General features: G+C 61.5%; 57 protein-coding genes and 1 riboswitch (2 of these 58 cut by a window edge). Of the genes, 32 read left to right on the top strand and 25 right to left on the bottom strand.

Going from position 1 to position 55183, the window contains the following annotated elements:
- A protein-coding gene (locus AB4Z25_RS03860) for a DUF1775 domain-containing protein (RefSeq protein ID WP_112539374.1) crosses the window boundary here: on the bottom strand, positions 1-677 show its 5' portion. 310 nt of this gene lie to the left of the window's left edge; 677 of the gene's 987 nt are visible here — the first part of the coding sequence; it begins with the start codon at positions 675-677; its stop codon lies off the left edge, out of view.
- A gap of 76 nt (positions 678-753) precedes the next feature.
- Positions 754-1107 carry a hypothetical protein gene (locus AB4Z25_RS03855; protein WP_442207868.1) on the bottom strand — a complete coding sequence of 118 codons (354 nt, stop codon included), beginning with the start codon at positions 1105-1107 and terminating at the stop codon, positions 754-756.
- A gap of 186 nt (positions 1108-1293) precedes the next feature.
- Positions 1294-1385, top strand: a riboswitch (glycine riboswitch).
- 150 nt (positions 1386-1535) lie between these two features.
- Between AB4Z25_RS03855 and gcvT the strand changes: the two genes are divergently transcribed.
- The 4 genes from gcvT (at position 1536) to AB4Z25_RS03835 (ending at position 6311) form a co-directional block, all read left to right on the top strand.
- Positions 1536-2672 (top strand): glycine cleavage system aminomethyltransferase GcvT, encoded by a 1137-nt coding sequence (gene gcvT / locus AB4Z25_RS03850; RefSeq protein ID WP_112539204.1) that lies wholly within the window; start codon positions 1536-1538, stop codon positions 2670-2672.
- Positions 2673-2696: 24 nt separating this feature from the next.
- Positions 2697-3059: a glycine cleavage system protein GcvH gene (gene gcvH / locus AB4Z25_RS03845; protein ID WP_065693824.1), complete on the top strand. Its 363-nt coding sequence runs from the start codon at positions 2697-2699 to the stop codon at positions 3057-3059.
- Positions 3059-5923, top strand: coding sequence for an aminomethyl-transferring glycine dehydrogenase (gene gcvP / locus AB4Z25_RS03840; RefSeq protein WP_112539205.1), 2865 nt, complete (start codon positions 3059-3061; stop codon positions 5921-5923). Before gcvH ends, gcvP begins: the two co-directional genes overlap by 1 nt.
- A gap of 118 nt (positions 5924-6041) precedes the next feature.
- Positions 6042-6311, top strand: coding sequence for a DUF982 domain-containing protein (locus tag AB4Z25_RS03835; protein WP_112539206.1), 270 nt, complete (start codon positions 6042-6044; stop codon positions 6309-6311).
- Positions 6312-6317: 6 nt separating this feature from the next.
- On the opposite strand, the gene AB4Z25_RS03830 is transcribed toward AB4Z25_RS03835, so the two are convergent.
- On the bottom strand, positions 6318-7118 hold the full coding sequence (locus AB4Z25_RS03830; RefSeq protein WP_112539376.1) for a class I SAM-dependent methyltransferase: 801 nt from the start codon (positions 7116-7118) through the stop codon (positions 6318-6320).
- Positions 7119-7320: 202 nt separating this feature from the next.
- On the opposite strand from AB4Z25_RS03830, the gene AB4Z25_RS03825 reads away from it, so the two are divergent.
- The gene (locus AB4Z25_RS03825) at positions 7321-7596 is read left to right on the top strand and encodes a flagellar basal body protein (protein WP_112539207.1); all 276 of its coding nucleotides are present in this window, start codon (positions 7321-7323) and stop codon (positions 7594-7596) included.
- Between the two features lies 1 nt (position 7597).
- Here the strand turns inward: AB4Z25_RS03825 and AB4Z25_RS03820 are convergent, their stop codons facing one another.
- The 8 genes from AB4Z25_RS03820 to AB4Z25_RS03785 all read right to left on the bottom strand — a co-directional run bounded on the left by AB4Z25_RS03820 (position 7598) and on the right by AB4Z25_RS03785 (position 15549).
- A complete protein-coding gene (locus AB4Z25_RS03820) occupies positions 7598-8233 on the bottom strand; it encodes a LysE family translocator (protein ID WP_442207867.1) in 636 nt (211 codons plus the stop codon).
- A 92-nt stretch (positions 8234-8325) separates the two neighbouring features.
- Positions 8326-8721: a Fe-S cluster assembly scaffold SufA gene (gene sufA, locus AB4Z25_RS03815; RefSeq protein ID WP_112539208.1), complete on the bottom strand. Its 396-nt coding sequence runs from the start codon at positions 8719-8721 to the stop codon at positions 8326-8328.
- Positions 8722-8815: 94 nt separating this feature from the next.
- The gene (locus AB4Z25_RS03810; RefSeq protein ID WP_112516186.1) at positions 8816-9196 is read right to left on the bottom strand and encodes an SUF system Fe-S cluster assembly protein; all 381 of its coding nucleotides are present in this window, start codon (positions 9194-9196) and stop codon (positions 8816-8818) included.
- A gap of 10 nt (positions 9197-9206) precedes the next feature.
- Positions 9207-10445, bottom strand: a complete 1239-nt coding sequence (locus AB4Z25_RS03805; RefSeq protein WP_112539209.1) for a cysteine desulfurase — start codon at positions 10443-10445, stop codon at positions 9207-9209.
- Between the two features lie 197 nt (positions 10446-10642).
- Complete coding sequence (gene sufD / locus AB4Z25_RS03800) at positions 10643-11917, bottom strand: Fe-S cluster assembly protein SufD (RefSeq protein ID WP_442207866.1); 1275 nt, start codon at positions 11915-11917, stop codon at positions 10643-10645.
- A gap of 23 nt (positions 11918-11940) precedes the next feature.
- Positions 11941-12696, bottom strand: a complete 756-nt coding sequence (sufC, locus tag AB4Z25_RS03795; protein ID WP_112539211.1) for a Fe-S cluster assembly ATPase SufC — start codon at positions 12694-12696, stop codon at positions 11941-11943.
- 72 nt (positions 12697-12768) lie between these two features.
- Positions 12769-14238: a Fe-S cluster assembly protein SufB gene (gene sufB / locus AB4Z25_RS03790; RefSeq protein ID WP_112539212.1), complete on the bottom strand. Its 1470-nt coding sequence runs from the start codon at positions 14236-14238 to the stop codon at positions 12769-12771.
- A 144-nt stretch (positions 14239-14382) separates the two neighbouring features.
- On the bottom strand, positions 14383-15549 hold the full coding sequence (locus tag AB4Z25_RS03785) for a cysteine desulfurase family protein (RefSeq protein ID WP_112539213.1): 1167 nt from the start codon (positions 15547-15549) through the stop codon (positions 14383-14385).
- Positions 15550-15753: 204 nt separating this feature from the next.
- Here AB4Z25_RS03785 and AB4Z25_RS03780 point away from each other — a divergent pair, with 204 nt between their 5' ends.
- A complete protein-coding gene (locus AB4Z25_RS03780) occupies positions 15754-16431 on the top strand; it encodes an alpha/beta hydrolase (RefSeq protein WP_112516181.1) in 678 nt (225 codons plus the stop codon).
- On the opposite strand, the gene AB4Z25_RS03775 is transcribed toward AB4Z25_RS03780, so the two are convergent.
- Together AB4Z25_RS03775 and AB4Z25_RS03770 are read right to left on the bottom strand one after the other, a co-directional pair.
- The gene (locus tag AB4Z25_RS03775) at positions 16428-16907 is read right to left on the bottom strand and encodes a GNAT family N-acetyltransferase (protein ID WP_112539382.1); all 480 of its coding nucleotides are present in this window, start codon (positions 16905-16907) and stop codon (positions 16428-16430) included. The two genes, AB4Z25_RS03780 and AB4Z25_RS03775, sit on opposite strands and share 4 nt — an antisense overlap.
- 16 nt (positions 16908-16923) lie before the next feature.
- A complete protein-coding gene (locus AB4Z25_RS03770; RefSeq protein WP_442207865.1) occupies positions 16924-18066 on the bottom strand; it encodes an anhydro-N-acetylmuramic acid kinase in 1143 nt (380 codons plus the stop codon).
- A gap of 120 nt (positions 18067-18186) precedes the next feature.
- Here AB4Z25_RS03770 and tyrS point away from each other — a divergent pair, with 120 nt between their 5' ends.
- The gene (tyrS, locus tag AB4Z25_RS03765) at positions 18187-19443 is read left to right on the top strand and encodes a tyrosine--tRNA ligase (RefSeq protein WP_112539214.1); all 1257 of its coding nucleotides are present in this window, start codon (positions 18187-18189) and stop codon (positions 19441-19443) included.
- 48 nt (positions 19444-19491) lie between these two features.
- Here the strand turns inward: tyrS and AB4Z25_RS03760 are convergent, their stop codons facing one another.
- Entirely contained in the window at positions 19492-22893 is a 3402-nt protein-coding gene (locus AB4Z25_RS03760) for a YhdP family protein (RefSeq protein WP_442207864.1), read from the bottom strand.
- Positions 22894-23009: 116 nt separating this feature from the next.
- Between AB4Z25_RS03760 and AB4Z25_RS03755 the strand changes: the two genes are divergently transcribed.
- The 5 genes from AB4Z25_RS03755 to AB4Z25_RS03735 all read left to right on the top strand — a co-directional run bounded on the left by AB4Z25_RS03755 (position 23010) and on the right by AB4Z25_RS03735 (position 27812).
- Positions 23010-23483: a peroxiredoxin family protein gene (locus AB4Z25_RS03755; protein WP_112539216.1), complete on the top strand. Its 474-nt coding sequence runs from the start codon at positions 23010-23012 to the stop codon at positions 23481-23483.
- A complete protein-coding gene (locus AB4Z25_RS03750) occupies positions 23480-24304 on the top strand; it encodes a ferritin-like domain-containing protein (protein WP_112387282.1) in 825 nt (274 codons plus the stop codon). The genes AB4Z25_RS03755 and AB4Z25_RS03750 overlap by 4 nt, the downstream gene beginning before the upstream one ends.
- Positions 24305-24405: 101 nt before the next feature.
- Positions 24406-25713: a M23 family metallopeptidase gene (locus tag AB4Z25_RS03745; protein WP_112539217.1), complete on the top strand. Its 1308-nt coding sequence runs from the start codon at positions 24406-24408 to the stop codon at positions 25711-25713.
- 157 nt (positions 25714-25870) lie between these two features.
- Positions 25871-27382 carry a DEAD/DEAH box helicase gene (locus AB4Z25_RS03740; protein ID WP_112539218.1) on the top strand — a complete coding sequence of 504 codons (1512 nt, stop codon included), beginning with the start codon at positions 25871-25873 and terminating at the stop codon, positions 27380-27382.
- Positions 27383-27389: 7 nt separating this feature from the next.
- Positions 27390-27812 (top strand): NUDIX domain-containing protein, encoded by a 423-nt coding sequence (locus AB4Z25_RS03735; protein ID WP_112539219.1) that lies wholly within the window; start codon positions 27390-27392, stop codon positions 27810-27812.
- On the opposite strand, the gene AB4Z25_RS03730 is transcribed toward AB4Z25_RS03735, so the two are convergent.
- From AB4Z25_RS03730 to AB4Z25_RS03700, 7 genes are read right to left on the bottom strand one after another with little or no spacing between them, the layout of a single operon-like run.
- A complete protein-coding gene (locus AB4Z25_RS03730) occupies positions 27813-28130 on the bottom strand; it encodes a TfoX/Sxy family protein (RefSeq protein ID WP_112539220.1) in 318 nt (105 codons plus the stop codon).
- Position 28131: 1 nt separating this feature from the next.
- The gene (locus tag AB4Z25_RS03725; RefSeq protein WP_112539221.1) at positions 28132-29766 is read right to left on the bottom strand and encodes an NTP transferase domain-containing protein; all 1635 of its coding nucleotides are present in this window, start codon (positions 29764-29766) and stop codon (positions 28132-28134) included.
- Entirely contained in the window at positions 29763-30470 is a 708-nt protein-coding gene (locus tag AB4Z25_RS03720) for an XdhC family protein (protein ID WP_112539222.1), read from the bottom strand. Before AB4Z25_RS03720 ends, AB4Z25_RS03725 begins: the two co-directional genes overlap by 4 nt.
- The gene (locus tag AB4Z25_RS03715; protein ID WP_112539223.1) at positions 30470-30799 is read right to left on the bottom strand and encodes an XdhC family protein; all 330 of its coding nucleotides are present in this window, start codon (positions 30797-30799) and stop codon (positions 30470-30472) included. The genes AB4Z25_RS03720 and AB4Z25_RS03715 overlap by 1 nt, the downstream gene beginning before the upstream one ends.
- Entirely contained in the window at positions 30796-32058 is a 1263-nt protein-coding gene (locus AB4Z25_RS03710; RefSeq protein WP_112539224.1) for a vWA domain-containing protein, read from the bottom strand. The genes AB4Z25_RS03715 and AB4Z25_RS03710 overlap by 4 nt, the downstream gene beginning before the upstream one ends.
- A 3-nt stretch (positions 32059-32061) precedes the next feature.
- Positions 32062-32991, bottom strand: a complete 930-nt coding sequence (locus AB4Z25_RS03705; protein ID WP_112539225.1) for an AAA family ATPase — start codon at positions 32989-32991, stop codon at positions 32062-32064.
- A 21-nt stretch (positions 32992-33012) separates the two neighbouring features.
- The gene (locus AB4Z25_RS03700; protein WP_112516167.1) at positions 33013-33507 is read right to left on the bottom strand and encodes a flavin reductase; all 495 of its coding nucleotides are present in this window, start codon (positions 33505-33507) and stop codon (positions 33013-33015) included.
- Positions 33508-33679: 172 nt separating this feature from the next.
- On the opposite strand from AB4Z25_RS03700, the gene AB4Z25_RS03695 reads away from it, so the two are divergent.
- From AB4Z25_RS03695 to purB, 4 genes are all read left to right on the top strand, one after another.
- On the top strand, positions 33680-34756 hold the full coding sequence (locus tag AB4Z25_RS03695; RefSeq protein WP_112539384.1) for an ABC transporter substrate-binding protein: 1077 nt from the start codon (positions 33680-33682) through the stop codon (positions 34754-34756).
- A gap of 88 nt (positions 34757-34844) precedes the next feature.
- The gene (rpe, locus tag AB4Z25_RS03690; protein ID WP_112539226.1) at positions 34845-35522 is read left to right on the top strand and encodes a ribulose-phosphate 3-epimerase; all 678 of its coding nucleotides are present in this window, start codon (positions 34845-34847) and stop codon (positions 35520-35522) included.
- A 28-nt stretch (positions 35523-35550) separates the two neighbouring features.
- Complete coding sequence (locus AB4Z25_RS03685; protein ID WP_112539386.1) at positions 35551-36036, top strand: hypothetical protein; 486 nt, start codon at positions 35551-35553, stop codon at positions 36034-36036.
- A gap of 65 nt (positions 36037-36101) precedes the next feature.
- Positions 36102-37403, top strand: a complete 1302-nt coding sequence (purB, locus tag AB4Z25_RS03680) for an adenylosuccinate lyase (RefSeq protein ID WP_112539227.1) — start codon at positions 36102-36104, stop codon at positions 37401-37403.
- A 29-nt stretch (positions 37404-37432) separates the two neighbouring features.
- Here purB and AB4Z25_RS03675 read toward each other — a convergent pair whose 3' ends face one another.
- Both AB4Z25_RS03675 and AB4Z25_RS03670 read right to left on the bottom strand, forming a co-directional pair.
- The gene (locus AB4Z25_RS03675) at positions 37433-37990 is read right to left on the bottom strand and encodes a low affinity iron permease family protein (RefSeq protein WP_112539228.1); all 558 of its coding nucleotides are present in this window, start codon (positions 37988-37990) and stop codon (positions 37433-37435) included.
- A 78-nt stretch (positions 37991-38068) separates the two neighbouring features.
- Entirely contained in the window at positions 38069-38866 is a 798-nt protein-coding gene (locus AB4Z25_RS03670) for a DUF2189 domain-containing protein (RefSeq protein ID WP_112539229.1), read from the bottom strand.
- Between the two features lie 164 nt (positions 38867-39030).
- Between AB4Z25_RS03670 and AB4Z25_RS03665 the strand changes: the two genes are divergently transcribed.
- From AB4Z25_RS03665 to AB4Z25_RS03635, 7 genes are all read left to right on the top strand, one after another.
- A complete protein-coding gene (locus AB4Z25_RS03665; RefSeq protein WP_112539230.1) occupies positions 39031-39585 on the top strand; it encodes an RBBP9/YdeN family alpha/beta hydrolase in 555 nt (184 codons plus the stop codon).
- 122 nt (positions 39586-39707) lie between these two features.
- A complete protein-coding gene (locus AB4Z25_RS03660; protein WP_112539388.1) occupies positions 39708-41963 on the top strand; it encodes an EAL domain-containing protein in 2256 nt (751 codons plus the stop codon).
- 228 nt (positions 41964-42191) lie between these two features.
- Positions 42192-42956: a phosphoribosylaminoimidazolesuccinocarboxamide synthase gene (gene purC / locus AB4Z25_RS03655; RefSeq protein ID WP_112387266.1), complete on the top strand. Its 765-nt coding sequence runs from the start codon at positions 42192-42194 to the stop codon at positions 42954-42956.
- A gap of 18 nt (positions 42957-42974) precedes the next feature.
- Positions 42975-43217: a phosphoribosylformylglycinamidine synthase subunit PurS gene (gene purS, locus AB4Z25_RS03650; RefSeq protein WP_112387265.1), complete on the top strand. Its 243-nt coding sequence runs from the start codon at positions 42975-42977 to the stop codon at positions 43215-43217.
- A gap of 19 nt (positions 43218-43236) precedes the next feature.
- Complete coding sequence (locus tag AB4Z25_RS03645) at positions 43237-43494, top strand: hypothetical protein (protein WP_112539231.1); 258 nt, start codon at positions 43237-43239, stop codon at positions 43492-43494.
- Positions 43491-44162: a phosphoribosylformylglycinamidine synthase subunit PurQ gene (gene purQ, locus AB4Z25_RS03640; RefSeq protein ID WP_112516160.1), complete on the top strand. Its 672-nt coding sequence runs from the start codon at positions 43491-43493 to the stop codon at positions 44160-44162. Before AB4Z25_RS03645 ends, purQ begins: the two co-directional genes overlap by 4 nt.
- A gap of 98 nt (positions 44163-44260) precedes the next feature.
- Positions 44261-44608: a hypothetical protein gene (locus AB4Z25_RS03635; protein WP_442207900.1), complete on the top strand. Its 348-nt coding sequence runs from the start codon at positions 44261-44263 to the stop codon at positions 44606-44608.
- Here AB4Z25_RS03635 and AB4Z25_RS03630 read toward each other — a convergent pair whose 3' ends face one another.
- Positions 44609-44863, bottom strand: coding sequence for a DUF1127 domain-containing protein (locus tag AB4Z25_RS03630; protein WP_112539233.1), 255 nt, complete (start codon positions 44861-44863; stop codon positions 44609-44611).
- Between the two features lie 81 nt (positions 44864-44944).
- On the opposite strand from AB4Z25_RS03630, the gene AB4Z25_RS03625 reads away from it, so the two are divergent.
- The 5 genes from AB4Z25_RS03625 (at position 44945) to AB4Z25_RS03605 (ending at position 51618) form a co-directional block, all read left to right on the top strand.
- A complete protein-coding gene (locus AB4Z25_RS03625) occupies positions 44945-46363 on the top strand; it encodes an aminotransferase-like domain-containing protein (RefSeq protein ID WP_112387260.1) in 1419 nt (472 codons plus the stop codon).
- 131 nt (positions 46364-46494) lie between these two features.
- The gene (locus tag AB4Z25_RS03620) at positions 46495-47070 is read left to right on the top strand and encodes an acyloxyacyl hydrolase (RefSeq protein ID WP_112539234.1); all 576 of its coding nucleotides are present in this window, start codon (positions 46495-46497) and stop codon (positions 47068-47070) included.
- A 127-nt stretch (positions 47071-47197) separates the two neighbouring features.
- Positions 47198-49432 carry a phosphoribosylformylglycinamidine synthase subunit PurL gene (purL, locus tag AB4Z25_RS03615; protein WP_112539235.1) on the top strand — a complete coding sequence of 745 codons (2235 nt, stop codon included), beginning with the start codon at positions 47198-47200 and terminating at the stop codon, positions 49430-49432.
- A gap of 21 nt (positions 49433-49453) precedes the next feature.
- The gene (locus tag AB4Z25_RS03610) at positions 49454-49687 is read left to right on the top strand and encodes a BolA/IbaG family iron-sulfur metabolism protein (RefSeq protein WP_112387257.1); all 234 of its coding nucleotides are present in this window, start codon (positions 49454-49456) and stop codon (positions 49685-49687) included.
- 119 nt (positions 49688-49806) lie between these two features.
- Positions 49807-51618 carry a hypothetical protein gene (locus tag AB4Z25_RS03605; RefSeq protein WP_112539236.1) on the top strand — a complete coding sequence of 604 codons (1812 nt, stop codon included), beginning with the start codon at positions 49807-49809 and terminating at the stop codon, positions 51616-51618.
- Here AB4Z25_RS03605 and AB4Z25_RS03600 read toward each other — a convergent pair.
- A complete protein-coding gene (locus AB4Z25_RS03600) occupies positions 51615-52772 on the bottom strand; it encodes a hypothetical protein (RefSeq protein ID WP_112539237.1) in 1158 nt (385 codons plus the stop codon). The genes AB4Z25_RS03605 and AB4Z25_RS03600 overlap by 4 nt on opposite strands.
- A gap of 157 nt (positions 52773-52929) precedes the next feature.
- Here AB4Z25_RS03600 and AB4Z25_RS03595 point away from each other — a divergent pair, with 157 nt between their 5' ends.
- From AB4Z25_RS03595 to AB4Z25_RS03580, 4 genes are all read left to right on the top strand, one after another.
- Positions 52930-53154 carry a hypothetical protein gene (locus AB4Z25_RS03595; RefSeq protein WP_112539238.1) on the top strand — a complete coding sequence of 75 codons (225 nt, stop codon included), beginning with the start codon at positions 52930-52932 and terminating at the stop codon, positions 53152-53154.
- A gap of 158 nt (positions 53155-53312) precedes the next feature.
- A complete protein-coding gene (gene grxD, locus AB4Z25_RS03590) occupies positions 53313-53648 on the top strand; it encodes a Grx4 family monothiol glutaredoxin (protein ID WP_112539239.1) in 336 nt (111 codons plus the stop codon).
- A 141-nt stretch (positions 53649-53789) separates the two neighbouring features.
- A complete protein-coding gene (locus tag AB4Z25_RS03585; protein ID WP_112539240.1) occupies positions 53790-54995 on the top strand; it encodes a multidrug effflux MFS transporter in 1206 nt (401 codons plus the stop codon).
- 35 nt (positions 54996-55030) lie between these two features.
- Positions 55031-55183 carry the start of a multidrug effflux MFS transporter gene (locus tag AB4Z25_RS03580; RefSeq protein ID WP_112516152.1) on the top strand. The gene runs 1128 nt beyond the window's last position, so only the first 153 of its 1281 coding nucleotides appear in the window; the start codon lies at positions 55031-55033; its stop codon lies off the right edge, out of view.

Here is a 55183-nt window from a genome sequence, read left to right as displayed (position 1 = left end):
CCACCGCCGACCGGTTGGCCCGGAAGCATCGCCTTGGCAAAGGCGCCGGATATTTCGAGATCGCCGATCTTCGCCTCGTCGCCCGCGGGCGCCGCCATGGCCATTCCGGCCATACCGCTCATGTCCATGCCCGCCATGTCGTCGTGGCCATGGCCGTGACCGCTGCCCTCGACCACCTTCAGTACCGGCGCCGGGCTCTTCAGCTTGTGCGGATCGCTGCCATCGGCGGCGATCTGATCCCAGGCCTCGACGGTATCGCCGCAGAGCTGCGTGACCGGGAAGGCCAGCGAGGTGCCGGCATCGACGCCGGAGACCTTACCCTGGATCACGAAGGTGTCGTAGAAATCATCGGAGAGATTGCCGCCCTTCCAGCGGATCTCGATCGCGCCCGACGTCACCGGCGTACCGTGATTGTCGTAGCTCCTCTTGTAGTCGCCCTTGATGACCTCGAGCTCCCAGCCGGCCTTCGGCTGCGGCTTGGCGAAAACAAAGCCTTCCGGCAGCTTCACCTGCACTTCATTCGTCGGCTTGCCGTCACAGCCATGCGGGACCTGCAGCGTTGCCAGGATGGTGGCTTCCTGCGCCGCCTCGGCGTCGAGAAAGGTCACATGCGCGGTGGCGGCCGTCGCGGCAAAGGAAAGGGCAGCGGCAAGGCCAAGGGTTTGAACGGTTTTCATCTGATATCTCCTCGCCGTCATCCGCATCGTCTTGGCGGGCTCCGGCATCATATTGCATTTCGGTTCGGGTTGGAGATTAGGCCAGAACCGGCGGCCCCCGTGATTTCGGCTGCGTCACCGCGCGAAGCGGCAGGGCGGCTATATCGCTCGTCAAGCCGTTCTCGAACGAAGCAAAATCAAGCTTCAGCCATGCGGCAGCATCCGGCGCGGGCAGGATCACCGAGGCAGCGAGACGGCACACGTCGCAATTCGGCCCCATCGGGATCCGCTTGCCTTCGTCATCCTTGACGGTGACGCAGAGCGAGGCGAAGGAACCGTCAGGCAGTGTATATTCGGCAGCGTTGTAAAGCGGCTCAGCGCCGAGTTGCGGCAGCTGGTGCCCAAGGCCGAGCAAAAGCAGGCTCAGCGCGCAGATCATGCGCGTCAGCATCCCGGCTTTCCGGCTCCTTGCAGTCATCCAATCCCCTCACCGCTAGTGTCGCGATTAATCACTTTATTGGCGAAAAGCAAAAGCCGATTTGACGCAGATCACAACTTGCGCCGGGGCGGCGCGACAAAAATTTGCTCGGTGGCGACATTCCCCTCTTGCCAAGCACCCGTTCCGCCCGATAATTGCCGCAACCTTGTTGGGAGAAGCTGGTTTGCAAAACCAGTGCCGAAGGAGCAACCGCCCCGGAAACTCTCAGGCAAAAGGACCACAAGGGGCAGACGGAACTCTGGAGAGAGGCGTTCTCGAAACGCTCGCCGAAGGGATAACAATCTCAGGCGCAAGGACAGAGGGGGCTCGATAACGAGGCGTAACTGCGCCTTCATTTGAGCCCGCGCATGGACTTCCACGCGCAACGACCGGAGGCGTCATTGGACGATACTGCTGCCCTCAAGAAAACCCCGCTTCATGCGCTGCATCTGTCGCTCGGCGCCCGCATGGTTCCCTTCGCAGGCTACGACATGCCGGTGCAATATCCGGCCGGCGTCATGAAGGAACATCTCCAGACCCGCCAGGCTGCCGGCGTCTTCGACGTTTCGCATATGGGCCAGGTCATCGTGAAGGCGAAGACAGGCAAGTATGAGGATGCAGCCCTTGCGCTCGAAAGCCTCGTGCCCGTCGATATTCTCGGTCTCGCCGAGGGACGCCAGCGCTATGGCTTCTTCACCGACGACAATGGCGGCATCCTCGATGATCTGATGATCACCCATCTCGACGACCACCTGTTCGTCGTCGTCAACGCCGCCTGCAAGGATGAAGACGTCGCGCATATGCGCAAACACATCGGCGACATCTGCGACATCACCGTGCTCGACCGCGCGCTCGTTGCGCTGCAGGGACCGCGCGCCGTCGATGTGCTCGCCGAACTCTGGGCCGATGTCGCCGCGATGAAATTCATGGACGTGCGCCACTGCCGCCTGCACGACGTTTCCTGTCTCGTCTCCCGTTCGGGCTATTCCGGCGAGGACGGCTTCGAAATCTCCATTCCCGCCGACAAGGCCGAGGATGTCACCAAGCGGTTGCTTGAGCATCCCGATGTCGAGGCAATCGGCCTCGGCGCCCGCGACTCGCTCCGCCTCGAGGCCGGTCTCTGCCTCTATGGCAACGACATCGACACGACGACAACGCCTGTTGAAGCGGCCCTCGAATGGGGCATGCAGAAGGCTCGTAAGACCGGCGGCGCCCGCGCCGGTGGTTTCCCGGGTGCTACCCGCATTCTTTCCGAACTCGATAACGGCGCCACGCGCCGCCGCGTCGGCCTCAAGCCCGAAGGCAAGGCGCCGGTGCGCGGCCATGCCAAGCTCTACGCCGATGCCGAAGGCAAGACCGAGATCGGCGAAGTCACGTCCGGTGGCTTCGGCCCGAGCGTCGAGGGACCCGTTGCCATGGGCTACGTGCCCATCTCGCATGCGGCTGCCGGGACCGAAATCTATGCTGAAGTGCGCGGCAAATATCTGCCGATCACCGTCAGCGCAGTGCCCTTCATCACGCCGACCTACAAACGCTGAACCTTTTCCAGAGAGGACCTTTCCATGCTGAAATTTACCGAAGAACACGAATGGCTGAAGATCGAAGGCGGCGTTGCAACGGTTGGGATCACCAATTACGCGGTCGACCAGCTCGGCGATCTGGTTTTTGTCGAACTGCCTGAAGTCGGCGCGACCTTCGGCAAGAACGACAATGCCGCGACCGTTGAATCCGTGAAGGCTGCTTCCGACGTCTATTGTCCGCTTGATGGCGAAATCACCGAAGTGAACCCGGCCATCGTTGCCGACCCGTCGCTGGTCAATTCCGATCCGCAGGGTGCCGGCTGGTTCTTCAAGCTGAAGCTGGCCAATGCCGCTGATGCCGATGGCCTGCTCGATGAAGCGGCCTACAAGGAGCTCACTGCGTAATGACGACGCCGACGGAATTCCAGTTCACAGACTACCAGCCCTACGACTTTGCCAATCGCCGCCATATCGGTCCGTCTCCGGCCGAAATGACCGATATGCTCAAGGTCATCGGCTATAACAGCCTAGACGGGCTGATCGATGCGACTGTGCCGCCCTCCATCCGCCAGAAGGCGCCGCTCGTCTGGGGCGCGCCAATGACGGAGCGCGAGGCGCTCGACAAGCTGCGCGAGACCGCCAACAAGAACAAGGTTCTGACCTCGCTGATCGGCCAGGGCTATTACGGCACGATCACGCCGCCGGTCATCCAGCGCAACATCCTCGAAAACCCCGCCTGGTACACGGCCTATACGCCCTACCAGCCCGAAATTTCGCAGGGCCGCCTCGAAGCGCTCCTGAACTACCAGACGATGATCTGCGACCTCACCGGTCTCGACGTCGCCAACGCATCGCTGCTCGACGAAGCGACGGCCGCTGCCGAAGGCATGGCGATGGCCGAGCGCGTTTCGAAGTCGAAGGCCAAGGCCTTCTTCGTCGATGCCGCCTGCCATCCGCAGACGATCGAGCTGATCAAGACTCGCGCCGAGCCGCTCGGCTGGAGCGTTATCGTCGGCAACCCGTTCACTGATCTCGACCCCGTCGATGTCTTCGGCGCAATCTTCCAGTATCCGGGCACCCATGGCCACGTCCATGATTTCACCGGCCTGATCTCCCGCCTGCACCAGACCGGCGCCATCGCCATCGTCGCTGCCGATATCCTGGCGTTGACGCTGCTCAAGTCTCCGGGCGAAATGGGCGCCGACATTGCCATTGGCAATTCGCAGCGCTTCGGTGTGCCGGTCGGTTACGGCGGTCCGCATGCCGCCTATATGTCGGTCAAGGACGCCCACAAGCGCTCGATGCCCGGCCGTCTCGTCGGCGTCTCGGTCGATGCCCGCGGCAACCGTGCCTACCGCCTGTCGCTGCAGACCCGCGAACAGCATATCCGCCGCGAAAAGGCGACGTCTAACATCTGCACCGCGCAGGTTCTGCTCGCCGTCATGGCCTCGATGTATGCGGTCTTCCACGGCCCCAAGGGCATCAAGGCGATCGCCCAGCAGGTCCACCAGAAGGCCGTGCTGATGGCCAAGGGTCTCGAAAAGCTCGGCTACACGATCGAGCCCGAAACCTTCTTCGACACTGTAACCGTCGATGTCGGCCACATGCAGGGCGTCATCCTGCGCTCGGCTGTTGCCGAGGGCGTGAACCTGCGCAAGGTCGGCGCCACCAAGATCGGCATGAGCCTTGACGAGCGCACCCGCCCGGCGACGCTGGAAGCTGTCTGGCGCGCATTCGGCGGCAACTTCGCCGTTGCCGAATTCGAGCCGAGCTACCGCCTGCCGAAGGGTCTCGCCCGTACCAGCGAATACCTGACGCATCCGATCTTCCACATGAACCGCGCCGAAAGCGAGATGACCCGCTACATCCGCCGTCTTTCGGACCGCGATCTGGCGCTCGACCGCTCGATGATCCCGCTCGGCTCCTGCACGATGAAGCTGAACGCCACGGCGGAAATGCTGCCGATCACCTGGCCGGAATTCTCGGATATCCATCCATATGTCCCGGCAGACCAGGCACTCGGCTACCGCGAGATGATCGACGATCTGATCGAAAAGCTCTGCGCCGTCACCGGCTATGACGCCTTCTCCATGCAGCCGAACTCCGGTGCGCAGGGCGAATATGCGGGCCTGCTGACGATCCGCAACTACCATATCGCCAATGGCAATGGTCACCGCGACGTCTGCCTGATCCCGACCTCCGCTCACGGCACCAACCCGGCTTCGGCGCAGATGGTCGGCATGAAGGTCGTTGTCGTCAAGGTTCGCGAAAACGGCGATATCGACCTCGACGATTTCCGCGCCAAGGCCGAGCAGTATTCTGAGAACCTCTCCTGCTGCATGATCACCTACCCCTCGACGCATGGCGTGTTCGAGGAAACGGTCAAGGAGATCTGCGATCTCGTTCACAAGCATGGCGGCCAAGTCTATCTCGACGGCGCCAACATGAACGCCATGGTCGGCCTGTCCCGCCCTGGTGACATCGGCTCCGACGTCAGCCACCTCAACCTGCACAAGACCTTCTGCATCCCGCATGGCGGCGGCGGTCCCGGCATGGGCCCGATCGGCGTCAAGGCGCATCTGGCACCCTTCCTTCCGGGTCACCCGGAAAGCGACGGCCGCCCGGGCGCGGTCTCCGCGGCAGCTTTCGGCTCAGCATCCATCCTGCCGATCTCCTGGAGCTACTGCCTCATGATGGGCGGCGAAGGCCTGACGCAGGCAACCAAGGTGGCGATCCTCAACGCCAACTACATCGCAGCCCGGCTGAAGGGCGCCTACGACGTGCTCTACAAGTCCGAAGCCGGCCGCGTGGCGCATGAGTGCATCATCGACACCCGCCCGCTGGTCGACAGCTGCGGCGTGACGGTTGACGACGTCGCCAAGCGCCTGATCGACTGCGGCTTCCACGCCCCGACCATGAGCTGGCCGGTTGCCGGCACGCTGATGATCGAGCCGACGGAATCGGAAACCAAGGCCGAACTCGACCGTTTCTGCGAAGCAATGCTGGCGATCCGCCAGGAGGCTCGCGACATCGAGGAAGGCCGTTCCGACAAGGCCAACAACCCGCTGAAGAACGCCCCGCATACGGTCGAAGACCTCGTCGGCGAATGGGATCGTCCCTATTCGCGCGAACAGGCCTGCTTCCCGCCGGGCGCTTTCCGCGTCGACAAATACTGGTCGCCGGTCAACCGTGTCGACAATGTCTTCGGCGACCGCAACCTGATCTGCACGTGCCCGCCGCTCGAAGACTATGCCGAAGCGGCCGAGTAAGGTCTGAACAACGAAACGCCCGGCTCTGTCCGGGCGTTTTCTTTTCTAGGAAGCTTGTGAGCAGCCCGAGTGAAAGCTAAGGGTCTCCCACTTTCAGGCAATCACAGGTGACACCGCCATGGCAAAATCCGACGACGATCTCACGCAGGTTCCCTGGGCGAAACCCGTTCTGCTGGCGCTCGAAGAGCCGGGCGTCTACGTCACGATCGATACGACACAGGCAGCCTCCTGGGCGATGATCGAGGATTGGCCGACGGAAGATGGTCCGGCGCTCGACAAGGCGCTGCTCGTCTGCGCCGACGTCATCAAGGGAAAGCGCACCAACGACGATGCCCGTATGGCATTCATCGCGGCGGCAGTCGAAGCAGGCATCGATATCAAAAAGTAGCTGTAGCTAAGGCGCCCTGCCGCGGCAGGCCCAGGCGATATTGGCAAAGGAACGCGGGCCGTCGGGCCGCCCGGCTTCATAGGCATCGCGTACCGCCGCATCGGCCTGCGCCCTCTCCGCGCTGCCGAGCTTGCCCATGAATGCGCCGAGCGGCCCTTCCCCCGCGGCAATCGGTTTCCAGTAGTCCTCGAAATTCTCGTAGTCCATGCGGACGAGCAGCTGCGTTTCCTCGACATCGAGAAGACCGCCGTCGATGAAGGCCTGCTTCATCTCTCCCGGCTGCATCATCGGCTGAAAGCAATAGCGGGCGCGCAACTGCCGCCCGCCCTCGCCGAGAGCTGCCACGGTATCGATCATCATCCGCATGCCCGCCATGCCACCGAGATGATCCCAGACCGCCGCCGCAACCACGCCACCCGGGCGTACGACCCGCCGCATTTCGGAAATGGCCTTGGCCGCCTCCGGAACGAAATGCAGCACAAGCAGGGCCAGCGCCCGGTCGAAACTCTTCGCCTCGAAAGGCAGCGCGCAGGCATCCGCCTGCCGCACGGTGATGCGCGGATCGTTGTTGTGACGGATCACCTCGTCGACGAAGATCTGCGAAAAGTCGATCGCCTCGATCGCGCCGACATTAACGGTTTCTAACAGCGAGAAGGTAAGGCTTCCTGTGCCGCAGCCGACGTCGAGCACCCGCTCGCCATCCTCGACAGCTGAAAACGCAATGAATGGCGGCGCGAGCCTGCGGCTCCAGCGGCCCATCAGCTGCTCGTATCCATCCGCCTTGTGAACATTGAAGCTTGAAGACATCGCCGCCTCCACCATCAGGCCGCATCGTACTCCCCGGCCGCCACGACGCCAAGTGCGGACCGCTCAGCCAGCCTTCACGACCTGCACCAGTTCGACACAGATCGTGCATCCAGCTGCGGCCACCATTAACGAAACGCGTTCAGCATTCACTAAGCTCCGGCTGCTATAGGACAGTGACGGGACGCGTGGGGAATACCGGCCGATGAACATTTCAAGCATCTTGAATACCGCATCGTCGGGCATGCGCGCGCAGACGAACCGCTTCGCCGCAGTTGCCAACAATGTCGCGAACTTGAGCACCCCGGGCTACAGCCGTGTCGATCCCTCGACGCTCACCACGGATGAAGGCCAGCCGGCCGATCTCGCCACCGAGATGACCGACATGATGCAGGCAGCTCAAGGCTACAAAGCAAACGCCGTGGTCTTCGAGACCGGAGCCGACCTCTGGCAGTGGCTCGCCACCATCAAGCGCGACTGAATTACCCGAGAAGATTGATCGCGGCATAGCCAAGCACGGCAATGCCGAAGCCGATGATCAGCCAGCCGGAAATGCGGCGGATCAGCAGTGTCACGTCGCTGGAGATCCTGTCCCTGGCAAGATTGACCGCCGCACTCAGCGCCACCCACCACGCCATCGCCCCGAAGAAGACGCCGATGACGATCGCTGCCGTCTCCGTGACCGTATTGCCGTCAACAAGCCCAAGGCCTGCGAACAACCCGCCGAAGGATAGCAGCGCCCCCGGATTGGAGATTGCCAGCAGAAAGGTCGAGGCGATCAGACGGAAGAGATTGCCGGCGCCCACTTCTCTGGCCGCGGCCGGCGGCGTCATCAGGTCCCGGATGCCGAGGAACAGCAGCAGCACGCCGCCAACAGCCGCGATCATCAGCGAATAGGTATCGACGACGTCGGAGACCATCGCGAGACCAGCCGCGGCGACCAGCGCGTAGATGGAGTCGCCAAGTGCCGCCCCAATGCCGATCGCAGCTCCCGAGGCGAAGCCGCGGTTCAGGCTGCGATCGATGCAAAGCGTCGCGATCGGGCCCGGCGGTATCGTGATGACGAGACCGAGCAGAGCGCCCTTGGCAAACAGCAGAAGCAGCGTTTCGATGATCATGCCTGAGAGATGTTACGCCGCCGCGATCGGACAACTGCAAAAACAAAAAGCCGCCATTGCTGGCGGCCTGTTGGTGGCCATCGGACCGCCTATCAATGCGAAGCGTTCACGACGGGATTGCCCTGAGCGGCGAGTGCCGCGAGATCGGCAGGCTTCAGCTCGACGGATTCGCCGCAGCCGCAGGCTGATGTCTGGTTCGGGTTGGTGAAGGTGAAACCGGAGCGCAGCGTCGTCTGTTCAAAGCCGAGCTGGGTCCCGAGCAGATAAAGCACCGCCGAGGGCTCGATCCAGACGCGCGCGCCATCGCGCTCGATCAGGTCGTCCTTCGGGTTGGGTTCGCTCACCATGTCGATGGTATATTCCATCCCGGCGCAGCCGCCCTTCTTGATGCCGACGCGAATACCCTTGGCATCCGGTCCCGCACCGCCGACGATCGCCTTCACGCGATCGGCCGCTTCCTGCGTCATGCTCATCACTGCAAAGCCCATCGGCTCATTCTCCTTACGCACACGGATTGAAGGTCCGGTGTTTCATGAATCAAATGTAGTGCCAGTGGCTTAACCGATCAATACCAGCCGCCAATTAGTACCAGCCAACCGCAACCTGCGCCTCTTCCGACATGCGGTCGGGCGTCCACGGCGGATCGAAGGTCATTTCGACCTCGACACCGGAAACACCCTCGACGGAACCGACGGCGTTTTCCACCCAGCCCGGCATCTCGCCGGCGACGGGGCAACCGGGCGCCGTCAGTGTCATCATGATCTTCACCATACGGTCATCTTCAATGTCGATCTTGTAGATCAGCCCGAGTTCGAAGATATCGGCAGGAATTTCAGGGTCATAGACCGTCTTCAGCGCCATGATCACATCATCGCTGAGGCGTGCCAGCTCTTCCGCCGGAATGCTGGAATGCACGATTCCCTCGCGCACGTCGATCTTCTGTTCGCTGTCGTCAACGCTCATAACGGTATCCTCAAGCAAAGAACTTGCGCGCGTATTCAAGCGCGTCGGCCAAGGCATCGACCTCGGCACGGGTATTGTACATGCCGAAGGATGCACGGCATGTGGAGGTCACGCCGAAGCGTTTCAAGAGCGGCATGGCGCAATGCGTTCCGGCGCGAACCGCAACACCGCGCCGGTCGATCACCGTCGAGACGTCATGGGCATGCAGGCCCGCAAGCTCGAACGAGAAGATGCCGCCCTTGCCGGGCGCCGTGCCGATGACCCGCAGCGAGTTGACGTCGCGCAGCCGCTCCGTCGCATAGGCGGTCAGATCGGCCTCATGGCGGGATATAGCCTCGCGGCCGACCTTTTCCATGTAATCGAGCGCATAGCCGAGACCGATCGCCTGCACGATCGGCGGCGTACCGGCTTCGAAACGGTGTGGCGGCTCGTTATAGGTGACGTTGTCCTCGGTAACCTCGAAGATCATCTCGCCGCCGCCCTGGAATGGGCGCATGGCACGAAGCCGATCCTTCTTGCCGTAGAGAACGCCGATGCCCGACGGACCGTAAAGCTTGTGGCCGGTCATCACGTACCAGTCGCAATCGAGATCCTGCACGTCGACAGGCATATGGACCGCACCCTGCGACCCATCGACCAGCACCGGAATGCCGCGCTCATGGGCGATGCGGCAGATTTCCTTGACCGGAACGACGGTGCCGAGCGCATTCGACATATGAGTGATAGCCACCAGCTTGGTGCGTTCCGTCAGGCTCTTTTCGAAGGCCTCGATGTGAAACGCGCCCTCATCATCCACATCGACCCAGACTAGCTTGGCGCCCTGACGCTCGCGGATGAAATGCCAGGGAACGATGTTGGAATGATGCTCCATGATCGACAGGACGATCTCGTCGCCCTCGCCGATCTCCGGCATGCCCCAGCCATAGGCGACCGTATTGATCGCCTCGGTCGAGGACTTGGTGAAGACGATCTCGTCAACTGACGGCGCGTTCAGGAAGCGGCGCACCTTTTCGCGCGCGGCCTCGTAAGCCTCGGTTGCCGCATTCGAGAGGAAATGCAGGCCGCGATGCACATTGGCATATTCGTTCGAATAGGCATGGCTGATCGCGTCGATCACCGCCTGCGGCTTCTGCGCCGAGGCGCCGTTGTCGAGATAGACCAGCGGCTTGCCATACACCTGCTTCGCGAGGATCGGGAAATCCTTGCGAATGGCTTCGACGTCATAGGCGGCCGGCGCAGTCTGGTCCATAGCAGACCCTTTCGGTTCTCGCTCCTTGATGGAGCCTTTGGTAAGGCCTCGGGCATGCCGACAAGCGTCGCCCTAGCTCCGCGTCATCCTCGGGCTCGTCCCGAGGATCCAATCACGTCGCAGCGCAATCGACCGTTGTAGATGCTCGGGACAAACCCGAGCATGACGAAAGAGGAGAGTTCTCCTCCTTCGCGGCCTCAGGCGTGCTTTTCGAGCCAGACCGAGATCACGCCCTCGAGCGCTTCGACCAAGGCTTCGTCTTCCAGTTCCTCGACGATCTCGGCGACGAAGGCATTGACGAGCATCGCCCGCGCCTTGTTCTCCGGAATGCCGCGCGCCATCAGGTAGTAGAGATGGTTGTGGTCGATATCGGCAACCGTGGCGCCATGGCCGCACTGCACGTCGTCGGCGAAGATTTCGAGCTCGGGCTTGACCGAGAACTCGGCATCATCCGACATAAGCAGCGTGTTGCAGGCCATCTTGGCGTCGGTCTTCTGCGCGTCCGGAGCAACCCGGATCATGCCCTGGAAGACGCCCTTGGCGCGGTCGAACACGACGTTGCGGATGATCTCTGTCGAAGCGGTATTCGGAACGTTATGGCCGAGAACCATGGTGACGTCGGTATGGGTATCGCCGCCGAGCAGGTTGATGCCGCGCAGCGTCAGGTCGGAACCCTCGCCGGTCGCCTTGATATGCAATTCCTGGCGTACCAACTTGCCGCCGGCATTGATGACGAACAGCCTGAACTTGGCGTCGGCGCCGAGATCGACGCGGATCTGGGCAAGATGCGTGTCGTCGCCCCCCTGCTGCTGCAGGATGATCCAGGTGAGTTCGGTGCCTTCGCCGATGGTGATGTCACTGACGTGCGACACCAGCGCCGCATCCGATGTCGCCGTCAGGTGACGTTCGATCACGGTCCCCTTGACGTTGGCGCCGAAAGTCACCGGCAGACGCGTATGGATCTGACCGCCGGCATGGACGATGTCGATTTCGAGAGGCTTTTCGAGTTCGGTGCCATCGGCAACGTCGATCACGTAGCCGTCGCGCACAAAGCTGCCGTTGATACGGCCGACCGCGTCATCGGCGCCGAGAGCGCCAAGCGACGTCGCAGCCGAACCGTCGAGCAGATGCTGCGCGTAGCTGGAGACGTCGAGATCGCGGACCGAAGCCTTGGCATCGACATGACCCTGGACGATCGAAAGCACCGAGGATCCCTCGACGAGCGGCTTCACGCTCTTCGACGCGGCGTCGCCGGCAACAGCCGGAACCGCGCGCAGCAGGTTCTTCAGGTCGGTATAATGCCAGGCCTCGACGCGGCGCGTCGGCAGGCCGGACTTCTTCAGATCGTCAAGCAGCCGGTCGCGCGTCGCGGTGACCGCGCCGTCGCCCGGCAATTCGCCGAACTGGTTGTTGAAAGCCTCGATCAGCGCTGCTTCCGCAGCAGTCAGGCGGCTCGTCGTCTGCATGTTCATGGACGTCGTCCTTTCCGCCTCGATCAGGCTGCCGCTCCGATGATGTCGGCATAGCCATTGGCTTCCAGCTCATGCGCCAGCGTCTTGTCACCCGACTTGATCACCTGGCCCTTGTAGAGAACGTGGACGGTGTCAGGCACGATGTAATCGAGCAGGCGCTGGTAGTGGGTGATGACGATGACGGCGCGATCCGGCGAACGCAGCGCGTTGACGCCGTCGGCCACGATCTTGAGCGCGTCGATGTCGAGGCCGCTATCCGTCTCGTCGAGAATGCAAAGCTGCGGCTGCAACAGCGCCATCTGCAGGATTTCCGCGCGCTTCTTTTCACCGCCGGAGAAACCGACGTTCAGCGGACGCTTCAGCATCTCGGTGTTGATCTGCAGCTTGGCGGCCGCATCCTTCACCAGGCGCATGAAATCAGGCGTCTTCAGCTCGTCTTCGCCGCGCGCCTTGCGCTGCTCGTTCATCGCCACCTTGAGAAACTGCATGGTGGCAACGCCCGGAATCTCGACCGGATACTGGAAGGCGAGGAAAATGCCCTTGGAGGCACGCTCCGCAGCGTCGAGCTCGAGAATGCTCTCGCCGTTATAGAGAATGTCACCCTCGGTGACTTCATAGTCTTCGCGGCCCGACAGGATGTAGGAGAGCGTCGACTTGCCGGAGCCGTTTGGCCCCATGATCGCAGCAATCTCGCCGGCCTTCACCGTCAGGTTCAAACCACGAATGATCTCGGTGCCGTCTTCGGCGATGCGGGCGTGCAGGTTCTTGATTTCAAGCATGTTCTTTTTCCATAAAAGCGTTCGGAAACGGGCGCTCTCAGTCGCGCCCCTGAATAGTCAATCGCGACGGCGTCAGCCGACAGACCCCTCGAGCGAGATGCTGATCAGCTTCTGCGCTTCGACGGCGAATTCCATCGGCAGTTCCTGCAGGACTTCCTTGACGAAGCCGTTGACGATCAGGGCGATCGCCGCTTCGGTCGGGATGCCGCGCTGCAGGCAGTAGAACAGCTGGTCTTCGGAGATTTTCGAGGTGGTCGCCTCGTGCTCAAACTGCGCCGTCGAATTCTTCGCCTCGATATAGGGCACCGTGTGAGCGCCGCACTTGTCGCCGATCAGCAGCGAGTCACACTGCGTGAAGTTGCGGGCGTTGGACGCCTTGCGGTGGGCCGAAACCTGGCCGCGATAGGTGTTCTGCGAGACGCCGGCGGCGATACCCTTGGAAACGATGCGGCTCGACGTGTTCTTGCCGAGATGGATCATCTTGGTGCCGCTATCGATCTGCTGATGACCGTTGGAAACGGCGATCGAGTAGAACTCGCCTCTGGAATCGTCACCGCGCAGAATGCAAGACGGGTATTTCCAGGTGATGGCAGAACCGGTCTCGACCTGCGTCCACGAGATCTTCGACCGGTCGCCACGGCAATCGCCGCGCTTGGTGACGAAGTTGTAGATGCCGCCCTTGCCCTGTGCATCGCCCGGGTACCAGTTCTGGACGGTCGAATACTTGATCTCGGCATCATCGAGCGCAACGAGCTCGACGACAGCCGCGTGCAGCTGGTTTTCATCGCGCTGCGGCGCCGTGCAGCCTTCGAGGTAGGACACATAGGCGCCTTCCTCGGCAATGATCAGCGTCCGCTCGAACTGGCCGGTGTTCTTCTCATTGATGCGGAAATAGGTCGACAGTTCCATCGGGCAGCGAACGCCCTTGGGAACGAAGACGAACGAACCGTCGGTGAAGACAGCCGAGTTCAGCGTCGCATAGTAGTTGTCTGATGTCGGAACGACGGAGCCGAGATACTTCTGAACCAGCTCCGGGTGCTCGCGGATCGCTTCGGAGATCGACATGAAGATCACGCCGGCCTTCTTCAGCTCCGCCTTGAAGGTGGTGACGACGGAGACGCTGTCGAAGACGGCATCGACGGCGATCCGGGGCTTTTCGACGCCGGCCAGGATTTCCTGTTCCTTCAAGGGAATGCCGAGCTTTTCGTAGACCTTGAGAATCTCGGGATCGACTTCGTCAAGCGACTTCGGGCCTGGCGTGCTCTTCGGCGCGGCATAGTAATAGAGATCGTTGAAATCGATCTTCGGATAATCGACGCGTGCCCAGCTGGGCTCTTCCATCGTCAGCCAACGCTTGTAAGCCTCAAGGCGCGATTCCAGCATCCATTCCGGCTCTTGCTTCTTGGCAGAGATGAAGCGGATGATGTCTTCGGACAGGCCCTTGGGTGCCTTGTCCATTTCGATGATGGTCTCGAAACCGTATTTGTACTGATCGACGTCAATCTCGCGGACGCGATCAACCGTTTCTTGTACGGCTGGCATGTCGTTCTCCAATCTCGCCGGGTAAAGGGCCGGCAGGCTGTCGTGCGGGCATTTTTTTGATTGCCCCTTATGTAGTGGGCCAAAAGGGCCTTTTCAGCCCTGATGGCAAGCGGAAATTTCCGTTTCCGCAATTTTCTGAGGCGCTCAGGCCGCCTCTCCGGCCGGCCTTCGCCGCCCGGCAATTTTCGCAAAGGCGCCGAGCGCCCGGTCTATGTCTTCGTCGCTGGTCGCAAAGCCGAGCGAGATGCGCAGCGCGCCCAGTTTCGGATCGTGGCCCATGGCGACGAGAACATGGCTTTCGCCGACCTTGCCCGATGAGCAGGCCGAACCCGCCGAAATCGCCACACCTTCGAGATCGAAGGCGATCTGACCTGTCTCAGCTTTCAGTCCGGGCAGCGTGAAAAATGTCGTGTTCGACACCCGTGGACCATCGGCACCGTAGATGACGACGTCGGGTGCTGCACTGCGCATGCCGTCTTCCAAATGGCGCTGCAAGGCCGCGATGCGCGCGTTCCGTTCGGCAAAGTCCGAAAGAGCCGCAGCGGCTGCGGCCCCGAAACCAACGGTAGCCAGTGAATTCTCTGTCCCCGAGCGGTGCCCCTTCTCCTGCCCGCCGCCATGGATCAGCGGCTTCGGCATCAGGACTTCGCCGCGCGACACCAGTGCGCCAGCACCTTTCGGGCCTCCGAGCTTGTGGGACGACAGGATCAAAAAGTCGGCGCCAAGCGTGTTGATGTCGATCTCGACACGGCCTGCCGCCTGAACCGCATCGACGACCAGCAGCCCGCGATGCGCCTTGACGATTTCTGCAGCCTCACGGATCGGCTGGATGATGCCGGTCTCGTTATTGGCCAGCATGATCGCCACCATCGGCAGGCCAGACGCCACGTCATGATTGGCCAGCAGCGCCTGAAGCGCCTCAAGGTCGACCACACCTTCCGATGTGACCGGAATTTCGCTGGCCTTGTCCTTCGAAAAGCGTCCGACCTCCCGCACGGCCGGATGTTCGACGGCGCTATAATAGAGATGCCCGACTGCGAGAGGCGTGCGCCCCATGCGGAATTCCGGCGTCAGCACCATATTCGCCGCTTCCGTGGCTCCGCTGGTCAGCACCACATGCGAAGCCTCGGCGCCGACAAGCGCTGCGACCTGACGGCGCGCGCCCTCGATCGCGGCCCTGACGGCACGGCCCTCGGCGTGCACGGAATTCGGATTGCCAAACAGATCCATGGCGCGCAGCATGGCCTCGCGCACTGCAGGATGCAGTGGCGCCGTCGCGTTCCAATCAAGATAAAGGCGGGGCAACGCCATGATCTCAGGTCCTGCGTTTGGTTTCTGCTTTGGCCGCCCGGCTCATTTTTCTTGAAATTTCCGTCGGGCTTGCCGTATGACACGTTCCACACGACGTGGCTTGCCATGCAAAGTTTCGAATTGTTCTAAACTGCGTTTTAGAAAAGCTGACAACGTCCGTCAAGTCTGCGCAGTCCGAACGCGAAAATAAAACCCGGAGTACCGATGCCCGAAGTCATTTTCAACGGCCCAGCCGGCCGTCTTGAAGGCCGCTACCAGCCCTCCAAGGAAAAAAGCGCCCCGATTGCCCTCATCCTGCATCCGCACCCGCAGTTCGGCGGCACGATGAACAATCAGATCGTCTACCAGCTCTTCTACATGTTCCAGAAGCGCGGCTTCACGACACTGCGCTTCAATTTCCGTGGCATCGGCCGCAGCCAGGGCGAATTCGACCACGGCGCCGGCGAACTTTCGGATGCCGCTTCGGCGCTGGACTGGGTGCAGAGCCTGCATCCCGATTCGAAGACCTGCTGGGTTGCCGGCTATTCCTTCGGCTCCTGGATCGGCATGCAGCTTCTGATGCGCCGCCCGGAGATCGAAGGCTTCATGTCGATTGCCCCGCAGCCGAACACCTACGACTTCTCGTTCCTGGCGCCCTGCCCGTCCTCGGGCCTGATCATCAACGGCGATTCGGACAAGGTTGCGCCTGAAAAGGACGTCAACGGCCTCGTCGAGAAGCTGAAGACCCAGAAGGGCATCCTGATCACCCACCGCACGGTGCCCGGTGCCAACCACTTCTTCAACGGCCAGGTCGAGCCGCTGATGGCCGAATGCGAGGATTACCTCGATCGCCGCCTGAACGGCGAACTGGTGCCGGAACCCGCTGCCAAGCGCATCCGCTAGGAATTGCTATTCGTGGCGCCCATCTCGAAGGTCGGCGCCACGAAGCCATCAATATGGCGCGGCGCAATCTGCCGCATCCCGGCCTTTCGCAAAACATGCTGCGACGCATGATTGTCCGGATGGGTGAAGGCGATCAGCCGGCCCATGTTTCTTGCCGAAAACCAATCGATCAGTGCCCGGGCCACTTCCGTCGCAAAGCCATTGCCCCACTCATCTTCGCGAAACGCGTAACCCATCTCGTATTCGCCGGTTTCCCGATCGTGCAGCGATATCCCCGCGCGCCCGATAAAGCGGCCATCGTCCCTGCTGAGAACCTTGTATTTCGTCGTCCCGTCCTCTGCCTGTTCACGAAACCATTGACCGATCCGTTCCTCGCAGCGCGTCATGTTCCAAGGCTCGCCACCGGACATGAAGCGGCTCGTCGCCATGGTCGAATGCAGGTCATGCACCAGCCGCGCATCATCCGGCTGCCACATCACGAGGCGCGTCCGTTCAGTCTCGAGAATGGTCTCCACGTCTCACCTCCGCAAGCACTCCACCACTGACAGGCTCCCGCACACCCGTCGTTCCCGGATAGGTCAGCGGCAATCCTTCGAGCGAGCGGACTGCCAGATAGGCCCAGGCCTCCGCTTCCATCGCATCACCATTGAAACCGGCATCCTCGGCGGAAATCACCGCTGCGTCCTGCCTCGCAGCGAGTTGCGTCAGGTCACGCATGATCACCCGGTTCAGCCGCCCGCCGCCACAGATCACATAGAGCGCAGGCGTCACCGGAAGGTGACCGGCGGATTTGATGATCGAGGCAGCGGCCACATAGGCAAGCGTGCGTGCGCCATCGGCGAGCTCCACATCGCTACCTGAAGGCGGCAGAAAATCGTTGCGGTCGAGCGAGCGGCGTTTCGCGGCAGTAAAGAACGGGCTCGCGAGATAGCGCTCTGCCAGATCATCGGCGATACGCCCCTCCGAGGCGATCATCCCGCCCTGATCGAAGGGAATGCCGGCATGCGTCTCCACCCACTGGTCGATCAGCGTATTGCCGGGACCGCTGTCATAGGCGATCACCGTCCCGTCAGCACCGACATAGGTCAGGTTCGAGATCCCGCCGATATTGACGAAACAGACCGGCAGTTTGGCGCCGTCTATGTTGGCAGCCAGTGCCGCGTGATAGGCGGGAACCAGCGGTGCACCCTGTCCGCCATGCACCATGTCGTTGGCGCGCATGTCGAAAACCGTGGCAATCCCGGTTTCATTCGCCAGCAGCGCGCCATCGCCGATCTGGACGGTCAGCGCCTCGTCTGGACGATGCAGAATGGTCTGGCCGTGAAAACCGAGCACATCCACCGCTCCGGCCGCGATCCCGTTCGTGTCGAGAAATTTCCTAACGGCAGCCACATGCCGTAGCGTCAGCTCGCGCTCGATGTCAGCGAGATCACCCGGCCGTTCGCTTCGCTTCCTGATCGTCTTTGCCTGTTCGAGCGCTAGTTTCAGCCGGTTGCGGAATGAAGCATCATAGCCGACGCCCAGAAACGGCCCGCGCTCGACGACGCCCGCGCCGTCCGTCCGGAGCAGAGCCACATCGATACCGTCCATCGACGTGCCGCTCATCAGGCCGATCGCGGTTCTCACTCCGGGCATGCTTCCTCCAAAAACTCTGCGGCCGAATAGTGCACTTTCGGCAAAACAGTGCTAAACGCGCCGCGGCGCTTCAACAAGTGCCGATCGCAATTCCCTCCGAAGCCTCAAGAGACGAAGTTCATGTCCGAGTTCAAATCCGATTTCCTGCGCACTCTGAAAGAGCGCGGCTTCATTCATCAGATCTCCGATGAATCCGGCCTCGACGATCTTCTCGCCAAGGAAACCGTGACGGCTTATATCGGCTATGACCCGACGGCCTCGAGCCTTCACGTCGGCCACCTGACGCAGATCATGATGCTGCACTGGTTCCAGGCGACCGGCCATCGTCCGATCTCGCTGATGGGCGGCGGCACCGGCATGGTCGGCGACCCCTCGTTCAAGGAGGAAGCGCGCAAGCTGATGACGATCGACATGATCGAAGACAATATCGCCTCGATCAAGCGCTGCTTCTCGAACTACCTCGACTACGGCAAGCCTGCCAATGCGGCGCTGATGATCAACAATGCCGAGTGGCTCCGCTCGCTGAACTACCTCGAATTCCTGCGCGATGTCGGCCGTCACTTCTCGGTCAACCGCATGCTGTCCTTCGACAGCGTCAAGACGCGCCTCGACCGCGAACAGTCGCTGTCCTTCCTCGAATTCAACTACATGATCCTTCAGGCCTACGACTTCGTCGAGCTTGCCAAGCGCTACGACTGCCGCCTGCAGATGGGCGGTTCTGACCAGTGGGGCAACATTATCAACGGTATCGATCTCGGTCACCGCATGGGGACAGAGCAGCTCTACGCGCTGACCTCGCCGCTTTTGACCACCTCCTCGGGCGCCAAGATGGGCAAGTCGGCCTCGGGCGCCGTGTGGCTGAATGCCGAACTGCTGCCGGTCTATGACTTCTGGCAGTACTGGCGCAACACCGAGGATGCCGATGTTCCGCGCTTCCTCAAGCTGTTCACCACCCTGCCGATGGATGAAATCGCCCGCCTCTCGGCGATCGGCGGCGCAGAGCTGAACGAGGTCAAGAAGATCCTCGCGACCGAAGTGACGGCTATCCTGCATGGCCGTGCAGCGGCCGAGCAGGCAGCTGAAACCGCCCGCAAGACCTTCGAGGAAGGCGCGCTTTCCGACAATCTTCCGTCGGTCGAAATTCCATCCGCCGAACTGGATGCCGGTCTCGGCCTGCTCTCCCTGATCGTCCGCGCCGGCCTCGCCGCATCGAACGGCGAGGCGCGTCGTCATGTCCAGGGCGGCGCAATCCGCATCAACGATCAGGCCGTCAGCGATGAGCGCAAGGTGATCGGCAACAGCGAGATCACCGCCGATGGCGTCATCAAGCTGTCGCTCGGCAAGAAGAAGCACATACTGATCCGTCCCGCTGCCTGATAGGCGGGCAATCAGCCATCATCGAAAGCCGGCCTCGCGCCGGCTTTTTTATTGGAATTCGAAGATGTTGCGGAAGACGCCGGGCGCGATGATCGACAGCGGATTGATCTGCAGGTTCGGCTTGTCGAACTTGCCCGTCAGCTTGAAGGTGATGCCGATCAGGCCGCGATCGGAACCGTTGCCGAGAATGATGCCGATAACCGGCAATTCTGCGAAGAGGCGGTTCAGCCCATAGGCCGGCATGAAGGTACCGGTCATGTCCATATTGCCTTTCGGATCGCGGATGGTGCCCTGAAAGGTCGCGCCGATCTGCTCGCCGCGCACCACACCGTTCTCGATGCTGATAATGCCGTTCTGCGACACGATGCGGGCAAAGCCGCGCTGGAAGCGCTGTGCCGATGTATCGATATCGCGCTTGACCGCCGAATTCAGGCTTCGCTGGTCCTGGCCGACAGGGGTCGAGACGATCGAATGCAGCCTGTCTTCATTGACGATCGAAAACCGCCGGACATCGGCAGAACCATCCCAGCCGCCATTGCCGAAGCGCACCGTCATGTTGAGCAGCCCGCCGCGCATATGCTTGTAAAAATCGGCAAAGCGCGACACGGAGCCAGCGTCACCGGTCGTGACGTTCAGGATCCGCCCGTCCTTCATCTGCGTGACTACCGCCTCGCCGCTATCGGTCACGCCTGAAAGGTTGAGGACCTGCAGATCGCCGTCGCGCATCATGTAGAGCGCATCGAGGCTGCGCAGACGCTCGTCATTGAAGCCGACCACCTGTCCGAGTTTGGCGCGCACAGTGATGTCGCCGCCGCTGTCGGACTTCCCGTCGCCGTCGCCGCTACCGTTCTGGCCGTTCTTCAACCTGGCCAGGATCGGCCGCGCATCCGCGGTATCGCCAGAAACCGAGACTTCGAAGACACCCTTGGCGCGGCGGATGGAGATTGCGAAATCGTCGAGCGACGACAATTTCACGCTATCGAATGTCGCAGAAGTGAGTCCGCCCTTGCTGACCACGAGCGAACCGCTGGCGCCAAAACCGTCACCCTTCAACTTGAAATTCTTGACCTGCGTATTGTCTGCCGGACCGGATATCTCGAAGTCCGCCCCAGCCGGAATGCCCGCGCCTTTCGACCATCCGATCCACGGAAGCTGCAGCGTCGAGCGCGACAGGTCGATACTGACGGCCTGACGGTCGTTGTCGATCCGCGTCAGCTCTACCTTGATGCTGCCGTCGATGATGCCTGACAGACCGGGCAACAGTTTTTCACGCTGGTCGTTGGTCAATGTCGCGGTGATTTCGCGCTCCGGCGAGATGCCCGAATTCTTGTCGACCGGCTCCAGCAGCGAAATATCAGCGGGAACGCCGTCGATCTGCCCCTTGCCGTCGAGCGTGACCTGTTTCGGATCAGCGTTGAGCGTGCCATCGAGATTGGTGATCTTGCGGCCGGATACCGGCTTGGCGACATCGACGCCCGAAAGCTGCATCGACGCCTTCCAGTCCGGTGGTGGCGGGTTCTGGGCGCTGACCAGTCCGAAACGGGCCTGTACCGTCGCGCTGATCTTGCCGCTGAGATCCTGCGGCACGAGGTTGGCGCGCTGCAGCACCTGCACGGGCTTATAGGTAAGCAGTTCGCCGACGGCATCGGCAGCCCCCGATATGGCAAGCTGCATCTCCGCCATCAGCGGCTTGTCGTAAGTCGCCGGCAGCACGAACGTGCCTTCGCCGAGATCCACCGTACGCCCGGACGGAAAGAACGACCGCCCGCTTTTGATCGACACCGTCGCCCGCGGTCCCTTGAGATCGAAATGCGCCGCCGTATCGCGGATCGGCGGAATATCGCCGGCAACGTTCATCCGCGCATTGGCGATATCGAAATCGATCTTGATCTGGTTCTCGTCAAGCTTCAGCCCCTTGCCGACAGCCTCGTCCAGCCTGCCGAAGGGGATGAAGACCGAAATCGAGGCATCGCTCACCGTTCCGCCGAACAGGTTCTTCAACACCCAGTCGCGCGCCTTCGGCGCCATCCAGAACGGCCAGAGCTGCTTGATCGCCGCCGTCTGCAATTGCTGCGACTGCCCGGCAAAGCTTATCTCCGGCGAGACGTTGCCGAATTTCACATGCAGAGCGCCGTAAAGCTGTCCAAGTGGACTGGAGGCCGTGATGCCCGGGAATTGCAATTCGCGGGTAGCGACCATTAAGCGGCCGCTAGCCTGGATATCGAAGGGCACCGGCTGCTCACCGGAGCCAACGGGCGAAGCGCTGCCGCCGCTGACCAGGAGATCGACCCCGAAACCCTTGCCGGCCGCTGGATCGAGCCGGTCGAGATCGATCAGCGCACCGTTGAACGGCACCGACGTGGCGCCGAACTGCCCGTGTGACTTGGCGATCTCGATCGTCTGCTTCTTGAAGTCGTAATCGAGATTGATCTGCCCGCTGGTGAGTTCCTGCTGGTCGCCGTCGACATAGATCAGACCGGGCGCAAGCGTAATGCCGGCGCTCAGCGCGGGATCGGTACCCTCGCCGTCTCTCGCTGCCGACACCGTAAAATCGGCAAATGCATTGACCCCCTGCCGGATCTCGCCAAGTACGTTCCGCTTGATGGCAAACGGCGTGACATCGGCGTGGCTGAGCTTGGCGGTAAAGCGCTGGGTCTTGCCGTCGCCGTTGTCGGCCTGGACATCGAGCATCGCCGGCTCGCCGTTGATCGAGATCTGACCGGCCAGATGCAGCGCGGTTGCCGAAGGACGGGAAAAAACGAGATCATCGACAACGATCGACAGCGGCCCGTTGGCGGTGTCGGCGATCTTGATGTCGATGCCTGAAATACGGATGCTGTCCGTACCGCCCCGCTGTGCGAAACTGTCGAACAGGTCAAGATGGGAGAAAGCCGCTTCCAGCGCCTCAGGGATCTGATCGACCCGCAGATTTTCGAGCTTTACCGGATTGCCGGAAGGCAGAAGCGCCGTATCGAGTGCAATATCCTCGGCCTCGACATCGGCAATCGCTATCCGCCCGCGAAACAGCGCCAGCGGATTGAGAGCCATGCGCATTGCACCTGTCGTCGACAGATGCTGGCCGCTTTGCTGGTCGATCATGTTGACGTTACGCGCTTCGAGAGCCAGCCGAAGACCGGAGGTGAAACGGATCACGGTCGATCCGACCTCGGCCCTGTATCGCGGACCGATCGCCGAATTGAGCGCCATCTGCGCCTGCTTCGAGAGCGTCTGATCGACCATTCCGCTTTCGATGACGGCGGCGATGACAGCCAGAATGAGGACAAGCACGGCAAAACATCCGCCGGTCCATCCGGCGGTGCGCCGCAGCTTGGAGCGCGGCGGCGGGCAATGCACGATCATGGGATCTTCGGTTTGGGCCGAAGGGAGTTCATGCAAGGCGACGATGTCTTTCTTGCGAAACGTAACTTTTTCGCCGCGGATCGCCGACATACGTCTTGGGTAACTCCTTAAATTCCACTTTCCGGTCTAGCTCGCCCGGTACTCGCCCAATATATATCGGCTGGGTTAAGTGTCACCCATAAACCCGGCAAAAGAAAGGTTTCCACATGGCGGATATCGGCATCGGCGCCGAAGCCCCGGACTTCGACCTCCCGCGTGATGGCGGCGGCCGCGTATCGCTCGCAGAATTCAGGGGCAAACCTCTGGTTCTGTTCTTCTATCCGAAAGATGACACGGCGGGCTGCACCGCCGAATCGATCGGCTTCACGGAACTCGCGGGCGAATTCGAAAAGGCCGGTGCCGGGCTCGTCGGCATGTCGCCCGACTCGGTCAAATGCCACGAGCGTTTCATCAGGAAACATAGCCTCGCCGTCGCGCTTGCTTCGGATGAGGAAAAGACCGTGCTGCAGACCTATGGCGTGTGGAAACAGAAGAGCATGTACGGCCGCACCTATATGGGCGTCGAGCGCACCACCTTCCTGATCCGCGCCGACGGCACCATTGCCACCATCTGGCAGAAGGTCAAAGTGCCCGGCCATGCAGAGGCAGTGTTGCAGGCCGTCAAGAACCTCGCCGCATGACCGCACTGACGATGACGTCGTTGCGAGGTGGCGCGATCGACGCCATCCGCTCCGCCGATCTCGACAGGAAGACGGAGCTCGCCCAGGAAGCAGCGACGCGCTGGTTCGAGCGCCGGATTTCGCTGCGCTCGCCGCTCGATCCCCCATTGCCGGAGCGGCCGGGCCGCCCGGAGAAACCCAAGCTTGTTCCGCCGACCCAGGTTGAGAAGCGCTCGCTGCACACGGTTCACGGCCGTATCGCCCTGCTTCATTCGATCGCCCATATCGAACTCAACGCCGTCGATCTGGCCCTCGACATCGTCGCCCGCTTCGCCACCGAACCGGTGCCGAACTCCTTCTTCGACGGTTGGATGCAGGTTGCCTTCGAGGAAGCCAAGCATTTCCGCATGGTCCGCGACAGGCTGCGAGACCTCGGCGCCGACTACGGCGATGTTCCGGCCCATGACGGGCTCTGGCAGGCGGCGCACTCCACCCGCAACGACCTGACCGCCCGGCTCGCCGTCGTCCCACTCATTCTCGAAGCACGCGGCCTCGACGTCACGCCGTCGCTGCAGGCGAAGATGCGCGAAACCGGCGACCTTGAAAGCGCCGCCATCCTCGATGTGATCTACAACGATGAAAAGGGCCATGTTGCGATCGGCGCCAAGTGGTTCCGCTTCCTCTGCGCCCGCGAACGCCGAGATCCCGCTCAGACCTTCCGAGAGCTCGTCCGGGCAAACTTCCGCGGCCCGCTGAAACCGCCTTTCAACGACCTGGCGCGTGCCGAAGCCGGACTGACACCATCATTCTACCGTTCATTGACATCGACAAGCAGCGGCTGAACCGTTGCGTGCGCCGGCTCCATGGCCGAAGTAATTTGTTAACCTTAACAGTGTGTAATCAACCCAATTGAAGCACGGGCGCATCAATTGGGAGATTCTCCGTGACGCATGCACAGCACCAGCGCGTATTCGGCAAGCGTTCACAGGAACATATCCTCATTCTGGCAAGCGGCGACAAGGTCCGCCACATGACGGTCAAGCCCTGGATGGCCGCGCTTGCCTTCTGCTTCGTGGGTGTGTTCGCCATCGGCTATCTGCTCGCAACCTCCTATCTCGTACTCCGCGACGATCTGATCGGCGCCACCATGGCCCGCCAGGCCCGGATGCAGCACGATTACGAAGACCGGATCGCAGCCTTGCGTGCCCAGGTCGACCGCGTCACCTCCCGCCAGCTGCTCGATCAGCAGGTTGTCGAGGACAAGGTCGACAAGCTGATGGAACAGCAGATGGCGCTGACCTCGCGCCATGGGAAACTCGGATCGCTGCTCGACCGGGCCGAAAGCTCCGGCCTGACGGACAAGGACGTGCAGGCGCCGGTCCAGTCCTTCGTCCCCGATACCAAGGACAAGCGCGCATCGCTTTCGGGCGGCGCCGCAGCGATCAACAAGATGCTTTCAGGCGGCAGCGAACCGGCGGACGCCACGCCTGACAATACCACCCTTGCCTATGTTCCCGCACCTGAAACCGTCGGCGACCGCGCCGACCGTCTGTTTTCCAAGGTCACGCTGTCGCTGAAAGGCGTCGAGGAAGACCAGCGTTCGCGGGTCGATCAACTGACAGCCGATGCAGGCGATGCCGCCGATGCCATTTCCAGCGTCCTGAACCGCTTCAGCATTTCAGTCCCGCAGCAGACGGCAAAAGTCGGCGATGACGACAGCGCCATCGGCGGCCCTTATGTCGAGCCGGAGAGCGAAGACGATTTCGACAATTCCCTGGTGCAACTCGACACCGCGCTGACACGGCTCGAGACCGTGCGTAACACCGCCGAATCCCTGCCCTTCCGCAATCCCGGCATCGGCAAGGACATCACAAGCCCCTTCGGCAATCGCCGCGATCCGTTCCTCGGCCGGCTGGCACTTCATTCCGGCATCGACTTCCGCTTTGCCCCTGGCGAAAAGGTTCGCCCAACGGCCGCAGGCAAGGTCATCACCGCCGGCTGGACGGGTGGCTATGGCAACATGGTGGAAGTCGATCACGGCAACGGCATTTCCACCCGCTATGGGCACATGTCGCAGATCCTGGTAAAGGTCGGCGACACCGTCGATCGTGGCGATGTTATCGGCCTTGCCGGTAGCACCGGCCGCTCCACCGGCACGCATTTGCACTATGAAGTACGCCAGAACGGCCGCGCCGTAGACCCGATGTATTTCATGAATGCAGGGTTGAAATTGGCGACCTATATAAAATAACCAAAGGCAGTAACCACAGCTTTACCTGTGCAAGGGCTGCAAGGCCCGTATTCCTTGACTTGCAAGCCGTTTGGGAATATGTCGCGCTGCATTGCGGCATGCAATCCCGCCGACTCAGCCAGAGTTCGGCCGAACCTGAACGGAAATAGTTTTCCCTTTGACGACATTTGCTGATCTTGGCTTGAGCCAAAAAGTGCTTTCCGCCGTTACCGACGCCGGCTACACGATCCCTACCCCTATTCAGGCGGGCGCAATCCCGTTCGCCCTGCAGCGCCGCGACATTTGCGGCATTGCGCAGACGGGTACGGGCAAGACGGCGTCCTTCGTTCTGCCGATGTTGTCGCTGCTGGAAAAGGGCCGTGCCCGCGCCCGCATGCCCCGCACGCTGATTCTCGAGCCGACCCGCGAACTCGCGGCCCAGGTCGCCGAGAATTTCGAGAAATACGGCAAGAACCACCGTTTGAACGTCGCCCTTCTGATCGGCGGCGTGTCCTTCGAAGAACAGGACCGCAAGCTTGAGCGCGGCGCCGACGTTCTGATCTGCACGCCCGGCCGCCTGCTCGACCATTTCGAGCGCGGCAAGCTGCTGATGAGCGGCGTCGAGATCTTCGTCATCGATGAAGCCGACCGCATGCTCGACATGGGCTTCATTCCGGATATCGAACGCATCGCCAAGATGATCCCGTTCACCCGCCAGACGCTGTTCTTCTCGGCCACCATGCCGCCGGAGATCCAGAAGCTGGCAGACCGCTTCCTGCAGAACCCGGAGCGCATCGAAGTCGCCAAGCCGGCTTCCGCTTCGAAGACCATCACCCAGCGTTTCGTCGCCACCCATGGCAAGGATTATGAGAAGCGCGCTACCCTGCGTGATCTCGTGCGCGCCCAGGAAGAGCTGAAGAACGCCATCATCTTCTGCAATCGCAAGGTGGATGTGGCCGATCTGTTCCGCTCGCTGGAGCGGCACGGCTTCTCCGTCGGCGCGCTGCATGGCGATATGGACCAGCGTTCGCGCACCACCATGCTGCAGAACTTCCGCGACGGTCAGCTCCAGCTTCTAGTCGCGTCCGACGTCGCGGCCCGCGGCCTCGACATCCCGGATGTCAGCCACGTTTTCAACTTCGATGTACCGATCCATTCGGAAGATTACGTTCACCGTATTGGCCGTACCGGCCGTGCAGGCCGCTCCGGCGCCGCCTTCACGCTGGTGACCAAGCGCGATATGAAATTCACCGATGCGATCGAAAAGCTGATCGGCGAAAAGGTCGAATGGCTGAACGGCGATCTCAGCGCCTTGCCTCCCGCAGAGGAAAGCAAGGAGACGGATCGTCCGGGACGCGGCGGCCGTGGCGACAAGAGCCGCGATCGCGATCGCGGCCGCGGCAAGGGCCGTGGCGCTTCGGGTCATAAATCTGATACCGCCGTCGAACATACTACCGCAGAAATCATCGAAGTCGCAGCACCAGCCCCAGTAAAGGTCGAAAGCGTGAAGCAAGAGCGCAAGGCAGAGAACAAGCAGCACAACAACGCGCGCAACACTCGGCCCTATCCGGCAAACGACGACTCTCGCGACCGCCGCCGCTACCGCGACCACGATGACGGTCCGACACCGGTTGGTTTCGGCGACGACATCCCTGCCTTCATGTTGATCGCAGCCAGCGCCAAGGTCTGATCCCGCGATGGGTCAGCCGGGCATCGATTTCCCAGGCCTCGGCGTAGGCCTGGTGATTTTGCGCGACGGCAAGATTCTTCTCTATAAGCGCGTCAAGGCGCCCGAACCGAGTCACTGGAGCATTCCAGGCGGCAAGGTGGATTTCATGGAATACACCGCCGAGGCCGCACGCCGCGAGGCCGAGGAAGAAACCGGCCTCGAAATCCGCACTGTCAGACTGCTTGGTCCGGCGGAGGTGCTCAGCCAGGCCGACAGGCAGCATTGGATTTCGCTGCTTTACATCGCCGACGAGTTTCGCGGCAATCCCGAGATCACTGAGCCGGATAAGCTTTCCGATTTCGGCTGGTTCGGCCGCAACGAGCTGCCGCAGCCACTCTCCGAATTTGCCCGTGCGGCAATCGATTTCCTCGGCGACACCGACCTCCGCTGACTACTCGGCCCGCAGCGCTGCCTCGTAGGCAAGCCTGACCCATTTCGCCATCTCGTCCGGATCATCATAGGCATTCTCGGGGATAGACCAGTAGGGCATCTTCACCGGATTGCCCTTCTTGCCCTCGTAGGACCACTGGCTGGCGCCGGCATCGGCAAATTCCGGCGCGCTCTTCTCGTCAGCCTTCAGGAGCATTTCATCGCGCAGTTCGATCGCGATGATCCGGCCGAGGTGATAGATGCCCTTGCCGCCGAACATACGCTTGATGGTGACAGGGCCGAGACCCTGAAACATTTCCTCGATCGCCGCCGTATCCATTTTACCCCCTCAAAATGCCACCGGCCGCCACAACAGCCTCCGGCGTATCCACGTCCAGATGCGCCGCATCGCCGATATCGACATCTATCACAGGCAATCCGGATGTCTCGATGATATGCCGCGCCCCGACATCGCCTTCAAGCCGCATCACGGCATCGCCGAGCGAGCGCGGAAGAATGACCGGGTTGCCACGCTTGCCGCAGGACACCGCGCGAACGATCGCCCGTCCGGACGCCGTGCGGAAGGCGGAAATCAGGGCGTCGAGATCGGCAGCCGTCACGCCCGGCATATCCGCGAGCATGACAAGCACGCCATCCGCGTCGCGTGCCGGCGACGCCGAAAATCCTGATATCAGCGAGCTTGCCATGCCGGACGCATAATCGGTGTTCCCGATGACCGCCACACCCAATCCGGCGAGTACAGCCTCGATCTCGCTCCCCCGGTGACCAGTCACGACGATGACGGATGCCGCATCGGCAGCGAGCGCGGTTTCGGCGGTACGGCGCACCAGCGGCTTGCCGTCGAACTCCGCCAGCAGCTTATGGGGACCACCCTCTCCCATACGGCTGGCTTTGCCGGCCGCCAAGATCACCGCAGCAACTGTCACCGGCCGGTGACGCTCCTCGGCACTGTCCCGCGGCCGCGGCCGTGTCTCGATCTCCATCAGCAACCCTCCGACACCCATGCCCGTCAGATCATGGGCATCGGGTTTCTCTCCAGCCAGGATGCGATCCAGCACCCAGTCGAAACCGTTCTCCTTCGGACTGCGGGCACAGCCCGGCGCACCGACGACATAGGTCTCCCCGATCCGCCCAAGTACCATCAGATTGCCGGGGTCCACGGGCATGCCGACGCTCAGGATCTCTCCGCCGGCCTGCCGGATCGCCGCCGGGATCACATCGTCCTCGTCAATCACGGCCGACGCCCCAAAGACGATCACGAGCTTCGGAAAGCGCTCGGCAGCCACCATTGCCTCACCGATGGCGATAGCGACGGCGTCGCGTCCGTGAGCCACACGCTGCTCGCGTGCCAACCGGTTGCCGGATGCTGCCAGCCGCCGCTCCAGAATGCACGCCGTCTTATCCATGACCACGGGTTTCAGCGACGGTAGTTCGGTGGCGACAAGCGATACCGCATATTCGGCAAAAGGCTTGACTTGGAAGGCCACCGCAGCCCGCAATGCATCGCACGCAGCCTCGACCTTGCTTCCTGGCACCGCAAGCGGAATGATCTTGAAGGTCGCCACCATATCGCCCGCCCGCACGCGCGCATGATCTCCAAGACAGGCGAGCGTGATTGCCGGATCGATACGATTGACGCGGTCGACGATGGCGCGGTCCGCGACAAACAGCCCATCGGCTGCCGCATAGACATTCACCCGCCCTGTGGCAGCCTCCGAAAACCGCAGATGATCAGGTGCAATTGCCGCCGCGAGCTGCCGTGCTGCTTCGTCTTCGCTGAGATCGCCGTCCTCGATGCGCGCTGCGGTGATATTGACAATACCGGCCCGCTGGAGCGTTTCGATATCCTCCCGCAAAACGCGGTGGCCTTTGTGCAAGGTCCGGCCGGGCAGTTTCACCGCATGCGCCAGCATCAGTCCTTCCGCACCGGTGACCGGAAACTCGCCAAATTTCATCCCATATCACCCTTCGGAGACAGGAGATTGCGCGAGCGCAACGCCTCGACGATCTGCGCCAGGATGGCAACGGCAATCTCTGCCGGACTGGCCGCGCCGATATTGAGACCGATCGGCCCGTTGATGCGCGCCAGCGTCTCATCCGGGAAATCCTCGGCCCTCAGCCGCTCGATACGCGACGCATGGGTCTTCCGGCTTCCCAGCGCGCCGACATAGAAACAGCCGCGGCGCAGCGCCTCGGCAATCGGAAAATCGTCTATCTTCGGATCGTGCGTCACCGCGACCAGCGCCGTATAGGGATCGAGCGGCTTGTCCTTCAGGACATCGACCGGCCAATCGGCCGTCAAGTCGATCCCCACAAAACGCTCCGGCGTCGCGAAAGCCGTCCGCGGATCGATGATCCTGACATCGAAGCCTGCCAGCGCTGCCATTTGCGCCAGGACCTGGCTGATATGGACCGCGCCGATGATGACCATATCAGGCGGTGGCAGATGGACGTTGAGGAAATAGCGCCTGCCACCGGCCTCCACAATGCTTGAGTGCCCTGAGCGAAAGGCAGCCGCTATGGCTTCCCCAAGCGCGCCGGAGAGCTGGTCACCTTCGGCAACAACGCTCGCCCGGCCACCACCGAGATCGGTGACGAGTGCGGCAGCGATCCGTGCCTGCCTCAAGGCATTCATCCGCTCGAGCGCCGCCAGCTCCATCAGCTGAGCCTTTCGACATAGACGCGAATCCGCCCGCCGCAGGAAAGCCCGACGCGCCAGGCCGTCTCGTCGGCGACACCGAATTCCAGCATCTTCGCTTCGCCGCTGCCGATAACATCGAGCGCTTCGGTGATGACGGAGCCTTCGACGCAGCCGCCGGAAACGGAGCCTTCGAAATTGCCATCAGCATCGATTACCAGATGGCTGCCCGCAGGCCGCGGCGCCGAACCCCAAGTCTCGATGACGGTGGCGATCGCCACATGGCGACCACTCTTCCTCCAGGCTTCCGCCGTCATCAGCGGATCGAGGCCGCCAGACATCTCGCTCATGCAGAGCCTCTCATTCTCTCCAGATACCGCCGCGGTAGGTACGCCTCGGCGCGGCCGGACCCGAGCGCCGCAGCAAGATCACTCAAGGAGGATAGATTGTGAACCGGCCGGAATTCGTCAACATGCGGCAGCATGGCGCGAACGCCGCGCGCCCGCGGCTCGAAGCCGTCGAAGCGCAACAGCGGATTGAGCCAGATCAGCCGCCGGCAGGAGCGGTGCAGCCGGTCCATCTCGGCCGAAAGCTGCTCGACGCCCTCGCGCTCCAGTCCGTCGGTAATCAGCAGCACCACGGCGCCCTGCCCCAGCACGCGCCGGCCCCAGAGGCGGTTGAACTCGTGCAGCGTCTCGCCGATCCGCGTTCCGCCCGACCAGTCGTTGACCGCGGCCGCGCATTCGTCCAGTGCCTGATCCGGATCCTTGTTGCGCATCTGCCGCGTCACGTTGGTCAGCCGCGTCCCGAACAGAAAGGTACTGACGCGGCGCCGCCGCTCGGTCAGCACATGCAGGAAGTGCAGGAAGATCCGTGTATATTGGCTCATCGAGCCGGAAATATCGGCGAGCACCACCAAGGGCGGCTGGATCTCCTTGCGCTCGCGGTAGCGCGGCAGGATCAGCGATCCTCCGGTGCGAAGGGCGGCGCGCATCGTTGCACGGGGATCGACCGTCGCGTGGCGATGCGATGGCTTGAATCTCCGGGTGGTGACACGGTCGAGCGGCAGCTGCAGGCGTGCCAGCTCTTTCTTGGCGAGTGCCATTTCCGCCGCCGACATCTGCGCAAAATCCATGCGCCGGATGATCTCGTTGCCCGACATCGTGAAGCGCGCATCGATCTCGATATCGGGCTCTTCGCGCGGCGGCTTGTCGGCGCGCCGGTCACCGAGCAGCGCATCGCTTGCCCGGGTCTCTCCCGGTCTCTGCTTTTCCTTCTCCCGCGTATCCGGCGCCCGTGGCGACATCATCGCGATCATCTTCTCGACGAGATTGCGCGATCGCCAGAAAAGCCGGAACGCTTCGTCGAAGACAGCTGCATCCTCATGCCGCTTGACGAAGACCGCCGAGAGCGCCGCATGGAACTCGTCGCGCGATCCCATGCCGATCGCTTCCACCGCCTCGATGGCGTCAGCGATCGCGGCCGGGCCAACTTTCAGTCCGGCCTTGCGCAGCGTCCGGCCGAAGAAAACGATATTGTCAGCAAACCGGCCGTCACCCAACGGAAGCGGCGGAACGACGATACCATCCTCTGCCTTCTCGCCCTGCATCGCCTATCCCGCAACCCGCAATTCGTCCTGGACATCCTTCAGCGCCCGTGCGCCCTCGCCGCCCTGAATGCGCGCGATGTCGTCCTGATATTTCAGGAGCGTGCCGATCGTGTCGGAAATCGTTTCCGGATCGAGCGCCAGCCGATCGAGCTCCGTCAGCGCCGTCGCCCAGTCGATCGTCTCGGCAACGCCTGGGTTCTTGAAGAGGTCGAGTGTCCTCAGCCGCTGCACATAGGCAACGATCTGGCGCGACAGCGTCTCGTTGCAGTGAGGCACTTTCCGGCGGATGATCTCAAGCTCCTGCTGCGCCTCGGGATAATCGACCCAGTGGTAGAGGCAGCGCCGCTTCAGGGCATCGTGCACCTCACGCGTCCGGTTTGTGGTGATGATGACGATGGGTGGTTCGTCTGCCCTGATCGTCCCGAGCTCGGGAATAGTCACCTGAAAATCGGACAGGACCTCCAGCAGGAAGGCCTCGAAGGCCTCGTCGGTACGGTCGAGCTCGTCGATCAGGAAAACCGGCGCACGCCCGTCTGTGGAGGAAAGCGCCTGCAGCACCGGGCGCCGGATCAGATAGCGTTCGGAAAAGATATCGGATTCGATCCGCGCGCGGTCGGTCAGGCCAGAGGCTTCCGAGAGCCGGATCTCCAGCATCTGTGCCGGGTAGTTCCACTCGTAGACGGCAGAGGCGACATCCAGCCCTTCGTAGCACTGCAGCCGGATCAGCGGACGCCCGAGCGCCTTGGACAGAACCTTGGCGATCTCCGTCTTGCCGACGCCCGCCCCGCCCTCGAGAAACAAGGGCCGCTTCATCTTCAATGCCAGGAAAAGCACGGTGCCGAGCGCCCGGCCCGCAAGATAATCCTGCCCGCCGAGCAGCGCGATCGTCTCATCGATCGACTGCGGCAGAAGCGGCGCGGTCTGATCAGCCATGTCTCCTCCCTTTTGGAGAAGTTATAGCGTGTGATAGTCGCGGTTCATATAGAGAAGCGCCGGTTTTGTTTCGTCAAAACGCACGCCGACCACCTCGCCGAAGATGACGTGATGCGTCGACATCTCCTTGATTTCCATGACCCGGCAATCGAAGGAGGCAAGTGAATCCGAAAGCACCGGCGCCCCGGTTACCAGCTTCTCGAACTTGCCCGTCGAGAACCTGTCCTCGTTGTCGAGCTTCATGCGTCCGGAGAAGGCATCCGCCAGCCCCTGATGATGGGCGCCCAGCGTGTTCAGCGCAAAGATGCCGCTTCGGAAGAAGATTTCATTCTTGGGGTTGCTGTTGTTGAGGCAGACGAGCACGCAGGCCGGACTGTCGGAGACGGAGCATGCGGCTGTTATCGTCACGCCGCGCTTCTGATCGCCGAGCGCCGTCGTCACCAGCTGGACATGCCCGCCAAAGCGGCTCATGGCATCGCGATACAGCGCTGGATCGATCGGTTGCCTGCTCAACACAGAAGGTCTCCTGCGGCCTCGCCGCTTGTTGTTATGTAACTAATATGGCCGCCATCGGTTACATTTTCTACAATGAACGCGACGAAATGCTGCCTATTACGCTGTTTTTCTTTGACGATTAGTATTCGCCGGATAAAAGGGCATGGACACAGGTCAGGAGCCGGCGACTTTTATGAATATTCTGCGTGGCATAGCTGCTGTTTCGATGCTGCTGATGGCGGCGCCGGCAGGCCATGCAGCTGGCATCACAATCGGCGTCGTTGCCCCCCAGGGCGGCAATCTCCAGCAGCTCGGAACCCAGATCTTCGCCGGTGCGAATTTTCAGGTCACCAAGGATGGCAACACCTTCGTCGCGGTCAACGAACCCTGCGAGGACAACAGCGGCGGCACGATTGCCGACGCGCTCATTGCTGCCAAGGTCCAGGTCGCCATCGGCTTTCTCTGCAGCGAAACGCTGGAAGGCGCCCTGCCGAAGCTGAAGGATGCCAATATCCCCGCAATCACCGTGTCCGTCCGTTCGCGTATCCTGATGGAAGATTCACTGAAGAACGGCTGGCCGCTCTTCCGTCTTGGCCCGCCTGATGGGGCTGAAGCCGCTCGCATCATCGAGGTCATCCTGCGCGACTGGGCGGCCGCGCCGATCGCCCTCATCGAGGACGGCACGATCCACGGCCGCGAACTGACCGAAGCCGTCAGGAACGCTCTTGAGCAGAACGGCCTGAAGGCGGCCTTCACCGACACCTACCGGCCGGGCCAGGAACAGCAGATCGCGCTTGTCCGCCGGCTGAAACGCGCCGGCGCCGCCAAAGTCTTCATCGGCGGCGACCGCTCGGACGTGGCGATCATCGCCCGCGATGCGGCGGCCGAAAAAATCCCGCTCGATATCCTCGGCGGCGACGCGATGCGGGCCGCCAATCAACCGCTGGCGCTGGCGGACGGCGTGCACGCTGTCGCGATCCCCGAATATGCAAGCCAGCCGGATGGTAAGGCTGCCGCCCAGCCGATGCGCGAACAGGGCATCGAACCGGAAGGCTATGTGCTTCCCGCAGCCGCAGCCGCCGCAATCGCGCAGCAGGCGGTCTCAGCGGCAAACGGCAAGCAACTCACCGATGTGCTGACCGGCACGCGCTTTGAGACACCGATCGGTCCTGTCACATTCGGAGCCAATCACGAACTGACGGATAACCCTTACCGCCTGCAGGAATGGCGCAACGGCGCCTTCACGATCCTCGGCGCGGCCTCGGAGTGATGCTGCAGATCGGGCACCTCGATCAGTTGCCCGTCGCGTCGCACACTGCTAAATCCGCGGCGAGCATCTTAACGAGAGAGAGTTCCCCATGACGCTGCCGATCCGCATCGCCCCCTCCGTCCTCGCCGCCGACTTCGCCAAGCTCGGCCAGGAAATCCGAGACGTGACCGCAGCCGGCGCCGACTGGATCCATCTCGACGTCATGGACGGTCATTTCGTTCCGAACATCTCCTTCGGCCCCGATGTCATCAAGTCCGTGCGCTCCTATACCGACGCCACCTTCGACTGCCATCTGATGATCGCGCCTGTCGATGCCTATCTCGAAGCCTTCGCCAAGGCCGGTTGCGACCGCATCACCGTCCATGCCGAAGCCGGCCCGCATCTGCACCGCTCGCTGCAGACCGTCCGCAATCTCGGCAAGAAGGTCGGCATGACGCTCAATCCGGCAACGCCGCTCTCCGTCATCGAAAACGTCATCGAGGATATCGATCTGATCCTCATTATGTCCGTGAACCCCGGCTTCGGCGGCCAGAAGTTCATTCCGGCGATGGCCGGCAAGATCGCCGCCGCCAAGTCCCTGATCGGTGACAGGCCGATCGAACTGCAGGTCGATGGCGGCGTGACACTGGAAACAGCACCCATCGTCGGCAAGGCGGGCGCCAATGTGCTCGTCGCCGGTTCGGCGATCTTCAAGGCCGGCTCGCCCGAAGCCTATCGCAGCGAGATCGCCGCATTGCGGGCGGCAGCCGAAGCCGGCCGTGTATGACGGCACTCTCCGCAATCGCCCGCTGACCATGGAACGCCTGCGCGCCGCAAAGCCACCGTTGCTCGATGTCATTGCGGGCGCCCTGCTCTGGGGCCTGATGATGACGGCCTCGGCGACCGCGGCGCTTTATCTGCGCAACCGCTTCGAAACCAGCCATCTTGCCGAACTCGCGCTGCTCTATTTCTTCGGCGGCCTGTTCGCCTGGCCGTTCATGCTGCCGCTCGCCCGCTTCTTTGCCTGGCAACGCCCGCTCGAAACCCGTTTCGCCGCCTTCTTCGCCTGCCTGACGATTGGCACGATCCTGATGACGGCGTTTCTGTTTTCGATGGATTACCGCATCTTCTATTCGCGCTGGCATGCCCCCTTCGGCAGCGTCATCTGGATTTTCGAGTTCATCTTCACCGGCGCCAATGCCGTCTACCAGTTCTCGGTGCTCGGCGTCCGGCTGTTCCTGCCCTTCGGCCTGATCTGCCTGCTCGCCACCAGTTTCGCGCTGGCGAAACGCATGCGTTGAGATTGCCGCCCGTCTTTGCTACAGGGGCGCCAGCAAGTTTTGTCTACCAACGAAAGCAGTGAGCCATGATCCCGCGTTACTCCCGCCCAGAGATGGTCGCCATCTGGTCGCCCGAAACCAAGTTCCGCATCTGGTTCGAGATCGAAGCCTTCGCCTGCGATGCGCTCGCCGAACTCGGCGTCATCCCCAAGGACGCGGCGAAGACCATCTGGGAAAAGGGCAACGCGGCGGTGTTCGATGTTGCGCGCATCGACGAGATCGAAGCTGTCACCAAGCACGACGTCATTGCCTTCTTGACGCATCTGGCGGAGTTCGTCGGTCCTGACAGCCGCTTCGTGCACCAGGGCATGACCTCTTCGGATGTGCTCGACACCACTTTCAACGTCCAGCTCGTCCGCGCCGCCGACATCCTGCTGGCCGGTGTCGATCGCGTGCTCGCTGCCCTGAAGACCCGCGCTTTCGAGCATAAGGACACCGTCCGCATCGGCCGCAGCCACGGCATCCATGCCGAGCCGACGACGATGGGCCTGACGCTTGCCCGCTTCTACGCCGAAATGGACCGCAACCGCGCCCGCCTCGTCGCTGCCCGCGCCGAAATCGCCACCGGTGCGATCTCGGGTGCCGTCGGCACGTTCGCCAATATCGACCCGCGCGTCGAAGAACATGTCTGTGCCAAGCTCGGCCTGACGCCGGAGCCGGTCTCGACGCAGGTCATCCCGCGCGACCGCCACGCGATGTTCTTCGCCACGCTCGGCGTCATCGCCTCGTCGATCGAAAATATCGCCATCGAATTCCGCCACATGCAGCGCACGGAAGTTCTGGAAGCCGAGGAGTTTTTCGCGCCGGGCCAGAAGGGCTCGTCGGCCATGCCGCACAAGCGCAACCCGGTCCTGACCGAAAACCTGACAGGCCTCTCGCGCCTCGTACGCATGTCGGTCGTTCCGGCGATGGAAAACGTTGCCCTCTGGCATGAGCGCGACATCAGCCATTCAAGCGTCGAGCGCGCCATCGGCCCGGATACGACGATCACGCTGGACTTCGCGCTGAACCGCCTTGCCGGCGTCGTCGAGAAACTGGTGATCTATCCCGAGAATATGGAGAAGAACCTCAACAAGTTCCGCGGACTTGTTCACTCGCAGCGCGTTCTGCTTGCCCTTACGCAAGCCGGCGTTTCCCGCGAGGATGCATACCGCCTCGTGCAGCGCAACGCCATGAAGGTCTGGGAACAGGGCAAAGACTTCCTCGAGGAGCTGCTCGCCGACCAGGAAGTGCGCGCGGCGCTCTCCGAGGAGCAGATCCGCGAGAAGTTCGACCTTGGCTATCACACCAAGCATGTCGACACGATCTTCAAGCGCGTCTTCGGCTGATAGGGTCCATCTGCATCTCAAACGGCGCCTCAGGGCGCCGTTTTTGCTTTCTGCTTGCGGCTCTTCGCATCCGTCGGCTTGCGCCCGGACGCCTTTGCAGACGCTGATCTCTTGACGGCAACACTGGCCTTCTTGGCAACAGTAGCGGCCTGCTGCCGTTTCGGGCCCTTGCCGCTCCTGTCTTCATCGGCAAGCTTAACCTCCCCACCATCCTCCTGCGCGTTGCGCCTACCCTTCGCTGCCTTGGCAACCAAGCGGTCGAGATGCTTCAGATCGTCCTCGTCGAGGTTCTCGATCCCAATGAAGCGGTTCTCGGCATGGCTGGTCAGGATGATCTCGTCGAGCTTCGCCTGGATGGCTCGCGTATCGCGCGTCTGGGCGTTCTGCAGCACGAAAACCATGAGGAAGGTGACGATGGTGGTGCCGGTGTTGATCACCAGCTGCCAGGTCTCCGAATAATCGAAAACCGGGCCAAGCCCGGCCCAGACGAGAACGGAGATGACGGCAAGAACGAAGGTGATGGGCGCACCCGCCAACTCCGAGATCTTCGTCGCGAAATGCGCAAAGAGTTTTTTGGCACCTTCCATGCGCTGCCTCCCTCAAAGATGTCGCAAGACAACTCGGAGGAAGGTCGCAAAGTTCCGGTGACGTCCTAACCGGCCAGATCAGGCCGGCGCGACGAGCTTTCTATAGAGATGCCAGCTCGCATGTCCGAGGATCGGCATCACGAGCGCCAGTCCGGCGAACAGCGGAATGCTGCCGATGACGAGCAGCACCGCTATGATGAGCCCCCAGAAGAACACCGGCACCGGATTGGCCGCCGTTGCCCGGATCGAGGCGCCCATGGCAGCCACCAGACCGACATCGCGGTCAAGTAGCATAGGGAACGTCACGACTGTCGTCGCCAGCACGACGATCGCAAAGACGAGCCCCAGCACATTGCCCCAGAGCATCAGCTGCATGCCTTCGGGTGTTCCGAAGATCTGCGCCGAGAATGTCTCGACCGAGCGCGGGAAGACGTCGCCGAAAAGATTGCTGTAGAGCGTCTGTGCCGCAACCAGCCAGACGACGAAGAAGGCGAAGAGCAGCAGCCCGCCTGCAATGATCGAAGGCAGCGCGGGGGAACGGCGCACGTCGAGCGCATGGGTCCAGGACGTATCTAGCCCGATTTCGCGTCGGCGGCTGATCTCATAAAGGCCGATCGCCGCGATCGGGCCGATCAGCGCGAAACCTGAAATCAGCGGGAAGATCATCGGCAGCAGGTTGGCGCTTGATGTTGCGACAGCCAGGAACACTCCGGCGACCGGATACATCAGACACAGGAAGACATAGTGAGACGGCTTTTCGCGAAAATCGTCCAATCCGCGCTTCAGCGCGTCGAAGACGTCTGCAAGGCTGATCTTGTTGATGGCGGGATGCGCATAGGCTTCGCCTGCTCCCGTCATGACATGGAATGCCGTCATGGCTTTCTCCTCCGTGAGCCGTACACCGGCGGCGGAAGAAGCATCGGCTTTGAAGGGCCGACACGAAATCCGCAACCGGCAATGGCCAAACGATAACAAATTTTGCCGCCTTTGTCCCGTCTTCCCTTGACAGACGGGTCAAGCTTTCTCACATCGGCGGCATCATGAAGGTTTCAGACGCAGATATTCTCATCATTCCCGGTTACACCAATTCCGGCCCCGATCACTGGCAGAGCCGCTGGGAAGCAAAGCTCAGCACGGCGCGCCGTGTCGAACAGGCGGAATGGTCGAAGCCGGTTCGCGACGATTGGGCCGCGCGCATCGCCGAGGAGGTCAATGCCTCCACACGCCCGGTCGTGCTCGTAGCCCATTCGCTCGGCGTCCCCTCGGTGATCCATGCGATCCCGCAGTTCAAGAACAAGGTGGCAGGCGCGTTTCTGGTCTCACCGCCGGATGTCGCCAATCCGGATATCCGCCCGAAGCACCTGATGACATTCGGCCCCTACCCGCGCGATCCGCTGCCGTTCCCGGCGCTGACAGTTGCCAGCCGCAACGATCCGTTCGGCACCTACGAGCATGCCGACGATATTGCTGCTAGCTGGGGTTCGCTGCTTATCGACGCCGGTGAATCCGGCCATATTAATGCCGAGTCCGGTCATGGGCCCTGGCCGGAGGGCACGATGGTCTTTGCGCAGTTTCTGTCGAAACTGAAGCCCTGACCACGCGGCACCCCTGAGTTTTAATAGATATTTCAGTGAACGCTACGATAATGCGCCGAGGCGAGTGAACCGAGTGCGCGCATTTGAAGCGATCCAGACAAGACCATCCGGCAACCGTAGAGCTGAAGCCCGCCAAGCCGGCGGACAAGCGGCGGCTCGAAGTGCGCGATACGCCGGATCTGGCCGAACGCGAAAGCCGCTGGAACTACGCCCTGATCGGCTCGGGGCTCGGCGTCTGGGATCACAACCACCGTGCCGGCACCAAATACTATTCCGAGACCTGGAAAGAAATCCGCGGCATGGGCCCGGATGAAGAAGCTAACGGCGACTACGAGGAATGGCTCGCCCTCCTTCACCCCGATGACCGCGACTTCGTTATCAAGGCGATCGACCGGCAGATTGCAGGCGACCCGGAATACCAGGTGTTCGAGTATCGCGAGCGGCACAAGGACGGGCATTGGGTCTGGATCGAATGCCGCGGCGCCTGCGTCGAGTGGGATGAGGACGGCAATCCCGCCCGCATCGTCGGCACCGACACCGATATCACCGCCCGCAAGCGCGCCGAGGAGATGCTGGAGCATCTCTCCCGCCGTCTCGATCTGGCGCTCGACATCACCCGCATCGGCGTCTTCGAAGCCGATCTTGAGGCCGGCACAGTCGAATGGGACGACCGGCTTCTCACCATGTACGGCCTCGAAGGCACGGCCCGCATCCAGCCCGGCGAAGCCTGGGAACAGATGCTGCATCCCGATGACCGAACCGCGGCGCTCGCCAAGCTGGACGAGAGCCTCGACAAGGACCAGGGCCTGTTGCACGAGTTCCGCATCATCAGAACCGACGGCCTCGAGCGCGTTATTCGCGCCCGGTCCGCCTTCTTCGTCGATGCCGAAGGCAAGCGGAAGCTGATCGGCGCCAATTGGGACGTCACGGAAGAGGTCAAGCTCCGCAACGACCTGCAGAATGCCAAGAACCTCGCCGAGGCGCGCAACCAGGAACTTGAAGCCGCCAAGGAGAGCATCGAGCATCTCGCTCTCCACGACTATCTGACCGCCCTGCCGAACCGTCGCTATCTCGACCGCACGCTCGAAGAACGCGCCGAAGAATGCCGCAAGGGTGGGCTGACGCTTGCCGTGCTGCATATCGATCTCGACCGCTTCAAGCAGATCAACGACACGCTGGGCCATCGCGCCGGCGACGCGATGCTGAAACATGCCGCCAAGGTGCTGAAGGACTGCGTCCGCTCGACGGATTTCGTTGCCCGCATCGGCGGCGACGAGTTCGTCGTCCTCTGCGCCGTCGAAAGCGGCACCAAGAAGCTGTCGAACATGGCGGCCCGCATCATTCGCGAACTCTCGAAGCCGATCCGCTATGAAGGCCATGAATGCCGCTTCGGCGCCAGCATTGGCATAGCCGCCGATAGCGGCGCCGATCTGGACGCCAAGCAGCTCCTGCTGAACGCCGATATCGCGCTCTACCGCGCCAAGGGTGCCGGCCGGAATCGCCACGAATTCTTCTCCAAGGACGCGCGCCGCAGCATCATTGCCGCCAAACGCCTGGCCGACGAAATCCTGCAGGGCCTCGAGCGCCACGAATTCGTCCCCGTATACCAGCTGCAGTTCCATGCCCGCACACTCGAAGTCGCTGGCGTCGAGACATTGGCGCGGTGGCAGCATCCCGAACACGGACTGATGGCGCCTGACCGCTTCCTGAAGATCGCTGAGGATCTCGACGTCGTCTCGACGATCGACGGGCTCATTCTCGAACATGCCCTCGCCGACCGCGCCGTTTGGGCAAAGGACGGATTCCTTGCGCCGAAAATCTCGGTCAACGTCTCGTCCAGCCGTCTCAACGATCCGGCGCTTGGCAAGAAGCTGCGCGCCCTCAAGGTTGCTCCGGGCACGCTTTCTTTCGAGCTGCTGGAATCGATCTCGCTCGATGACTGCGACGACGCCGTGATCGCCAACCTCCGGCATTTCCGCAGGCTCGGCATTGATATCGAGATCGACGATTTCGGAACCGGTCACGCCTCGATCGTCAGCCTTCTGAAGCTCAGCCCGCGGACGCTGAAAATCGACCGCGAGCTGATCCGCATGTTGCCGCAATCGGCCGAACAGCGCAAACTCGTGCGCTCGATCATCGATATCGGCCGTTCGCTGAATATCCTGGTGACGGCCGAAGGCGTCGAGACCATGGATCACGTCCGCATTCTCGCCGATCTTGGCTGTGACGTGCTGCAGGGCTACGCACTTGCCCGGCCAATGCCCGCAACGCAAATTCCGGCCTATGTCCAGGCAGCAAGCTGGCGCCATCAGGAAGGCGGAGCGCGGGCGCTACAAAGCGGCCTCAGCCGCGAGATCAAGCGCAACGCCACCAAATAAGCCTGCATAACCGGCCGGTCCCACGGCTTTGATTTCCAACAGTCATCAAAATTCTGTAGGCTGATATCCGCAATATCTTCGATTCTCTCAGACCGCATCCCTATATCTTGGGAATCCGGGGAAGGAGTTACTGGCGCATTGTGAAAGTGACTCTTTTCCTTTATGGGGACGCCACGAGATCGATCCACTGCGCTATCCCAAGAGCGCCAAGACAGAGAAAAGCTTAAAATGAACCGTCGCCGCCGTATCTACGAGGGCAAGGCCAAGATTCTATATGAGGGACCGGAACCGGGTACGTTGATCCAGTTCTTCAAGGATGACGCCACCGCCTTCAACAAGAAGAAACACGAAGTTATCGACGGCAAGGGCGTTCTCAACAACCGCATTTGCGAGTTCATCTTCAACCATCTGAACAAGATCGGCATCCCGACGCATTTCATTCGCCGCCTCAACATGCGCGAGCAGTTGATCCGCGAAGTCGAGATGATCCCGCTCGAGATCGTCGTGCGCAACGTTGCGGCCGGTTCGCTGGCCAAGCGCCTCGGCATCGAGGAGGGCGTCGTCCTTCCACGCTCGATCATCGAATTCTATTACAAGTCCGATGCGCTCGATGACCCGATGGTTTCGGAAGAGCACATCACCGCGTTTGGCTGGGCCAACCCCGCTGAACTCGACGACATCATGGCGCTCGCCATCCGCGTCAACGACTTCATGACCGGCCTCTTCCTTGGAGTCGGCATCCAGCTCGTCGATTTCAAGATCGAATGCGGCCGCCTCTTCGAAGGTGACATGATGCGCATCATTCTGGCCGACGAAATCTCGCCGGACAGCTGCCGTCTGTGGGACATCGAAACGCAGGAAAAGATGGACAAGGACCGCTTCCGCCGCGATATGGGCGGCTTGCTGGAAGCCTATTCCGAAGTCGCACGGCGCCTCGGCATCATCAATGAAAACGAGCCCGTGCGCGGCACCGGGCCTGTATTGGTCAAGTAAGTCAGGGAAGACAGGCAAGTGATCAAAGCTCGTGTAACCGTCACGCTCAAGAATGGCGTTCTCGACCCGCAGGGCAAGGCAATCGAAGGCGCTCTTGGCGGCCTTGGATTCGCTGGTATCGGCAATGTCCGCCAAGGCAAGGTGTTCGACCTGCAGCTCGAAGGTGCGGACAAGGCCAAGGCCGAATCCGACCTCAAGGCGATGTGCGAAAAACTCCTCGCCAACACCGTTATCGAGAATTATACTATTTCTCTCGACTGAAGGTTGCGGAGAATGCGCGATGGCTGATGTTACTCAGGAATTCATGTATGAGCTTCTGAAGAAGCTCAGCCAGCGCTTCGACAAAGTCGATCATGCCATTAGCGAACTTCGCACGGATAATATGACTTTGCGAAACCAGCTGCACGTAATCCAAGGTGACGTGAACAATCTGCGCGCCACCTTCGGCCACGTCGAGAACCGTCTCGATCGCATTGAAAACCGTCTCGAACTTCGAGAATTGGCAGAATCACAAGCAAGGTTTGAACCGCACCCATGAAGTCCGCCGTCGTTCAGCTCCCTGGTCTCAATCGCGATCGTGACATGATCGCTGCGCTCACCAAGATCTCAGGTCATGCACCGGTAACGGTGTGGCAGACGGAAACGCAGATTCCGGATGTCGATCTGATCGTCATCCCGGGCGGCTTCTCCTACGGCGATTACCTGCGCTGCGGCGCGATTGCTGCCCGCATGCCGGTCATGCAGGCGATCATCGAGAAGGCCAAGCAGGGCACTAAGGTTCTGGGCGTCTGCAACGGCTTCCAGATCCTCGTCGAGGCAGGCCTCCTGCCCGGCGCGCTGATGCGCAACGCCTCGCTGAAATTCGTCTGCCGCGAAGTCAAGCTTGAGGTCGTCAACGCCGATACCGACTTCAGCCGCGCCTATGCCAAGGGCCAGATCATCCGCTCGCCCGTTGCCCATCACGACGGCAACTATTTCGCCGACGCTGAGACGCTGGCGAAGATCGAAGGCAACGGCCAGGTCGTCTTCCGCTATGCCGAAGGCACGAACCCGAACGGCTCGATCAACGACATCGCCGGCGTGATGAACGAGAGCGGCAATGTTCTCGGCATGATGCCGCATCCGGAAAACCTGATCGAAGCAGCTCATGGCGGCTCCGACGGGCGCGGTCTCTTCGCTTCGGCGCTCGACGTAATCGCCGCTTAACCTTCGCCGGATATCAGGTGGATCTAAACCACCACGGGAGACCACCGATGCGCATTGCGACCACCTTCACGGCTGCTGCCGCTATTGCTGTCATCGGAATGCTGACTGCGTCCTGCCAGTCCAAGCCGCCTCCAGTCAGCGCAAACCGAGACGCGCTCTCCACCATGGAACGCGTTGCCGTCGGCGCAAACAATTGCTGGTTCAAGTCAGGCGATGCATCCTTCGCCACCTATCGCCTGGCGCCGGAGCTTAATTCCTTCTCCGGCCGTCCGCGCATCCTGGTCGTGCACAAGAACAGCCCGGCTGGACTGCCGCATCTCGTGGTGCAGGCGGAGGGCAATCCCGCGAAGCTTCAGGCCTTCGGCCCGATGATGTCGCAGCCGGTCTCTGCCCGCATCGCCGCCGACGTCAATCGCTGGTCGTCAGGCAGCAAAGCCTGCAGCTGATCAGTCCCAGAAGGTCGATTTTCCGACTTCGCGCGCAGCATCGGATTGCGATAGACCGATATCCTTGAGCTGATCGGCCGTGAGTTCGCGCAGGGCACGTCTTCCCTCGCGCTTCTCGTGCCAGACGAGAAATCCATTCCACATGCGCTGCAGCCAAGATTGACCGGTCGTCTCGACCCGGGGAACGATCACGTGCGGACCATCGATCGACACAATCGGCACAATATCACCATTGATCTGCTGTACTATCGACATCGCCGCTCTCCTGTCATCTTGCTTGGCGGTAATGTCTCATAATATTGACAGAACAACGGTGACAATCTATTCATTGTCACCATGACAAATTGGCTCCCTGATCTCTCGCGCGGCTCCGGTCCGGTCTATATGCGGCTGGCTGATAGCATTGAATCCGCCATTGCCAGCGGCGCCCTGCCCGCCGGCGGCAAGCTTCCGCCACAGCGCAATCTCGCCTACGATATCGGGGTGACAATCGGCACGATCGGCCGAGCCTACGCCTTGGTGCATGAACGCGGACTGGTTGCCGGAGAAGTGGGGCGCGGGACTTACGTTCTCGATCGCACGCAGGTGGCACCCAACGAACAGGCCGATCCGCTGACGCTGTCGCTTGGCGGCACGCGTGCCATCGATGCTCCGCCAAACAAGATCCGCTTCGACACGACAGCGGCGCCGGACCTCGGCCAGGGCAAGATCGTTGGCGGCATTCTCGGCGAGATCGGCGAACAGCACATGGCCGAAGTCTCCTCCTATTCGCGACATTTCCCAACCAACTGGTTCACCGCCGGACGCCTATGGCTTGCGCGCAACGGCTGGACGCCGGATGCCGAAAACATCGTGCCGACGCTTGGCGTCCATGCTGCCGCGATCGCCGTGATCTCCGCGATGTCTGCGCCCGGTGACAAGATCGTTTTCGAAAACCTGAGCTACACGCAGGTCAGCCGCAGCGCCCGTATTCTCGGCCGCCGCACCATCATCGTCGATTCCGACGAGCACGGCGTCATCCCCGACGATTTCGAGCGCGTCTGCCATCAGCAGCACCCGAAGATCGCCTTCCTGATGCCGACTGCCCATAATCCGACGCTCGCAACCATGCCCGCCGCGCGCCGCGTGGCCATCGCCGACATTGCCCGCCGCCACGGTGTCTGGCTGATCGAGGACGATCTCTATGGCGGCATGACCGGAGACGATGCACCGTTGCTGGCCTCACTGGCGCCCGAGCGCACCTTCCTCGTCAATGGCCTGTCGAAGTCGGTCGCAGCCGGGGTTCGCGGCGGCTGGGTCGCCTGCCCGCCGCATTTCGCCCAGCGCATCAAGGTCACCCACAAGATGATAACCGGCGGCCTGCCCTTCATTCTGGCGGAGACCGCGGCCCGTCTTGTCGAGAGTGGCGAAGCGGAGCGTATTCGCGCCGCCTGCGTCAAGGAGCTGGCATCGCGCCAGGCCGTTGTCAGGGAACACCTCGGCGGTTTCGACTTCGTGTCGCATCCGCATGTGCCTTTCCTCTGGCTGAAGCTTCCGGAACCCTGGCTCTCGGGCACATTCAAGAATGCCGCCTATCAGGAAGGCGTCCTTGTTGATGACGAGGACGAGTTCAAGGCGGCCCGCTCAGAGCGCGTGTTCCATCGTGTCCGCGTCGCCTTCTCATCGCCGGGTGGCAGTGCCGAGCTCGCCAAGGGAATGATGATCCTCCGCCGCCTGCTGGAAAGCGGCGTCTCGTCCTATGACAGCGAAGTCTGACCTGTTGCATTTTCGCGCCATCGCAGTTCCGAACCCTGTCATATTTTAGGGGCCTCTTTACCGGCGTCTCACGCTGAGTTCCCATCGAATAACAGCCGCGGCTGTGATTCGATGGGCGCGAGGAAAAGCCTATGGACGCTTGTATCCGTGAAGTGGCGTTGCGTTTCCTGTCAGCATCTGCAGCCGCCGTTCTCATTGCCGGATCAGCGAGCCTCCCTGCCCATGCGCAGGATCAGATATTCGACGAACTGCGCTTCGGCGCCTCGGCCTCCATCCAGGGCGGCAGCGAACATGAGGACGGCGTCTTCCCTGAATTGACGCTGTTCTTCGATCCGTTCGGCCACGACGAGGCCACCGGCCTGCAGAAACTGGCCCGCCCGCGCATCCATCTGGGAACGTCGATCGGCACATCCGGATCGGCAACACAGGTCTTCACCGGCTTTTCCTGGACCGCCGACTTTTCGGAAAAGGTCTTCGCCGAAGCGGGTTTGGGCGGCGTCATCCACACGGGTGAACTGGATGAGAACGACGACGGCCCGGCGCTTGGCTGCCGTGTGCTGTTTCACGAATATATCGGCGCCGGCTACCGTTTCGACAATCACTGGAATGTCATGGCCCAGGTCGCCCACTCCTCGCATGCCAATCTCTGCGATGGCCCGAACAACGGCATGACCCGCGCCGGCCTGCAGATCGGCTATAAATTCTAGGCATCTGCCGCTTCGAAAGGCGCTCCTTCCCGTCTTTGTTGACGGCGGGCATTTTCCTGTCGCGCGCCGCGCCAACTTGGGTTAAAGACACCCCAAAACGCGCAACGGCAGGGACTTTCGAGAGCTCATGACCATATCCAATACCCGCCCGATCACCCCCGAACTCATCGCCAGCCACGGCCTGAAGCCGGATGAATATCAGCGGATTCTGGATCTGATCGGCCGCGAGCCGACCTTCACCGAGCTCGGCATCTTCTCGGCCATGTGGAACGAGCACTGCTCCTACAAGTCTTCGAAGAAGTGGCTGCGCACGCTGCCGACCAAGGGACCGCGCGTCATCCAGGGTCCGGGTGAAAATGCCGGTGTCGTCGATATCGATGACGGCGACTGCGTCGTCTTCAAGATGGAAAGCCACAACCACCCGTCCTACATCGAGCCTTACCAGGGTGCGGCGACCGGCGTCGGCGGCATTCTGCGCGACGTCTTCACCATGGGCGCCCGCCCGATCGCGGCGATGAACGCGCTGCGCTTCGGCGAGCCCAGCCACCCGAAGACCCGCCACCTCGTCTCCGGCGTCGTCGCCGGTGTTGGCGGCTACGGCAATTCCTTCGGCGTCCCGACTGTGGGCGGTGAAGTCGAGTTCGATGCCCGCTACAACGGCAACATCCTCGTCAACGCATTCGCTGCAGGCCTCGCCAAATCGAACGCCATCTTCCTGTCGGAAGCCAAGGGCGTCGGCCTGCCCGTCGTCTATCTCGGCGCCAAGACCGGGCGCGATGGCGTTGGTGGTGCGACCATGGCATCGGCTGAATTCGACGAGTCGATCGAAGAGAAGCGTCCGACCGTTCAGGTCGGCGACCCCTTCACCGAGAAGTGCCTGCTGGAAGCCTGCCTCGAGCTGATGAAGACCGGCGCCGTCATCGCCATCCAGGACATGGGTGCCGCCGGCCTCACCTGCTCTGCCGTCGAAATGGGCGCCAAGGGCGATCTCGGCATCCTGCTCGATCTCGACACCGTTCCGGTGCGTGAAGAGCAGATGACCGCTTATGAAATGATGCTGTCTGAAAGCCAGGAGCGCATGCTCATGGTTCTCGAACCATCGAAGGAAGAGGTCGCCAAGGCGATCTTCGTCAAGTGGGGCCTCGATTTCGCCATCGTCGGCAAGACCACCGACGACCTGCGCTTCCGCTGCGTCCACCAGGGCGAGGAAGTCGCAAACCTGCCGATCAAGGATCTCGGCGACCAGGCTCCGGAATACGATCGCCCGTGGCGCGAGTCCGGCAAGCGCGCGCCGCTGCCGGCCGAACTCGTTGCTGCGCCAGCCGATTACAACAAGGCCCTGCTCGACCTCGTCGGCTCCGCCAACCAGTCGAGCCGCCGCTGGGTCTACGAGCAGTATGACACGCTGATCCAGGGCAACTCGCTGCAGTTGCCGGGCGGTGACGCCGGTGTCGTCCGCGTCGAGGGCCACCCAACCAAGGCGCTTGCCTTCTCTTCAGACGTCACGCCGCGCTATGTCGAGGCCGACCCGTTCGAAGGCGGCAAGCAGGCCGTCGCCGAATGCTGGCGCAACATCACCGCCACCGGCGCAGAGCCGCTGGCCGCGACCGATAACCTGAACTTCGGCAATCCGGAAAAGCCCGAAATCATGGGCCAGCTGGTCGAATCCATCAAAGGCATCGGTGAAGCCTGCCGCGCACTCGACTTCCCGATCGTCTCGGGCAACGTCTCGCTCTATAACGAGACCAACGGCGTCGCCATCCTGCCGACCCCGACCATCGCCGGCGTTGGCCTACTGCCCGACTGGAAGTCGATGGCCCGCATCGGCAGCGCCGCCGAAGGCGACCAGCTGATCTTGATCGGCACCGACGGCAGCCATCTCGGCTCTTCGATCTACCTGCGCGACATCATCGGCAGCACCGATGGCGGCGCACCGGAAGTCGATCTCTTTGCAGAGCGCCGCAACGGCGACTTCGTCCGCTCCGCGATCCGCAACGGCCAGGTTTCCGCCTGCCATGATATTTCGTCCGGCGGCCTGGCACTGGCGCTTGGCGAAATGGCAATGTCGTCGGGCAAGGGCCTCAATGTCACGCTGTCAGAGGGCAAGGGTGCCCCCCATGCCCTGCTCTTCGGCGAAGACCAGGCCCGATATGTGATCGCGGTCAAGGCCGATGTCGCAAACTTCGTTTGTGCCAATGCCGAAGGTGCCGGTATACCGTTCCGCCGCCTTGGTTCTGTTTCCGGTGAGAACCTTGTTGTCGACGATCTAATCTCGCTGCCCATTCAGCAATTGCGCAATGCCCATGAATCGTGGTTCCCTGAATTCATGGACGGCGGCAACGCGCTTGCCGCTGCCGAATGATGCGCAAGGAGTAAATCGATCATGCCCATGAAACCCGGCGACATCGAAGACATGATCAAGTCCGGGATCCCCGGTGCCAAGGTGACAATCCGCGATCTGGCGGGTGACGGCGACCACTATGCCGCCGAAGTCGTCGCCGAAGCCTTCCGCGGCAAGAGCCGCGTGCAGCAGCACCAGATGGTCTACGAGGCGCTGAAAGGCAATATGGGTGGCATCTTGCACGCCCTGGCGCTTCAGACCTCGGCGCCGGAATAAGACAGATGGATGCCCGGCCAAGCCGGGCATTTTCTTTTTCGGCCCCTTCCGCGCCCTAGCGCAATTTTAATCGTCTGCCGTCCATAATTCCCCCGCACACGAGAGCGGCGGATATTGGCATGACTTCTGGTTTCCCGGGCATTGCAGCTGAGGCAGAGAGTAGCGACCGTTCTTCTTCCTGGCTGAGAGTATTTGCGATCATCGCGCCGCTCAGCCTGATCATCGCCCTCCTGGATCTGGCCGACGGTCAGGCGTTTCTCGGCGATATCGACGACAAGATGCGGGAACTGCAGATCCGTCATCTTTTTCTCGGTGGCGGACACTGGTTTGATCTCAGCTTGCCGGTTATCGCAACGCCGGAGCCCTACACATCGCCCTGGTCGCGGCTGATCGACCTCCCCTTTGTTGCGATTGCCTACCTGCTCTCGCCGGCATTTGGACCGGAGCACGCGCTCCAGATCGCATTCCATATCTGGCCGCCAGTGATGCTTATTGGCTTCAGCGCCCTGACGGCTATGTTCTTCTCCCGGCTGATGCGCAGCGGCGTCGTCATCAGCTATCCGATCCTCGTCATCAGTATCGTTTTTATGACCTATGCGATCTGGGAATTCGTTCCCACGCGCATAGACCATCACAACATGCAGATCCTGGGCTTGCTGATGATCGGTGTCGGCCTGGAGCGCTGGAGCCGAGGCGGTGGAATCCTGATGGGCATCGGGACTATGATCTGCATCATCGTCGGCCTCGAAGGTCTGCCGCTGATCGCCGTCGCCTTTCTGGGCCTGGTGGGCTGCTTCATCTTTCAGATCGCCGGATCCCGCGATGTTCTTCTTGGCGCGGCAGCCACCATCCTGGTGTTGACGTTGCCCGCAGCCTTCGCATTCATCGGACCTGCAGGAATACGATCGACACAATGCGATTCCTTCTCGGCTCCCTATATCGTTCTGGCGCTCGGCTGCTCATCGATCTTGCTGATCGGCGGATTGGTGCTGCATCGTCAGACAGCACCGATCAAGATTGCTGCCCTTACAGCAATGGGCGGCGCATTCTTGGGCGTGACCGCCTACATCTTCCCGAGATGTCTATCCGGCCCCTACTGGATGATCGATCCGCTGTCGCGTCACGACTGGCTTGACCGCGTTCCGCAGGAATTCAGTTTTATCTACTACTTCCAGCATCCGCAGTTCACGATCCTGATGATGCTTGGCGTACTCTTGTGTATCGCCATTGCGGCACTACCGGCCATTCTTCGAGCCGCCCGGCGGGGAAATGCCGGTCTTACCATCGTCTTTGCAATCGCCGTCGCCAGTCTTGCGATAACACTGCTGCAGACCCGAAACATCCGATTTACCTTCGCTTTCGTACCGCTTTTTCTGCCGTACGCACTGCAAATAGCGACCGTTCCCAAGAGCTTTGGGCCAAACGGCAACAAGGTTCAGCGCTTCGTCGGCGCCGCTTTGGTATCGGTCATCGCGATCGCGTTGTTGCTCCGTCTGGTTTTCCCGCCCCAGGAACAGAGCTACGACGCGATCGACTACATGGCCTACAGCGAGTGTGAGGGCCAGGATTTCTCGGTTCTGTCATCTGTCGCGCCGGGCAAGATCGCCGTTCCGGCCGGGCTTTCGCTTCCGCTTGCGTTCGCCTTGCCTCCGGGTTTCTCGGTCGCAGCGCTTCCATTTCACCGTGCGTCGCCCGGGATGAAGCACATGTTCGAACTTTTCACGTCGGCAGACAGCGAAATCCGAAGAGAAGCAGCCGCTCCTTTTGATTATGTCGCCGTCTGTGCGTTTCCGCTACCGGTCGACGCCAGCCAAGCGCCGGTCTATGCTGCGCTTGCGCAAGGCGGCTCCTGGCCGGGACTGATCCAGATCAACAATCCATCGGCATCGGATTTCAAGTTGTTCCGCATCGATCACCAACTTTTCCGTTAGCTGATCTCTGCTAGCCCCGACTTCAACGCCCCATCAGCCATCACCGTTCCCGCCAGCGGCCCAGAAGTCAGCAGCGTGAAATCGAAGGACGCCTGCAAATCAGGGCCAAGCACGTATTGCCGGTGCACCCGCAGGAAATCGAGCTTGATCTTCTTGTAGTGCTCGGGCGTCAGCATCTGTTTGACGCGGATGAACAGCATCTTTGCCTGCGGCGCATCGGCGTGACCGGAAACGGCGACGACCGGAACCTTGTAGAAATGGATCGCGTCCGTCAGACACTGAACGTCGAGCCAGAAGACCGCGGGATTTCGGGCAATGGCGCCGACGCGCGACCGCAACAGGGTGGCAGACTTCAGCAACGCACATTGCAGCACCGCGGAGCCAAGCGAGGCAAAAACGACGCGCTTGCCATGGAGCAGACCCGGCTCGCGCTCGAGCAGCATCCCGAGAACATGCGCAGCCACGCTTGAGCCCATGCTGTGCGATGAGATGACATATTCGTCCGCCTCTTCCGCAAGAGCCGCACGCGCGGCCAGAGCACAGCGCTCCAGAAAGTCCTGGAATTGCGGCCTGTTCATGTGCCCGAGCCCGACGGCCATCTCCCAATCGGCAAACAGGTGCAGCGTATGGAACCGTTCCGTGAACGGCAGAAACACGAAGGCAAAGAAGATGCCGGCAAGCGGCAGACTCCAGACCAGATGCCATGCGGCAAAACCGGCGCCAACGGGCAGAAGCGCGATGGCGGCAGTCAGCAGCATGCCGAGCATCATGAGCAGAAAGGGAAAGATGAAGAACAGGCCGAAACGCCAGGCGTGGCGGAAATAGCCCGTCATTGCGCCATCGGCGATAATCCTCGCTGCCGCGGCAAATCCATCCGCCATCCGCCGCGCCAAAGGCTTATTGCGAAGCGACTGGACGAGTTCGTCGTGGTCGAAGATGTGGATCGTGTTTTCGGTCTGCCAAGCCGGCGCATTGGCATGAACGGTAAAGCGCAGAGGATAATCGGATGTTTCCGCGTCTCCCGTCTCGACCGCGTAATTCCACGCCGCAGCACTCTGCTTGGCGGAGCGCTCGTAGCGCGCCCGCTGCGCGCGTCCATCCAGCGGCTCGAAGCCCGGGAAATGCAGGACCACCCGCTTCCTGATCAGTTCCATCACTATCTTTCCGGCAAGCCCCCATGGCGCCATCGGCCGCCGCCTTGCACGCCAAATAAGGCGGAAAAAGCACGAACGGACGCGAACTCCGCTTGCTAACCTAAAACATCCGGAATTCAATAGCCGAGGAACCGGTTTGTGTCGCAGGGGGTATTGGATGGCCGATCTTATCAAGGAACTTGTCAACGGCGTGGTCGAAAGCGTTCTCAAGGAAATCCTGAAGAAGACCAGCGGAAGCAACACGACGAAGCGCACGAAACGTCAGACGCGCTCGGCAACCACTGGCCGGTTCAAGAAGGCTGCCGCCCCGCGCAAGACCGCCAAGAAACAGGTCAGCAAGCGCCGCACCGCAGCCGTCCGCACCAAGCAGCGCAGCCGCTGAAGACAGCGGCGTAACGAAAGCGCAACAACATTACCTAGCATGCTTACGATTGGTCTTTTTTTGGCATTGACTGCTGGAATTTGATCGGGCGCATGCTATCTAAAGCAAACGATTGAAACGGTGGGCCTTTAACCCGCCTGTTGAAAGGATTAAGTCCCATGAGCGGCATCAACGAATTCATCGCCAACGAAATCAAGAGCAACGACGTGGTCCTTTTCATGAAGGGCACGCCGCAGTTTCCCCAGTGTGGTTTCTCCGGCCAGGTCGTCCAGATTCTCGATTACATCGGCGTCGACTACAAGGGCATCAACGTGCTCGCCGATTCGGAAATCCGCCAGGGCATCAAGGATTACTCCAACTGGCCGACGATCCCTCAGCTTTACGTGAAGGGTGAGTTCATCGGCGGCTGCGACATCGTCCGGGAAATGTTCCAGGCGGGCGAATTGCAGCAGCATCTGCAGGAAAACGGCGTCGCGGTTCGCGCCGCCTCCTGACCGGGCACCGGGCGTCCGTCCGGTTTCCAAACCTGATTTGATTTGAGTCCGAGGCGCTGTGCTGAACAGCGCCTTGGCCTGTTTATGGGAATTTCTAAAGTGACGGACACCTCTCCCACCGTTGCCGCGGGTCGAACACCTATGGGCAAGCGAGAGTTCATCTTTCTGGCTGCCTTCATGATGGCCGTCAATTCTCTCGCCATCGACGTCATGCTTCCCGCCCTCCAGCAGATCGGCGCCAATCTTGGGGTCGAAAGCGAAAATCACCGCCAGTTCGTCGTCTCAGCCTATCTCTTCGGCTTTGGTCTGGCGCAGCTGTTCTTCGGCCCGATATCGGACCGTTTCGGCCGCCGCAAACCGCTCTTCGTGGGCCTCGTCATCTATATCTTTTCCGCCTTCGGCATTGCGCTGATCCCGTCCTTTGGCGGCCTGCTGGTGCTTCGCTTCATCCAGGGCATCGGCGCTGCGGCCACCCGCGTCATCACCATATCGATCGTCCGCGACATCTATGGCGGCCGCCAGATGGCCGAAGTGATGTCTCTGATCTCGATGACTTTCATGATCGTGCCGGTGATCGCACCGGGCACCGGCCAGCTCGTCATGCTGTTTTCCACCTGGCACATGATCTTCGTCTTCATCGGCACGATGGCGACGCTGATCCTGATCTGGGCCTATAACCGGCTGCCGGAAACGCTGGCGCCCGCCAATGTCCGCCCGTTCACGGCGAAGTCCGTTATCGGCGGCTTCAAGCTGGTGCTGACCAATCGCAGCGCCCTTTGCTACACGCTGGCGACCACCGTCGTCTTCGGCGCGCTGTTCGGCTTCATCAACTCGGCGCAGCAGGTCTATGTCGGCATCTATGATCTCGGGGTCTATTTCCCCTTCGCCTTTGCCGGCGTCGCGATCTTCATGTCCTTCTCGTCATTCCTGAATTCGCGTCTCGTCGGCCGCTTCGGCATGCGGCGGCTGTCGCATGCCTCGCTCGTCGGCTTCATCATCGTCAACACCATCTGGCTGCTGGTGCAGCTTTATGGTCCGCAGCCAACGCCCTTCCCGGTCTTCATCTGTCTGTTCGGGCTGGCGATGTTCCAGTTCGGCTGGATCGGCTCGAACTTCAATTCGCTGGCGATGGAGCCGCTCGGCCATGTCGCCGGTACCGCATCATCGGTTCTCGGCTTCACCAGCACCATCGGCGGTGCAGCTATCGGTGCGGCCATCGGCCAGGCATTCAACGGCACGGCGCTGCCGATGGTTATCGGCTATTTCACCGTCGCCTTCATCGGTCTCGGCTTCGTGCTGATTGCCGAAAAGGGACGGCTTTTCCAGCCTCACAATCCGGCTGTCTAGGCAGCCGGACAGCATTTTCTTTGGGGGACTTCATTATGGCGGCGGATCATACGGCGCACATCGAAAACCAGGGCTCGGCCCGCATCGGCATGGGCTTTGCCGAATTCGTCATCACCATCGCGATCATGACCGCGAGCGTTGCGATGGCGATCGACAGCATGCTGCCGGCGTTGCCGGCCATCGGCCAT

This window comes from Rhizobium sp. RAF36 (genome assembly GCF_052114105.1).
Lineage (GTDB): Bacteria > Pseudomonadota > Alphaproteobacteria > Rhizobiales > Rhizobiaceae > Rhizobium.
Note: the sequence above shows the minus strand (reverse complement) of the source record. Positions and strands in the feature narration are given on the sequence as shown.

Bases quoted from the DNA above. Each gene is read 5' to 3' on its own strand.
- rpe (WP_112539226.1), top strand. From the start codon at position 34,845: ATGACGCTGCCGATCCGCATCGCCCCCTCCGTCCTCGCCGCCGACTTC.
- AB4Z25_RS03735 (WP_112539219.1), top strand. From the start codon at position 27,390: ATGGGTCAGCCGGGCATCGATTTCCCAGGCCTCGGCGTAGGCCTGGTG.
- AB4Z25_RS03775 (WP_112539382.1), bottom strand. From the start codon at position 16,907: ATGTGGCAGCCGGATGATGCGCGGCTGGTGCATGACCTGCATTCGACC.
- AB4Z25_RS03595 (WP_112539238.1), top strand. From the start codon at position 52,930: ATGGCCGATCTTATCAAGGAACTTGTCAACGGCGTGGTCGAAAGCGTT.
- sufB (WP_112539212.1), bottom strand. From the start codon at position 14,238: ATGCCAGCCGTACAAGAAACGGTTGATCGCGTCCGCGAGATTGACGTC.
- purQ (WP_112516160.1), top strand. From the start codon at position 43,491: ATGAAGTCCGCCGTCGTTCAGCTCCCTGGTCTCAATCGCGATCGTGAC.
- AB4Z25_RS03835 (WP_112539206.1), top strand. From the start codon at position 6,042: ATGGCAAAATCCGACGACGATCTCACGCAGGTTCCCTGGGCGAAACCC.
- AB4Z25_RS03645 (WP_112539231.1), top strand. From the start codon at position 43,237: ATGGCTGATGTTACTCAGGAATTCATGTATGAGCTTCTGAAGAAGCTC.
- AB4Z25_RS03620 (WP_112539234.1), top strand. From the start codon at position 46,495: ATGGACGCTTGTATCCGTGAAGTGGCGTTGCGTTTCCTGTCAGCATCT.
- AB4Z25_RS03725 (WP_112539221.1), bottom strand. From the start codon at position 29,766: ATGAAATTTGGCGAGTTTCCGGTCACCGGTGCGGAAGGACTGATGCTG.
- AB4Z25_RS03830 (WP_112539376.1), bottom strand. From the start codon at position 7,118: ATGTCTTCAAGCTTCAATGTTCACAAGGCGGATGGATACGAGCAGCTG.
- AB4Z25_RS03630 (WP_112539233.1), bottom strand. From the start codon at position 44,863: ATGTCGATAGTACAGCAGATCAATGGTGATATTGTGCCGATTGTGTCG.
- AB4Z25_RS03855 (WP_442207868.1), bottom strand. From the start codon at position 1,107: ATGCTGACGCGCATGATCTGCGCGCTGAGCCTGCTTTTGCTCGGCCTT.
- tyrS (WP_112539214.1), top strand. From the start codon at position 18,187: ATGTCCGAGTTCAAATCCGATTTCCTGCGCACTCTGAAAGAGCGCGGC.
- AB4Z25_RS03670 (WP_112539229.1), bottom strand. From the start codon at position 38,866: ATGACGGCATTCCATGTCATGACGGGAGCAGGCGAAGCCTATGCGCAT.
- AB4Z25_RS03695 (WP_112539384.1), top strand. From the start codon at position 33,680: ATGAATATTCTGCGTGGCATAGCTGCTGTTTCGATGCTGCTGATGGCG.
- AB4Z25_RS03625 (WP_112387260.1), top strand. From the start codon at position 44,945: ATGACAAATTGGCTCCCTGATCTCTCGCGCGGCTCCGGTCCGGTCTAT.
- AB4Z25_RS03715 (WP_112539223.1), bottom strand. From the start codon at position 30,799: ATGAGCGAGATGTCTGGCGGCCTCGATCCGCTGATGACGGCGGAAGCC.
- AB4Z25_RS03605 (WP_112539236.1), top strand. From the start codon at position 49,807: ATGACTTCTGGTTTCCCGGGCATTGCAGCTGAGGCAGAGAGTAGCGAC.
- AB4Z25_RS03805 (WP_112539209.1), bottom strand. From the start codon at position 10,445: ATGGACCAGACTGCGCCGGCCGCCTATGACGTCGAAGCCATTCGCAAG.
- purC (WP_112387266.1), top strand. From the start codon at position 42,192: ATGAACCGTCGCCGCCGTATCTACGAGGGCAAGGCCAAGATTCTATAT.
- AB4Z25_RS03780 (WP_112516181.1), top strand. From the start codon at position 15,754: ATGCCCGAAGTCATTTTCAACGGCCCAGCCGGCCGTCTTGAAGGCCGC.
- AB4Z25_RS03705 (WP_112539225.1), bottom strand. From the start codon at position 32,991: ATGGCTGATCAGACCGCGCCGCTTCTGCCGCAGTCGATCGATGAGACG.
- sufD (WP_442207866.1), bottom strand. From the start codon at position 11,917: ATGAACATGCAGACGACGAGCCGCCTGACTGCTGCGGAAGCAGCGCTG.
- AB4Z25_RS03610 (WP_112387257.1), top strand. From the start codon at position 49,454: ATGCCCATGAAACCCGGCGACATCGAAGACATGATCAAGTCCGGGATC.
- AB4Z25_RS03750 (WP_112387282.1), top strand. From the start codon at position 23,480: ATGACCGCACTGACGATGACGTCGTTGCGAGGTGGCGCGATCGACGCC.
- AB4Z25_RS03820 (WP_442207867.1), bottom strand. From the start codon at position 8,233: ATGATCATCGAAACGCTGCTTCTGCTGTTTGCCAAGGGCGCTCTGCTC.
- AB4Z25_RS03665 (WP_112539230.1), top strand. From the start codon at position 39,031: ATGAAGGTTTCAGACGCAGATATTCTCATCATTCCCGGTTACACCAAT.
- AB4Z25_RS03685 (WP_112539386.1), top strand. From the start codon at position 35,551: ATGGAACGCCTGCGCGCCGCAAAGCCACCGTTGCTCGATGTCATTGCG.
- purL (WP_112539235.1), top strand. From the start codon at position 47,198: ATGACCATATCCAATACCCGCCCGATCACCCCCGAACTCATCGCCAGC.
- AB4Z25_RS03770 (WP_442207865.1), bottom strand. From the start codon at position 18,066: ATGCCCGGAGTGAGAACCGCGATCGGCCTGATGAGCGGCACGTCGATG.
- AB4Z25_RS03810 (WP_112516186.1), bottom strand. From the start codon at position 9,196: ATGAGCGTTGACGACAGCGAACAGAAGATCGACGTGCGCGAGGGAATC.
- AB4Z25_RS03730 (WP_112539220.1), bottom strand. From the start codon at position 28,130: ATGGATACGGCGGCGATCGAGGAAATGTTTCAGGGTCTCGGCCCTGTC.
- gcvP (WP_112539205.1), top strand. From the start codon at position 3,059: ATGACGACGCCGACGGAATTCCAGTTCACAGACTACCAGCCCTACGAC.
- AB4Z25_RS03635 (WP_442207900.1), top strand. From the start codon at position 44,261: ATGCTGACTGCGTCCTGCCAGTCCAAGCCGCCTCCAGTCAGCGCAAAC.
- gcvH (WP_065693824.1), top strand. From the start codon at position 2,697: ATGCTGAAATTTACCGAAGAACACGAATGGCTGAAGATCGAAGGCGGC.
- AB4Z25_RS03720 (WP_112539222.1), bottom strand. From the start codon at position 30,470: ATGGAGCTGGCGGCGCTCGAGCGGATGAATGCCTTGAGGCAGGCACGG.
- AB4Z25_RS03825 (WP_112539207.1), top strand. From the start codon at position 7,321: ATGAACATTTCAAGCATCTTGAATACCGCATCGTCGGGCATGCGCGCG.
- AB4Z25_RS03600 (WP_112539237.1), bottom strand. From the start codon at position 52,772: ATGGAACTGATCAGGAAGCGGGTGGTCCTGCATTTCCCGGGCTTCGAG.
- sufA (WP_112539208.1), bottom strand. From the start codon at position 8,721: ATGGGCTTTGCAGTGATGAGCATGACGCAGGAAGCGGCCGATCGCGTG.
- AB4Z25_RS03755 (WP_112539216.1), top strand. From the start codon at position 23,010: ATGGCGGATATCGGCATCGGCGCCGAAGCCCCGGACTTCGACCTCCCG.
- grxD (WP_112539239.1), top strand. From the start codon at position 53,313: ATGAGCGGCATCAACGAATTCATCGCCAACGAAATCAAGAGCAACGAC.
- AB4Z25_RS03710 (WP_112539224.1), bottom strand. From the start codon at position 32,058: ATGCAGGGCGAGAAGGCAGAGGATGGTATCGTCGTTCCGCCGCTTCCG.
- AB4Z25_RS03585 (WP_112539240.1), top strand. From the start codon at position 53,790: ATGGGCAAGCGAGAGTTCATCTTTCTGGCTGCCTTCATGATGGCCGTC.
- AB4Z25_RS03675 (WP_112539228.1), bottom strand. From the start codon at position 37,990: ATGGAAGGTGCCAAAAAACTCTTTGCGCATTTCGCGACGAAGATCTCG.
- sufC (WP_112539211.1), bottom strand. From the start codon at position 12,696: ATGCTTGAAATCAAGAACCTGCACGCCCGCATCGCCGAAGACGGCACC.
- AB4Z25_RS03785 (WP_112539213.1), bottom strand. From the start codon at position 15,549: ATGGCGTTGCCCCGCCTTTATCTTGATTGGAACGCGACGGCGCCACTG.
- purB (WP_112539227.1), top strand. From the start codon at position 36,102: ATGATCCCGCGTTACTCCCGCCCAGAGATGGTCGCCATCTGGTCGCCC.
- AB4Z25_RS03760 (WP_442207864.1), bottom strand. From the start codon at position 22,893: ATGTCGGCGATCCGCGGCGAAAAAGTTACGTTTCGCAAGAAAGACATC.